This is a genomic window from Leeuwenhoekiella palythoae (assembly GCF_900130045.1).
GTDB lineage: Bacteria > Bacteroidota > Bacteroidia > Flavobacteriales > Flavobacteriaceae > Leeuwenhoekiella > Leeuwenhoekiella palythoae.
Genome location: NZ_FQXT01000007.1, coordinates 57,672 through 115,342 on the forward strand (window position 1 = coordinate 57,672; position 57,671 = coordinate 115,342).

Sequence of the window (57,671 nt, forward strand, 5' to 3'; positions counted from 1 at the left end):
TTTAGCTGAAAAACCGCTGCAATCCCTATGGAAGTTACTTCGGTACTATTTTGTGGTAATTGGTGTTTTTATACTCAGCTTCACACCCTTTTTTACTGAAGAATTAGTAGCTCATTTTTCACAAACCATCGGACTTTGGTTTCAAAAATTTGAGTTTAATGCCAGTGTGTATTATATCATACGATGGATTGGTTTTCAAGTGAAAGGATACAACATTATCGCTACAGCAGGAAAAATGTTACCAATTGTAGTTATCGCAGGATTAATGCTTCTTGCTCTAATCAGGAAAAGTGATCGCAAGCAACATTTAATGAACACCCTACTTTTAGGTACTTCGCTTTATTTTCTATGCGCCACAACGGTTCATCCTTGGTATATCGCAACCCCTTTATTGCTTTCAGTCTTTACAAGATTTCGCTTTGCGATTGTATGGAGTTTAGTCGTTTTCCTCAGCTATTCTGCATATAAAATAGATCGCGTAGAAGAAAACTTTTGGTTGGTCGCAGTAGAATATTTGGTAGTACTAGGATTTTTTATCTGGGAGTTCTATAAAAATAATCTGTTGGAGAAAACACGCTAAAACAAGCTTCAATTTTTCAAGAATAAGATAACTTTACTAGTTCTAGTGCCCTCTAAACCAATTAAATGAAAACTCTTTTTGTAGGTTGCTTATTTGCTTTGTGTTTCTTTTGTGCAAATTCTCAAACCACTACAATACCTGATGCTAATTTTGAACAATTTCTTGTTGATCAAGGTATTGATTCTAACGGACTTAATGGCAACATCCTTAATGCAGATGCTCAAGCGGTAACAGCCCTCAACATTTCAATAAACACCATCACAGATTTTACCGGCCTTGAAGCTTTTGTAAATCTAGTTACTCTAGACGCCGGGACTAATCAGTTTGCTACGTTACCATTAACAACGCTCTCTTTATTAGAGGAACTCGTATTTAACCAAAATATGGTGTTGGCTAGTTTAGATCTAAGCGGCAATCCCAATCTTAAACGATTTCAAGCGAGAGCAAATGGAGGATCAAATTCTGGGCCTATTACCGTTATAGACCTCAGCAATAACCTGCAACTCGAAGATATCAATATCTATAATTTTAGAAATCTTCAAAATGTGATTTTCCCAGACACCAATACTGTGATTTCTATTTACTTGTTGATGCACAATGATATTACGGTTGATTTTTCGGGTTATAGCAGTCTGGAGTCTTTGTCGCTAAGCACAAATTTCAATAATAATTATCCCATCACCGCCACGCTTCCAAGTGAGCAAAACACACTCAAAACAGTTGCTATTCAAGGTGGGAATATTATAGATGTTGATTTGTCAAATTTTTTGGCACTTGAAGCTATCTCACTTCAAAGCACAAATACCGAAACTATTGATATACCCCAAACGTCAACCTTGACCGCCATAAGTATTAGCGACCACAATATTGCTTCTGCTTCCTTTGCTGATGCAAGTATGCTGCAAAACTTAACTATTACCAGAAAACAAGAAAGTCCCGGCTTACAACTTGACATAACGCAAAATGAGGCATTAACAACCCTAAACGCTAGTCATAACTATATGGATGCCCTTGATCTAAGTCAAAATACAAACTTAAGCGACCTACGACTAGCTCATAACTCATTTGCAACCTTAGAAACAAGCCAGAACCTTAACTTGGTTTATCTGGATGCCTCTTATAATTTAATCTCGAGTCTTGACCTTTCTACAAACACGATTCTTGAAAGACTTATCTTAAATAACAATGAACTGCCTGGTATAGATCTTCAGGCCAATATTCTTCTCGAAAATTTGAATTTGGGAACTAACAAAATCCCCACATTAGATGTATCATCTAATAACGAGTTAAGAATGTTATACATAGATGACAATCTGTTTGCTAATACAGGACTTGATCTTACTCAAAATCCTGAACTACACTATCTCGATGCATCAAACAATCAAATTGAATCCTTAGACATTACTCAAAATGGTAAATTGGGTTCTTTAATCTTGCATCATAATCTATTTTCGGGTACAGATATTATAGATCAATATTATGATATATGGAACGCAAATGGTGCTTTGGGAGCTTCTGATGAACTTGATGTAAGCTATAATCTATTATCTGGTAGAATTCCAGATTTTACAAATCTTGCTGTAGATAGACGAACTAATTACTTTGAATTAAGGTTTAACGACAACTATTTTCATTTTGGCGATTTTGAAGCCGAGCACCTCAGCTATGTTGATCTCTTGAACACCTATTGGTCTTCATCCCCTTCACTTGTTTTGTTTAGAGCATACACTTATGCTCCTCAGGCAAAAGTGAATGAGGTTGAAACTATTGCGCCCAATGCAGGTGAAAACATCACGCTTACTACTACGGTACGCGGTAATCAAAATCATTACAAATGGTTTAAGGATGGGATAGAACTAGCCGATGCTCCAGATGCTCCAGAACTTATTCTAACCGATGTGAATGATTGCGATAGCGGTATTTATCATAGTGAAATCACTAGTGATTTGGTTCCGTTTGAAAATTCAAACGCTCCGGGATCGGGTGGGAAAAATCTATTACTCCAGCGTAATGACATTACAGTTAATGTTACCGTAAATAAAACTTGCGTCAGCTTAACAAACCCAGTAAACACAGCAACTGATGTTGCAATAAATACCGGGATTGCTTGGGAAAATACTAATGGTGCCTGCGGATATATTTTAAGTGTAGGCACTAGTTCAGGAGGAGTAGATCTAGTGAACAACTTAGATGTTGGTGATCTTGAGCTCTACAATTTTGAAAATGACCTACCTGCTAACCAAGATATATATGTTACTATAATCCCTTATTTTTCTGATGGTGAGATTTCGGGCTGTACAGAAGAAATGTTTACTACAAGTACTCTAGCGATTCCGCCAGATTGCACACAATTGGGCCGACCTTTATATGGTGCTCAAGAGGTAGCTTTAACTTCTGACCTGTATTGGGAACCGGCAAATGCTGCAGATAATTATATTGTACAGGTAGGCACTTCATCAGGAACTGACAATGTTTTAAATCAAACTGTTGCTTCAACATATTATGAAGTTCCTGAAGGCACCTTTGAAGCAGGAACTGAATATTTTGTAACTATAATACCTACTAATACGTTTGGAAACGCTACCGGCTGTACGGAAACATCCTTCACAACCGAAACACTCATCACCCCACCAGCTTGTACAACTTTGATGAGTCCGGCAGATGGTGCGACTGATGTAGCTCTTGATGTTGAACTAAGTTGGAATGCTTCCGCTGAGGCAACAGGATATTTACTAAACGTTGGCACTTCAAGTGGTGGCACTCAAATAATAGATAATCTAGATGTAGGCAATCAGACGGTTTACAACCTCACCGAAAATTTACCTGAAAACACAGAAATTTTCGTAAGCATCATCCCGTACAATTCCACAGGAAACGCTACCGGCTGCACCGAAGCATCCTTCACAACCGAAACACTCATCACACCACCAGCTTGTACCACTTTAACGAGTCCGGTGGATGGTGCGATTGATGTGGCTCTTGATGTTGAACTAAGTTGGAATGCTTCCGCAGAGGCAACAGGATATTTGCTAAACGTTGGCACTTCAAGTGGTGGCACTCAAATAATAGATAATCTAGATGTAGGAAATCAGACGGTGTATAACCTCACTGAAAATTTACCCGAAAACACTGAAATTTTCGTAAGCATCATCCCGTACAATTCCGCAGGAAACGCTTCCGGCTGCACCGAAGCATCCTTCACAACCGAAACACTCATCACCCCACCAGCTTGTACGACATTAACGAGTCCGGTGAATGGTGCGACTGATGTAGCTCTTGATGTTGAACTAAGCTGGAATCCTTCGGCAGAGGCAACAGGATATTTACTGAACGTTGGCACTTCAAGTGGTGGCACCCAAATAATAGACAATCTAGACGTAGGCAATCAGACGGTTTACAACCACACCGATGATTTACCCGAAAACACAGAAATTTTCGTAAGCATCATCCCGTACAATTCCGCAGGAAACGCTACCGGCTGTACGGAAGCATCCTTCACAACCGATACACTCATCACCGCACCAGCTTGTACCACTTTAACGAGTCCGGTGGATGGTGCGATTGATGTAGCCCTTGATGCAACTATTTCTTGGGCTCCTGCTGATAGTGCAGCAGGCTACATTATTAATGCTGGGACATCCTCAGGCTTAAGCAATATTGCCAATCAGGTAGATGTGGGTAACACTTTAACCTTTGATTATGCTCTAGAATTCTTTAATGATCAAACAATTTATGTAACGATTACACCGTATAATGAAGCTGGAGAAACTTTAGGCTGTAGCGAGGAATCTTTTAGTACAGTTTCAGCCATAGATCCTCCGCCCTGCACAACGTTGAGCAACCCTTCCCCTAATGCTAATGGAGCATTTATAAACACTTCCTTTAGCTGGTTACCTGTTTCAGAAGCAAGTGGCTATTACCTTTCTATAGGTACTAATCCTGATGCCACATCCTATATTGATGCTTTTGATGTGGGCAACTCAACCACTTATTATCTGCAGGATAACCTGCCCTACGATACTAGGATCTATGTGAAGATCACACCATATAATAATGGAGGTAAGGCAACTTCTTGCGAAATTTTTAGTTTTATCACTCAGGCAGAACCACTACCTCCGTTATGCACAGAACTGTTAAACCCAGTGCCAGAAAGTGCTGATAACCCTACAGACCTTCGGTTTAATTGGGCTTCCGTAGAAAATGTCACTGGTTATATTTTGAATATCGGTTCAAATCCAAACACTCAAGATATTGTAAGTAATCTTGATGTAGGGAATATCACCTCCTATACCTTAAATGATCTTTTACCAGAGGAAACAGTTTTATACATTTCTATTACACCATACAATACTAATGGCACAGCTTCAAACTGTGAACAGTTTTATTTTACTACTGCAACCGCAGAAGAAACTGCGATTTTTGATAAAAAATATGGCTTCTCACCAGACGGAGACGGCATTAATGAATCGTGGTTTATTCCTAATATCACTGATCATCCAGATAATTTGGTTCAGATTTTTAACCGTTGGGGAGATCTTGTTTTTGAAATGGAAAATTATGACAACGCAACACATTCCTTTACCGGAATTGCAAATCGTAAAGTAAATTTTGGTGCCGGAAAATTGCCAGAAGGCACCTATTTCTTCAGAATTATTTTAACTGGAACCAACAATCAACCTCCTGCTGAAGGCTTCTTAGTTCTCAAGCGTTAATCAGTAAGCAATGCTAAAATATCTTTTTACCGTTTTACTAACCGGAAGCTATCTTATCGGCTTTGCCCAGCAACAGCCAGCCTTTGCAGAGTACAACTACAATACGATTTTAATAAATCCCGCACACGCCGGGTACTATGAGAATTCTGAAGTAACGATAGCCAACCTATCTTCATTCTCAGGTATCGAAGGTGCACCATCAACCTTAAACGCAACCTTGAACCTAACGCTGAATAACGACAATGTAGGTTTAGGAGGTGGTATAATGCGTGACGAAATTGGCGTCACTTCTACTAATAGTGCATTTATCGCTTATGCGTATAAATTGCATTTTGGCGTTCAAGCGCGTGCTCCACGATTTCATAATTTTAATCCAAATGTGTTGTCATTTGGCATTCAAGCTGGAGTTTACAACTACACTGAAAATTTACGTGAACTCGGCATAACAGATGATCCTAATTTTCAAAACAACATACAAGGAACTGTACCTACACTAGGTTTAGGGGTAATGTATAATCGCAATCAACTCTATGCAGGGCTTTCAGTACCCAACGTTTTAGGTAACAGCCTTGCCACAGACAAGTCGATTAAAATTAATACAATCGGTTATGCATACGCCGGCTATCGTTTGTATGCCGGAGTTTTTGACGAATTTGAAATAAAACCAAATCTATTATTGCGCTATACCGAAGGCGCACCGTTAAACCTTGATTTGAACACTATTGTAAATTACAAGAATAAAATTGAAGGAGGTCTTGGTTACCGAACATCATCTGCTGTGAATATCTTCGCCGGATTTTATTTCTTTAAGAGCTTTAGGTTTATTTACAATTACTCTATGCCACTTCAAGAATCACCTTTACCTGCAACACATGGATTGATTTTAAGCTACCGTTTTGGCAAAGGCTATAATTATTGATCAATCTTTTTCACCAGATACAAACACCCTATTCTTCTGCTTTTATAATTACGGTCTGCTTTGGTCGTGATATTACCATCGTAGCAGTGCACACGCTGCAGCGCATAGTCTGCGAGTAGCTCTTCTACCTCTTGGGTACGCTCTTCTTCTACAATTAAATAGAATGAAGCCTGCTCAGGAAGTTGCAATCCATCACGTGTTTTTAAAACCGGAACTCGCTGCCCTAGATCCCAGATAAGTTCTGGGGAAGAATTTTCAAATAAATATAGAGGTTTTTCCTCGTGCAATAGGTCTGCTACTTTAGGAGCGATCTGCTCGTAATCTTCGTTAGTATAACTCAATTCTACTAGCGGAAAGGCAAAACTCACGATCGCACAAGCAAAAATGACTACCGCAAAAAATGCACGCTCTATTCTTTTTTGCTGAAGACTTTTAACTATAATTATTGCAATAAACAGACTGCTTATCTGAAGCGACGCATACCAGAACCACAAGCTTCCTTCTAACTGATCTGCAAACAGAAAAAGCGCAGCAGGCGCGGCTAACACCGCAGCAATAGTGATTATACTAAAATAAAAATATACAGGGATCGTCTCGCGCTTGTCACTCAAGGCTGGGAATCTCCTTACTAAATATTCAATATAAAAGCTGATATTCAAAGCCAACGGAATAAGCACCGGCAGCAGATATCTTGATTTTTTTTCAGGAATACAGGACAAAAGTACCACCGCAGCAAGCGTCCAGATCAGACTGAAGCGATAGGCTTTGAGATTAGCAACTCGAGTTTTTAAATACGGATACAGCAAGCTCACAAATGCCGGAATGGTCCAAATTCCGCTTTGTGTAAAAAAGCTCCAATAGTAATAAAAAGGCCTGGTATTTCTATTCGCCCAAGCCGTAGCCTCTTTATCTGCAATCGCTGTCGCCGTATCACTATCCCCAAAGTAAATCGCAAGCGCCCACCATGAACTCAAGCCTAAAGCAGTCAAGATCATAAGAGTAAATGGCGCTATTCGGGTTTTGTAGGAGTGTAATTTAAATACCCAGATATAGGCGATCAAAAATGGGAGTAAAAGCGCAAAGTGACTTACCGGACCTTTGCTCATAAAGGAAAGCCCTATAAACAATCCGGCTAATGCGGCGTTGCGATATTTTTGATCAGTACTGCTAAAGAACTGAAAGAGATAGTAAATCCCGCCAAGCATAAATGCGTGTGCAAAAATATCCCAGGTACCATTTCTTCCGGAAAAGAGGATATAAAATGATGTGGCAAGAATCAAACTTGCATACAGACTTTGCTTTGCACTCAGCTGTAAACGCTTCCGCGAAAACGAAAAACTAAAAAGTACTAGAACCGTACTGATTATCGCCGAAGGCAAACGCAAGGCCCACAGCTTAGTAATTCCAAATAATGCTGCAGAAAGCGCGGCGAGCCACGTAGGCAACGGTGGTTTTTCATAACGCGCTTCACCATTCATCGTGGTCAGCACCCAATTGTTATGCTCCAGCATTTCACGCGCGGTATTAAAATTGCGCGCTTCCATAATATTTGCATACAGCACATCTAGATGCGGAAAAAACAACAGCAAACAAGCTGCTACTAAAATATAGGGATAATGTTTTTCTGAAATTTTCATTCTTTGTCAATACCTATTGAAAGTCGCATATTTCTAAAATATATGAAAACTCCCATAAGATGTCCTACGAATAAAACGGGATCTTTTCTGAGTATTGCATAAGTAAGAATGAGTAAACCGCCTATTAAACTCAGTAACCAAAATCCTAAAGGTAAACTTGATTTTTTCTTTCGCTCAGAATAAATCCATTGATAGATAAAACGCAGTGTAAAAATCACTTGCGCGATACTACCTAAAATTAAAAGCCAAAGCGGAATATCCTCATTTTTAAAAAGTTTATCTACATCGTAATCCCCGTTATTATACCCGTAGATTACCAGTAAAACCGGAAAAATAAGCAAGAACCAACGTAGTATTTTTGGAGTTTTTACCCATTGCCCCTGTAATTGCAAATTGCGTATATACAAGAAATACGTGAGAGATTGCCCTAACATGATGGCAAAATCTTCTCTTAAATATCCATAAACAAAAAGTAAAAAAGATGCGCCTAAACTCAACCACCAGAAGGTTGAAGGCGTTAATACGCGTTTCTGCTTTTCACTTAAAAACCACTGGATAACCAAGCGACCAGAGAACATCAATTGGGCTAAAAATCCAACGCTATATATCCAAAACGGACTATCCATTAGATTTCTTTGCTACATCATAATTGATATATTTTTTCTTCATCCATAGGTAGGCAAAGCAATCCATTAACGGACCTAAAAGACGGTTCCAAAGACCGAATTTTGCCGTACCCGCGATACGAGGAAAATGACGTATAGGAACTTGAATAGTTTTACCGTTTTGCAACATGATCATCGCCGGCAAAAAGCGGTGCAACCCTCTAAACATAGGAATACGCTTCGCATAGTCGGTCTTGATAATTTTCAGCGGGCAACCCGTGTCATCCATTCCATCGTGCGTAAAAGCACGACGGATGTTGTTAGCAATAGCGCTCGACATATTCTTAACGAAAGAGTCTTTACGATCTGCACGATGACCGGTCACCAGATCATACTCGCCGATGTATTTTATCAAGATATTGAAATCTTCAGGAGTCGTTTGTAAATCACTATCAATATAGCCCACAAGCGGTGTGATTGTATAATCAAAGCCGGCTTTAATCGCAGCGCTCAACCCGCAATTTTGTGCAAAGGATATATACTGAAACCCTTCACTACGGGCACAGATCTCTTCAATGAGTTCTTGACTGCGGTCTTTAGAACCATCGTTTACAAACAGCACCTGAGTAGGTACGGCGGCAATTTCAAAATAATCTTGGAAAACTTTTTCGACGCGAAGCAAGTTATCTTGCTCATTGTAAACAGGAACGACTACTGTAAGACGGTATGACATACTAACAAATAAGGCTGCGAAAATAAGCATTTGTTCTAAAGGAAATTTGCAGAAGTCCCATTTTGTTGCTGCGAACTCCTGTTAATTGCGCTGAAATTGATTGAGATTAGTAATTAAATTCATTACAATACCTTAATTTGCATAGTGTAGCATTGATTGCTTTTTTGCATCAAACTACTCAACTAAAACCTTTTACCAACCAAACAATCTCTGTCGTTTTCAGAGTTCTATTTACCTAATTCTCATGCATAAAATATGCCCTTCCGTATTTGCGTTCAGTCTTATGCTTTTTGTGTTCTTTTCGTGTAAACCTGAAAAAGAGCCCCGCGTTTTAAACCTTCCAAAAACCGATTTATCTCAGGCGGATTTAATCCCTAAACCGGCTTTGCTTAATGCCAGTTATAGCGCGTTTCCGCTAGATCAATTTACTGCTATTCAGACAGCGCCAGACTCTTTGGGTTTTGAGGAAGTTGGGATTTTTCTTTCAGAAAAAATAAAAGATCGTACCCAATTGCAAATTTCAGTTAATACCGAATTTCCCGAGCAGGAAAGCGTGATCTACATTCAGCAATCAGACAGTTTATCAAAAATTAATAATGAGAGTTACGCGCTCAAGATCAACAAAGATTCTATTATTCTCAGTGCTGCGAGTGCTTCGGCTGCGTTTAGAGGAGTGCAAACCTTGAGACAGTTAATGCCTATGAAGGCCAGTGATTCTATCATTAATTATCCGGTGTGGCCCATCGCTTCCGGAACTATTAATGACACCCCGTTTTTTGAATATCGCGGTGCTATGCTTGACGTTGCCAGACACTTTTTTACAGTAGAAGATGTGAAAAAATACATCGACCTTCTCGCTTATTACAAATACAATGTGTTGCATTTGCATTTAACCGATGATCAAGGCTGGCGTATAGAAATTAAATCTTGGCCAAAACTTACAGAAATTGGCGGTGCAACCGAAGTTGGCACAGAACCCGGCGGATTTTACACCCAAGATGATTACAAAGCTATTGTGGCTTACGCTGCTAAAAATCATATGACCATCGTGCCTGAGGTAGATATGCCGGGCCATACCAACGCCGCTTCTGTAGCTTATCCTATTTTAAATGGAAATGGTAAAACCCCTGAAATCTACCGCGGAACTCACGTAGGTTTCAGCACCTTTGACACGCGAAAAGACACCGTTTATCAATTTATAGATGATGTTGTGCGAGAAATTTCAGCGATCACTCCCGGGCCTTATTTTCACATTGGTGGTGATGAAAGTCACGTGACTCAAAAGGATGATTACATCTATTTTGTAAATAAGGTGGAGCAAATCGTTCAGAAATATGATAAGAAAATGATTGGCTGGGACGAAGTTGCTACTGCTGATATTGATACTTCTTCTGTGGTGCAATTCTGGCAAAGCAAAGAAAACGCAGAACTGGCTGTCACCAAGAATTTAAAGGTGATTATGTCTCCTGCCAAAAAAGCCTATTTAGATATGAAATACGATTTAAAATCTGAATATGGACTGAATTGGGCCGGTTATGTTCCCGTAGATACGGCGTATGTATGGAAACCGGAAGCCTACGAAAATATTCCTCGAGAAAATATTTTAGGTATCGAAGCGCCGCTTTGGTCTGAAACCATAAGTACAATTAGCGAACTTGAATACCTAGCGTTCCCCAGAGCCATTGGCTATGCTGAATTAAATTGGTCACTACCCGAACAAAGGGATTGGGAAAACTACAAAGTGCGCTTAGGCAATCAGGCTCCATTTTTAGAGTCTATGGACGTCAATTACTACCCTTCTCCTTTAATAGATTGGAAAACGCAAAACAAAGCGATCAAAGAGTAAGACTTATAATAAAAAAGCCTCCTAAACTGAATTAGGAGGCTTTTTTATTTTAATTAAGTCTCAAAGATTACATATCCAATAGATAGGCAAAAACAAGCGGCGCAACAATGGTTGCATCACTCTCAATGATAAACTTAGGGGTATTGATATCCAGTTTACCCCAAGTAATTTTCTCGTTAGGTACCGCTCCTGAATACGAACCATAACTGGTTGTAGAATCAGAGATCTGGCAGAAATAGCTCCAGAATGGTGTGTCTTCACGTTCCATATCTTGGTAAAGCATCGGCACTACACAAATTGGGAAATCTCCTGCGATACCACCGCCGATCTGGAAGAACCCGATTCCGTTTTCAGAATTGTTAGTATACCAATCTGCAAGGAAGGTCATATATTCAATTCCAGACTTCATTGTAGAGGCTTTCAGTTCGCCTTTCAACACATAAGAAGCAAAGATGTTACCCATCGTACTGTCTTCCCATCCCGGGCAAATGATCGGTAAATTTTTCTCGGCTGCGGCGTACATCCAAGAGTCTTTTAAGTCGATCTCATAGTATTCTTCTAGAACACCGCTCAACAACATTTTATACATAAACTCGTGCGGAAGGTAACGCTCACCGGCGTCATCTGCTTCTTTCCAAATTTTATAAATGTGTTGTTGTAATCTACGGAACGCTTCCTCCTCAGGAATACACGTATCGGTCACACGGTTGAGACCGTTTTCAAGTAAATCCCACTCTTCTTGTGGTGTCAAGTCACGATAGTTAGGCACGCGCTTATAATGCGAGTGCGCTACCAAATTCATGATATCTTCTTCAAGGTTAGCTCCGGTACACGAAATGATCTGCACTTTATCTTGACGGATCATTTCTGCAAAGATCTTACCCAACTCTGCGGTACTCATTGCGCCTGCTAATGACACTAACATCTTAGCGCCATTGTTTAACTGCTCTTCGTATGCTTTTGCAGCATCAACTACAGAAGCAGCATTAAAGTGTAAATAGTATTTTTCTATAAATTGAGAGATTGCTCCCTTAGTCTTCATCGTCATTTAAATCAAATTTATTAACGCCTCCTTTTGCAGGATTTGCCACGTAAGTATTATCATAATTGTCTTCTACATCCTCACCTTCAAATTTGAAGCTAAGCATCTTGTAGTACAGTTTTGCCGCTAAAAAGTCTGAAGATTTATCGTGCTCGTTAGGGCAAAGTTCCATAAGGTCAAACCCTACCACATTTTTTTCAGCAAAAACACGTTTCAGGAAATCCATAGTCTCATACCAGAACAATCCGCCCGGCTCAGGAGTTCCTGTAGAAGGCATAATTGAAGGATCTAACCCATCAAGGTCAAAGGTGATAAATACATTATCTGTACAAAGATCGATCACGTTATCAACCCAATATTCATCCTGAACCATCTCGTGAGCGAAGAAGGTTTTATCTTCATCCATCACAGTTTTTTCAAGCGCATCCATACTACGGATTCCTACTTGAATAAGGTTTGTGGTTTGGCTGGCTTCGTACATCGCACACGCGTGGTTGCACTTGCTCCCCATATATTCTTGACGTAGATCAGCATGCGCATCAATTTGCAATACTGTTAAGTCATCAAACAACTCGTTAAACGCTCTAATCGCACCAATAGAAACCGAATGCTCACCACCAAAAAGCGTCACAAACTTGTTACGCTTGATAAAATCTTTGGTCGTTTTATGCACCTCGGCCACCACAGCTTCAGGCGAACTTGCTTCGGTTATTGCAGGAGCGAGATAGATCCCTTGTTGATACACTTCAGTATCAGTCTCTATATCATAAGTCTCCATATTCTCTGATGCGTCTAAAAACGCCTGCGGACCTTTATCAGCTCCTTTTCCCCAGGTACTTGTCCCATCATAGGGTACCGGGATTAGTACAATTTTTGAAGTTTCAAGTTTGGCAAACTCATCAGGAATGCCAGCATAATTTTTAGTTGTACTCATAACCTAAAATCTTAAGCAATTGTTCTGCTTTTTGTTGTTCATTAAATATACGGGTTGTTAAGTTACCATTTTCATCCCTATCTATAAGAATATGTTTAGGTTGTGGGATTAAACAGTGTTGAAGTCCGCCATAGCCTCCTATGGTTTCTTGATATGCACCGGTATTAAAAAAGCCGATGTATAAAGGTTTGTCTTTTTTATATCTGGGTAAATAAATCGCGTTGCTGTGCTGCTCGCTATTGTAATAATCATCACTATCGCAAGTAAGACCGCCTAATAGTACACGCTCATACTCTTCGTCCCAACGGTTCACCGGAAGCATAATAAAACGCTTGCTTATCGCCCAAGTATCTGGCAATGTGGTGATGAATGATGAGTTGATCATATTCCATTTTTCACGATCGTTTTGCTGCTTTTGGTACAACACTTCATAGATTGCGCCCCCGCTTTCGCCAACGGTAAAACTTCCAAATTCAGTAAAAATATTAGGAACAGGAACATCTGCCTCATCGCAGGTGATCTTGATCTGATTGATGATCTCGTCTACCATATAGGCATAATCATAATCAAAAGCCAACGAATTTTTAATAGGAAATCCTCCTCCAATATTTAAGCTATCAAGCGAAGGACATATTTTCTTTAAGCGAATATATACCTTAAGACACTTATTCAACTCGTTCCAGTAATACGCATTATCACGAATTCCGGTATTGATGAAGAAATGCAACATCTTAAGATCTACCTGATCATTATTCTTGATTTGCTCTTCGTAAAACGGAACAATATTTTTGTACCCAATTCCTAACCTAGAGGTATAAAACTCAAACTTAGGCTCTTCTTCCGAAGCAATACGGATTCCTATTTTGAAATCTCCTTTTATACCTTCGGTAAGCAGGTTGATCTCTTCGTAGTTATCAATAATAGGGATACAGTTTTTTTGACCACCATTGATCAAATCTGCAATATTGTTAATGTATTGATCGCGTTTAAAACCATTACAGATCACAAACGTATCTTCGGTAATTTTACCGTTCTCTTTCAGCTTATTTACAATATTGATATCAAAAGCTGATGAAGTCTCAATATGAATATCGTTTTTTAAAGCCTCGTCAAGCACGTGTTTAAAGTGCGAACTTTTTGTACAATAGCAGTAATTGTACGAGCCTTTATAATTGTGTTTTGCAATGGCGTCTGCAAACCAGCCTTTTGCTCTGTTTATGTTCTCAGAAATTTTTGGCAGATAACTGAATTTTAATGGAGCTCCGTATTCTTTTACAAGCGCCATTAAATCTATATCGTGAAATTCGAGCTGATTACCCTCAAGTTTGAATTCTTCTTGAGGAAAGTAGAAAGATTGATCTATAAGATCTATATACTTAGTATTCATCAAATAATTTAAAGCGTGAAATGTAAAAAAAGAAATTGAGATACGATACACTCATCTCTTAAGGTAATGTAAAAAATATCAAAAACACCACCTATTTCACTCTAAAAACCACTCAAACAAACACTTAAAGCATCATCAAGTTATGCACTTCTTGATCTTTTAAGTGACGATATTTACCGCGTGGCAAATCTTTTTTAGTCAACGTACCTAGAATTACACAATCTACGCGCACCACTTGATAGCCTAGATGCTCAAAAATAGAACGGATAATACTATTACCTACATTACGCATTTTTAGCCCAACCTCTTTTTTAGGCGCTCCGTCAACGTAACTCAGATCTTCAATCTCTAAACGCTTACCATCAACAGTAAGTCCTTTTTTAATCTTTTCAAGATCTTCGGCCTTTAGGTTTTTATCCAGCTCGATATGAAATAGTCTAGGAAGTCCGGTTTTAGAATTGGTAAGTTTTTTCATCACCTTATCATCATTGGTAAACAATAACAAACCGGTTGCATTGCGTCCCAAACGACCTACCGGCTGAATACGTGATTTTGTAGAACTTGCCACAAGATCCATTACAGTCATTCCTTTAGAATTACTAGTCGTAACCGAAAAACCTTTGGGTTTATTAAGCAGCACATACGCTTTAGCTTCTGGGTTTATGCGACGACCATCAAAACGCACATCGTCATCAATATTGACTTTATAGCCCATCTCATTAACGATCTCGCCGTTAACCGAAACCTGCCCGGTACTTATATAAAGGTCTGCTTCTCGACGCGAACAGATTCCGCTGTTTGCGATATATTTATTAAGACGTATACCGCCTTTTCCCGTACTTGCAGTCGCAGTTCGACTACTACCGGTTGTATTCTTTTTAATAGGTGCATTACCTCGTGCATGACTTTTAGCACGATTGTTATTTGCCCCACGACCAGACGCTTTCCCGCCCTTCTTACTCTCTTGATGTCTGCTCATAATTCTAAAATTTGGCGCAAAGATACATATTTAAAAATCGAAACAAATAAATTACTAATGCACGTGATTCTTAATGAACGGCTCCTATTTTAAATGTGCTTTTAGATCTAAATAATCAAAATAATTCTACCAGTATTCCTCCTAGAATTCAAGTTGGCGTAACCTTAAGTTCACAAATCTTGATTTCGAATTATTCAGCTGAATACGTAATCGTATGCATCGCTCAGAACTTTGTACCAAAACTTAGTTAAACAGCCTTAAACTCATAGAAAACTTCGGTTTTATTTGCATAAAATGGAAATGTTTAGAAATAGTTTCCTGTTTTGAATTTTACACAAAATGAAAGGTTTAGCCCTAGTTTGATAACACATCAAATGCTCTGCTACGCAATCTTAACTGCTACATTTGACACATCAATCAGTAAAAAAAAGAACAATGAAAAAATTACAAATTCTAGTCGTAGCCCTAGTATTATCTACATCAAGCTTATTCGCTAACACAGACCCAAAACCAGAAACCGCAAGTATGCAATTGCGTACACAAATCATCGAGCTTTTAGGAACTCCGGATCTTGAGTTGCAGCAAGATGTTTTAGAAAATGAAATTGAGTTTATGGTAACTGCACAAGGCAGCATCGTGGTTCTCAATGTAACCACCGAAAATCCTGCAATTGAGAATTACATCAAAAACAGACTCAATTATAAAGAAGCAAAAGTAGCTGTTGGTAAAAACAAGTTCTTCAACCTAAGCTATAAGATCGTTAAGGAAATTTAATCGGTCTCGTTTATTTTATTAGCCAGAAGGTCATCAATGCGATGACCTTTTTTTATACAATTCGATTAAGTACTATATCAGGATCAATAAGTAGAATGCTAAAAACTCCAAGTACTAAAATGAATTTTAAAATATTATGCAGCAATAGATAATGAAGCTTAGCATCTGACCACCACAGCAGGTATAAAAACACTATAAGCAGCAAGGTGCTGACATAAAAGTAGTAGCGCATTAACCCTATATCAAATTTATTAATCAATAAAAAAGCAGGAATCACAATCACTCCAATAAGTAAGGAGATCAATGCTTTTGTAGATTTTTCTCCATAGACCACAGGAAAAGTATGGTAATTAAGCGCAATGTCTCCTTTAATGTTTTCAAGGTCTTTTATGAGTTCGCGCATCAAAATGATGAGACCTAAAAAAACGGCGTGAACAAAAATCACTTTTTCAAAATTGCGATAGTAGATAAAGACTGCGAAAAAGGGCGTGAGTGCCAAAGAAGCCGAAACAAGGTTTCCTAAGAATAAAACTTTTTTGAGTTTATGAGAGTAGATCCAAATACCGAAGATATAGGCCGAAAAAAACAGCACAGCAAAAAACGAGACATAACTAGCGACGATGATCGCAATAAAATTGAGTACAAAATAAAGCGAGAGCATCTTTTTCTGACTCACCAGATGGTCTAGCTTGGTTTTATTAGGCCTATTGATCCAGTCTTTTTCACTGTCATAAAAGCTATTGATAATATAACCGCCGGCGATCACTACAGAAGTAGAAACCACAATAAGAAAGAGATTAACATCAAACAGTACTTCTCTAAGCGGTAAATCTGGCGAAAGAATATAGATCGAAGCCAGATATTGTGCTATAACTATAATGAGAATATTGTACCCGCGCACCACCGAAAACAAACTCAGAAATTTTAAAAGCAACAGTTTGTTTCTACGGCTTATGCGTGACATAAACAGATATTTAATACCAAGAAATTCTTAGAAATTATAAACCACCTCAACCTTATGGCCGGCGAGTGCTTTACGGGCTTTATCAATATCCTGCGTGAAGCCAAGAATATAACCGCCACCACCAGAACCGCAAAGTTTCAGGTAATAATCGTTAGTCTCGATACCTTGTTTCCAGAGATCGTGAAAACTTGCAGGAATCATAGGTTTAAAGTTGCGCAGTACAGTTTTAGACAATTGCTTTACATTCCCAAAAAGCGACTTGACATCCCCTTTTAAAAAGTCGTCAATACACGCATCAGTATGCTTTACAAATTGTGTCTTCAACATTTTACGGAAACCTTCTTTCTTCATGCTTTCCATAAAAATATTGATCATTGGGGCAGTTTCGCCAACAATCCCGCTGTCTAATAAAAACACAGCGCCCTTTCCATCAGGAGTTTGAGAAGGAATTCCGGCAGGCTCGATATCGTCTTTACTATTAATAAGAATAGGAAGGCTCAAGTAGCTGTTAAGCGGATCAAGACCTGAAGATTTTCCGTGGAAAAATGATTCCATTTGGCCAAAAATATGCTTCAGCTTCAACAGTTTTTCACGCGTTAAATTCTCGAGAATCGTGATTTTATCAAAAGCATATTTATCATAAATCGAAGCAACCAGCGCACCACTACTTCCTACACCATATCCTTGCGGAATTGTGCTGTCAAAGTACATTCCTTTGGAAACATCTTCTTGAAGCGCTTCAATATCAAACTGAACTAAATCAGGCTGATCTTCTTGCAATTCTTTTAAATAAACCGCAAATCTGCCTAAGCTTTCATTAGACTTAACCGCGACTTCATCAGGATGCTCATCAACCTTTAAAGCACCTTTATAAAAATTATAAGGTATTGATAAGCCTTTAGAATCTTTGATGATTCCGTACTCACCAAAAAGTAAAATTTTAGAATAAAATAAAGGTCCTTTCATAAAGCGTACAGGTTTTTAAACCGAAGCAAATTTACAATTTAATTGCTCCATTTCCCACATTGTCAAAAATATACCGATTATCTTGACAATATTTACTTAAATCATTCTTAATAAATTCTTGTACAGCTTCTTTATCTTTTTCTGGATATAAAACGTGCACATTGGCCCCGGCATCAAGCGTAAAACATACAGGCACACCGGTCTCTCGTCGGTATTCCCAGATTTTATCAATGATATGCAAGGTGTTAGGTTTCATCAGTATAAAATACGGATTACTGGTTAGCATCATTGCGTGTAGCGTAAGTGCTTCGCTCTCTACTAAAGTCACAAAACCATCTAAATCACCTTCCTGGAGAATAGGAATTATACGTGATAAATTTTCTACCGCCTGATCAAATCTGCTCGCGGCATAAGCGTGGTTATGCATTAAATTATGCCCCACGGTGCTGCTTACCGGTTTTTCGCCTTTATCTACTAAAAGAATCGTGTCTTGATAGTGATCAAAAACCGAATGGATCTGATAAGGATATTGCACACCATACACATCACTACTTCCATCTACATCTGCGTGCTCTCCCCAAACCATAATAGGCCCTTCTAATGACCGGCAACCGCTACCCGAACCTAAACGTGCGATAAAAGAAGCCTTTTGCTTAAAATGTTTAAGCGTCATATCTGGCTGCATCTCACGCTCCATCTCCATCAAACACAAGGCTAATGCGCTTAATCCACTTGCAGAAGACGCGATCCCCGAACTGTGCGGAAAACTATTAGAAGTCTCAATGGTAAAGGCATAGTCTTTTATAAAAGGTAGATATGCTTCAATGCGCCCAAAAAACTGATGGATTTTAGGCTCAAACCCCGGTTTATGCTTTCCGTCTAAAATCACTTTTAATTCATAAGCATCACCCGGCTCAGAGCGTTTCTCATAACTTAAAGTAGTTGTGGTCTTGCAATTATTTAAAGTAAAACTTATTGAAGGGTTCTTAGGAATTTGAATGCCGTGCTTTCCCCAGTATTTAATTAAGGCAATATTACTGGGAGATTCATAACTCACTGATTTTGTCGTCAATGCCTGAGTGTATGGTTCAGGATGAAATTTGGTAGTTGTCATACTGCAAATATAACCTCTCTAAAAAGTTTTGAAAGCCCGCTAGCTTTTTTTTGAGGTCTGAAACTCATAAAAATTTTCTAATTTAGACAGCAATGCCCTTAATATGAATACACAAAAAACCTTTCATATTCTGATCCCGATTACGGTATGCCTACTCGTAGGCTTCTTAAGTGCTATTGCCACGCAAAGCAGTGTGCTCACGTGGTATCCGCAATTAGCAAAACCTGCTTTTACAGCACCTAATTGGCTTTTCGCGCCTGTATGGACCGTACTTTATATTTTAATGGGAATCGCCGCAGGCCTGGTATGGAACAAAGGCTATTACCACAAATGGGTCAAAACAGCGCTCTATCATTTTGGATTTCAGCTTATTTTAAATGCAGCCTGGTCTATTGTATTCTTTGGAATGCATCTCGTTTTACCGGCTCTCCTTATCATCTTAAGCTTATTGATCCTGCTCCTTTTCACGTTTAAATGGTTTAAAGTAGTGAAACCCGAAGCAGCCTATCTCTTATTTCCTTATATAATTTGGGTAGCCTATGCTTCTGCACTCAATTTTGAGATCTGGCGTCTCAATTAAAGCTTTTGCGCTAGAGCTTGTGCGGCAATATATCCACCGGTCCAGGCATTTTGAAAGTTAAATCCGCCGGTTACTGCATCAATATCAAGAATTTCTCCAACCAGATAAAGTCCGTTTATTTTTTTGGCTTGATACGTTTTAAAATCAATTTCTTTCAGGTCAATTCCGCCTGCGGTTACAAATTCTTCTTTAAAGGTGCTTTTGCCACGAACTTCAAATTGGCCTTCGCGTAATTGAAGCTCCAGCTTTTGAAGCATTACTTTAGAAAGATCTGCCCATTTTAAGGCTTCAGAAATAGTTGAAGCTAGAACCAGTTGCTTCCATAGGCGTTTCGGTATATTAAAAGGACTACGTTTAAAGACTTGCTGTTTGGCCAGGTCAAATTTTAGAGATCTGAGATGCGCTCCAAAAGACGCTCGGTCGTACTCCGGAAGCCAATCTACTCTTATAGAAAATTGATAGTCACAAGCGTGCAATTCTCGCGCCGCCCAAGCCGAAAGTTTTAAGATCCCTGGTCCGCTCATACCCCAATGCGTTATCAGCACAGGGCCGTCAACACCTTCTTGATCTATCGCATATTGCCCTGTTAAAAGCGGTTGGTTATTTGTATCAAAAAGGCGCACATTTGCCGGGGTAGCTAAGCCTGCAAGGTCTGTAATACGCTCGTCATCTATATTAAAGGTAAACAGAGACGGAACCGCTGGAATTACCGCCAATCCATCACTCGCCAGTTGCCTAATCATTTTTGCGTTACTCCCAGTCGCAACCACCACAGAAGCACTGCTGAAGGTGTGCGTTTTAGTTTCAACTTGAAAGGTGTCATCTACTTTGTTAATAGCTGCTACCGGCATTTTAGTGCTCACCTCAACACCTAGTTTTTTAGCTTGATCAAGAAAACAATCTATAATGGTTTGCGAACTATCTGACTCCGGAAAAATTCTTCCATCTTCTTCTATTTTAAGCGCGACACCCAGCTCATCAAACCAAGCCATGGTATCCCCGCTCATAAAGCTGTGAAATGGGCCTAATAATTCTTTGATCCCCCTAGGATAATGCCCTGTCAGTGGTTTGGGTTCAAAAATAGCGTGCGTTACATTACAGCGACCACCTCCGGAAACACGCACCTTTTCTAACACTTGAGCCCCACGTTCTAAAATAAGAATATTGAGATCTTGCCGCTGGCGTGCCAGATTGATTGCAGTAAAAAAACCTGCTGCTCCACCACCTATAATAATACAGTCATATATCATAGAGCAAATATAGAGGGAATTCTAAAATTTGAGATTTGACATTAAAAATCAATTTCGCTACTTAATCGATTTAGATAAGGACATTAAACGTCAAATTAACCTTTAATTAACAAAATGCTTGAATTGACGTTTTGCCGAAAAAAGTAGGTGTTTTTTGCAGGTAAAAACGACGATTTTCACCCAATTTAGCCCTACTTTTTCAAAAAATATTCATCATTTAAACAAGCGTGTAATTGATGCACTCTTTCTTGCGTAATTTTATTAGCTATGAATATTTCACAATAAAAACAGTAATTCTTAGCAAATTATTAGTTATTTGATAAAATATTGCGAATAAGCGTACAAAATACAGTTTTCAAAACTATATCGATTTCGTTACTTAAACGTTGTAGTTGCCCTTGTTTATTCAATTATTTATATAAATTTGGATACCAAGAAACATTATTGGAAAACCAAATAATTCAATTAAAATTCAAAACTTATGAAGCAAGTAATACTTAGAAGTATGTTGTTTTTCGCTTCGCTTTTACTGGCAGGTATGGCGCAAGCACAAACAGTATCCGGAACAGTATCTGAACCTAATGGTCCGCTTCCGGGCGCAAACGTTCTCGTAAAAGGAACTACTAATGGTACAACTACTGATTTTGATGGAAATTACACCTTAAACGATGTAGCTACCGGAAGTGTCCTAGTTTTTAGCTACGTAGGCTTTGCTCCTCAAGAAGTTGCTGTAAACGGTAGATCTACTGTTAACGTGACACTTCAAGAGGATGCTGCAGCTTTAGATGAAGTAGTTCTTATTGGTTATGGGTCAACTACAGTTAAAGATGCAACGGGAACCGTTGCTTCGGTAACTTCAGAAGATTTCAACCAAGGGGTAATTGCTTCCCCAGAACAATTAATTCAAGGTAAAACTGCCGGGGTACAAATATCACAGTCTTCTGGTGAGCCGGGAGCAGGTATCAATGTGCGTATTAGGGGTTCAAACTCTATTCGTTCTGGGAACAACCCCCTTATCGTTGTTGATGGTGTGCCATTAACAACCTCAGGAGCTCCTGCTGCAGGTGACTTAGGTGTAGGTGGTGGTTCTTCAAGAAACCCATTAAGTTTCTTAAACCCAACCGATATAGAAAGTATCTCTATTCTTAAAGATGCATCAGCAACTGCGATCTACGGTTCTCGTGGTGCTAATGGTGTAATCATCGTACAAACCAAGAGTGGCCGTGGTAGCTCTGGAGGTGTTTGGGAAGTAAGCAGTAACGTAAGCTTCTCTTCTCCGGCAAGAGAATATGATCTACTAACAGCAGATCAATACCTTAATGCTTTACCAGATTATGGAGGAGACCCTTCATTATTAGACTTTGGTTTCGCTTCTGACTTTCAAGATTTTTATACCAGAAATGCGATCTCTACTCAAAATAACTTGAGCTATGCACACAGCTATACTTCTGGTAACGTGCGTGCGTCATTTGGTTATTCAGACCAGCAGGGTGTTATCAGAAACACAGGTCAAGAAAGAATTACTGGTCGTTTAAATGCTACGCAGCGTTTGTTTGATGATAAACTTACCTTAAGCTTACAGACCACTTTATCTCGTGTAAATGATCAAAACGCTCCTATTAGTGGTCAGGCTGGTTCAACAGGTGACTTAATTGGTTCATCAATTACAGCAAACCCTACTTGGCCAGTTGATGCTGACTTTTCTCCGGGAAGTAACTTATTAAACCCGGTTAACTTATTACGTTATTATCAAAGTGAGTCTAATACCAATCGTTTTTTAGCAAACCTTTCTGCGGAGTATAAAATTACAGATGCAATTAGCGCTAAAGTAACCGGAGGTTATGACAAAAGTGATGCAAAAACTATCGCGCTTTTCTCCCCTGAAGTAGCTGGTATCAACCGTGTGTCTGGTAACGGTCAAGGAACCTACGGAACTTTTGATCAGACTAACAAGCTTTTTGAAGCTACTTTAAGCTACAACAAGCAGTTTGAAAACTCAAAAATTGACGTAGTTGCCGGTTATTCTTATCAAGAATTTGCTCGTGAAGGAATAAACGCTGGTGGTATTGGCTTTGGTCCAGATATGGGCTTAGCTGCTAGCCAACTTGAAGATCAGTATGATTTGATCGCCAATACGATCTCTGGTTCGTTTCAAAACTTTGCTTACGACCAAGACAGAGATTATGTAAACCGAATTGATTTTGGAGCACCATTTGACTCTGCATTCGTTTCTGAACCCATCGGTACAAGTTACTCTCAGCTTTTTACTGCGTATTTCGCAAATACCTTTGATAACACAGATGAATTACAATCGTATTTCGCTCGTGTAAACTATACGCTTGCTGATAAATACTTATTTACAGGAACATTCAGAGCTGACGGTTCTTCAACTTTCGGACCTGAAAATCAATATGGTTATTTCCCTTCTGGTGCTTTTGCTTGGCAAATTCACGAAGAAGACTTTATTGGAGACAATGTATCTACCCTTAAGTTAAGATTAGGTGCAGGGGTTGTTGGTAACCAAGAAGGTTTAGGATACGCTAATTTCATCAGAAGAACACGTTTCTCTGATATCGGAATTACCGATAACTTGACGGTAACTAACTCAGGAACTCAGTTTGTAGGTAACAATAACGAAGCGCTTCAATGGGAGTCTACTTTGGACGTAAACATTGGTGTTGACTTTGGTTTCAACAACGATCGCTTTAATGGGTCTTTCAACCTGTACCGTAAAGAAACTACAGACTTACTATTATTAAGTACGCTTGCAGCTCCACAGGTTCCGGGTATCGAAACTATTTTCCAAAACTTGACTGATGGTAAAGTAGTGAACCAAGGGGTTGAACTTGCGCTTAATTACGACTTTGTACAAACAGAAGATTTTACTTTCTCTTCTTCTTTCAACATTGCTTATAACCATAATGAGGTGTTAGATACTGATCGTATCATTGATACAGGACCAATTAATGGTAATGGTTTAACTGGTGCTTTTGCGCAACGCTTACAAGCAGGGTATCCTTTATTCTCTTTCTATATGGCTGAATTCACAGGTTTTGATGAAAACGGAAATCCAACATATGTAGATGTCGATGGTAATGGTGAAGGAGATCCAGATGCAGATAAGAAATTTGTAGGCGAAGATGCTCAGCCAGATTGGACTGCCGGACTTTCTTTAAACGCAACATATAAGAACTTTGATTTTGCTGCATATTTTAATGGGCAGTTTGGATTCTCAGTTTATAACGCAACAGACAATGCATTCTTTAATGCAGGTGGTATCACAATCGCTAAAAACGTAACCACTGATGTATTAACTAGTGGTGAAGCTCCAGGTTCTTCAGTAGCAGTTTCTACACGTTTCTTAGAGAAAGGAGATTTTGTACGCTTACAAACTTTAAGCGTAGGATATAATGTACCTATGAGCGGTGAAGGATTATTTGACTCACTTCGTTTTTCAGTAACAGGTCAAAACGTATTCTTAATCACTGGTTACTCTGGGCTTGATCCTGAAGTTTCTACAAACACAGGTAGTCTTAATGCTTCTAACATTCCTACCGCAGGTATTGAATACGCAGCATTCCCAAGACCTCGTACATTCTCATTTGGTGTTAACGCAAGATTTTAAAAAAAATAACTATGAAATATTTAAAACAACATTTTAAAACTTCTAGGTTTTTAGTAGGAGTCCTATCCTTAGGATTGGCTATCTCTTGTACAGACCTAGAGATTGAAGAAACAGATTCAAGACAGTCACCAGACTTTCAAGGGGTAGGTGATGTAGATTTATTTATTGATGGTATCTACAACAGTTTAAACGGAATCATTGGTAACCAGGCAGATTTCTTTGCGCTTAGTGAAGTGACTACAGATGCTGCACTGGTTCCTACCAGAGGTTCTGACTGGGGTGATAACGGGATCTGGAGACAGTTGCACCAGCACGATTGGAGAACTGATCACCAGTATATCACAAACACATTCAACCAGTGGAACCAAACGCAGTTTGCTGCGTCTCAAGCTTTGTCTGACCTATCAAGCCCTAATGAAGAGCAACGCGCTCAAGCCTCTTTCTTAAGAGCATTAGGTGTATTCTTTGTTCTTGATAACTTTGGTCAAGTGCCTATTCGTGATCCTGAAGCGTCTTTATTAGACAATCCTGAAGTGATCACCGGGCAAGAAGCTGTTGATTATATCATTTCAGACTTGAATACCGCAATCGCCGGTTTACCTACTTTAGGACCTGGTTCTGGCGTGGGAACTGCAACCTCTGATCACGCTAGAGCTTCCAAAGCTGCCGCACGTTATTTATTAGCAAAAGTGCTTCTTAACAAGCATATTTATGTAGGTGGCGAGCCTGCTACTGCAGATATGCAACAAGTTATTGAGCTGGTAGACGCTATTGATGCTGATGGCTATGGAATTGAAGATGATTACTTTGATATCTTTAGAAATGAATTAGATGATGAAACGATCTGGTTTATCCCTACTTCTGTAGGTAACCGAATCTGGAATGGTCTGCACTACAACAGTGCTCCTGAAATTGCAGGTGGTGGTTGGAATGGTTTTGCTACGCTAGCAGAATACTACGATATGTTTGAGGGAGATCCTAATGTAAATACACCAGGATCTGGTCAAGAAGAACGTCGTGGTTTTGTTCCTACCGAAGGTCTTGCTGCAGGTTCGTTTGAAGGTTCATCAGATTCTAATGATGATGGTTTTGCAGATGGATCAAACATTGGTTTTGGTTTCTTAGTAGGTCAGCAATACGATTATGATGGCACTCCATTAAATGATCGTGGTGGTAACCCACTTACTTTTAAGAGACAATTTACGGACGGTAATGGTAATGTTAGCCTTATCAATAACAGCGAAACGACTGGTATTCGTGTACAAAAGTACAACGCCCGTTACGGCGGATTTGTGGAGCACGAAATTTTCTTCCGCTATTCTGATGCGTATTTGATGAAAGCTGAAGCAATGTTTAGAGCTGGTCAAGACCCAACTGCAATGATGAATGTGCTACGTGGTCTTCGTGAGGCTACTCCGTTTACTTCGGTTACTGAGCAAGACATTCTAGATGAAAGAGGTCGCGAACTTTATGCTGAGTTCTGGAGACGTAATGATATGATTCGTTTTGGTCAATATACCAGAGGATGGGAATTAAAAGCAGATTCTCAAATAGGAAATGAAAACAGAAACTTGTTCCCAATTCCTGCCAGTCAGATAATTCTTAACCCTAATTTGACTCAAAATCCAGGATACTAATTAGAAAACTTTAGTACTAGATTTATAAAAAGGAGGGTCAGCATTGGCCCTCCTTTTAAATTGAAAGATTTCTCAAACTTTACCTTCTAAATTGTTTCAACTTTAGAAAAAGACTCCTAGTTTTAAACACAAGCTACTTTTCCCTAAACTGTAAAAAAATCAATGACAAGATTATACCCTTTCTTTTTGAGCGTATTACTTGCTATGAGTTTTTCTTGCAGTAAAGAGACCACAGAATCTAAATTCATTGAGGCTCAAAATACAGGCATTACCTTCAGCAACGACTTAACAAATACACCCCAACTCAACATTCTTAACTACTTGTACTTTTATAATGGTGCAGGTACAGCCGTTGCCGATTTTAATAATGATGGCCTGCTGGATATTTATTTCACCGGAAATCAAGTCGCAGATCAATTATACCTGAATCAAGGAGATTTAAAATTTATTGATATTACTGACAAAGCTGCCATATACACCGCTGCAGATTCTTGGAATACCGGCGTTACCACTGTAGACATTAATGCAGACGGACTCCTCGATATCTATGTATGTACGGTAAGTGGTCATCTTGATCAAACCGGAAGTAACAAACTTTATATCAATCAGGGAGTGCACGGCACGGTGCCCATGTTTATTGAGTCTGCTGCTGCTTACGGCTTAGATTATTCCGGACTCTCTACACAGGCTAGTTTTTTTGATTATGATAAAGATGGAGATCTAGATATGTATCTCCTCAATCACTCAGTGCATCCTAATGCCAGCTACGGCAGAGCAGCCATCCGCAAGATCCCTGATCCGCGAGGCGGTGACAAACTCTATCGCAATGATGGTAATAAGTTCACCGACGTAACCGAGCAAGCCGGGATCTTTAGTAGTAAAATAGGTTATGGGCTAGGTGTTTCCATATCAGATTTAAATAACGATGGCTACCCAGATATTTATATTGCTAACGATTTTTTTGAGAATGACTACGTTTACATCAATAATCAGGACGGCACATTTTCTGAAGTAAATACTACGCAAAACCTACTGGGGCACACCTCGCATTTTTCGATGGGAAGCGATATTGCTGACCTCAACAATGATGGCAATACAGACATTTTAAGCTTAGATATGTTGCCTGAAAACCTTGAAGTTTTAAAAGCTTCGGGAAATGAATACGCCTACCCTATTTATCAAAACCAACTCAGAAACGGCTATGATTATCAGTTTATGCAAAACACCTTACAACTTAATCTAGGTAATGGCAGATTTGCAGAAACTGCGTTTCAAAGTGGTGTCGCCGCAACTGAATGGTCCTGGAGCCCTTTAATGGCTGATTTGGACAACGATGGTCATAAAGACATTTATATCGCTAACGGAATTCTGGGCGCTACTAATGATATGGATTTTGTGAATTTCATCTCCAACGAGAGTATTCAAAAGCGTTTAGGCAAAAATATGTCCGAAACTGAAATGGAATTCATCAACAAACTTCCGGAAATCAAGGCGACCAATTATGCCTATAAAAATTTGGGTAACGGCACTTTTGACGATGTTACCGCACAATGGACTTCTAATCAAAAAACCTTTAGCAATGGTGCTACTTATGGAGATCTGGACAATGATGGCGATCTTGATCTGGTGGTAAATAACGTCAACCAGCCAGCATCTATTTTAAAAAACACCACCATTGAAACCTCACAACGTTCAAATGGAATTTCAGTTCATCTTATAGGCACTAAGCCCAATACTTTTGGGATTGGCGCCAAAATCACAGCGTATACACCAAACCATACTCAGGTTTTTGAAAACTATAGCACACGTGGCTTTATGTCAGCAGTTGCTCCCTCCATTTTTATAGGATTGGGCAACGCCACACAATTAGACTCGTTAAAAGTACTCTGGCCTTCCGGAAAATCTCAAGTGATCGCAAATGTTAAAACCGAGCTGTTTTTGGATGAAAAAGACGCCTCGCAAACCGCTTTTAAAACTCAAGCTCCATCAGATCTTGTTTGGGTTCAAGACAGTACGGCAATAAATTTTCAGCACAAAGACGGGAATTCTATTGAATTTAGTCGGGATCCTTTAGTTCCCTACGCAAACACTAACACCGGTCCGGCAATTGAAACCGGAGATTTGAATAATGACGGTCTTGATGATATTTTAATTCTAGGTGCCAAAGCGCAAAAAACGAGCATTTTCTTTCAGCAGGAGAATGGGAACTTTACTGAAGATTTTCTCCCTGAAAGTGAAGAAGACGCGATCAACGAAGATACCGCTGCGACACTTATTGATGTCAATAATGACGGTTTGCTCGATATTGTCATCGCCAGCGGCGGGAATGAATTCACCTCCGGAAGACAACTAACACCTCGCCTTTACCTAAATTCGGAGGAAGGTTTTATTAAAATGAATAAAGCTTTTGAAGGCGTGACGCTTAATGCTTCGGCGATCACTGCTATAGATTTTGATAATGACGACCATATTGATCTCGCTATAACCAGTGATCTGGTTCCTCAACAATTTGGCGCTACTCCGCAGCAATTCCTTCTAAAAAATGATGGCAAAGGAAATTTCGCTGATGTTACCCAAAAATATGCTCCCGACTTTTCTTCCGCAGGAAATGTAAAGGATCTTATCTGGGTTGACCTTGACATCAACGGTTTTAAAGATGCGATTGTCTGCGGTCACTGGATGCCTGTCAAGATCTTTATGAATTCGGGCGAAAAGCTAAAGCTTCTAAATTCGGATGACCTGAAAAACACAAACGGACTCTGGAATAGCATTCGTGCTGAAGATTTTGACGGCGATGGCGATATGGATTTGATTGCCGGCAATTGGGGCTTGAACACCCGCCTGACCGCTTCGGTTGAAAAACCCTTGAATCTGTATCGTTTTGACTTTGATAATAACGGAAAGATTGACCCGATCACGACCTATTTCTACAAGGGAACCGAAACCGTTTTGGCGACCAAAGATGAGTTGGTTAAGCAACTTCCGTTCTTGAATAAAAAATTCTTGAGTTATCACGATTTTGCAAAAGCCGGCATCACCGATTTACTTTCTGAAGAAAAACTTGAAAAAGCCGAAAAAAAGCAAGTATTTACGCTTGAGACCACGTATTTTGAAAACCAAGGAAATTTAGCGTTTAAAGCAACTGCGTTACCGCAAATGGCACAGATTTCGAGTGTAAAATCAATCATAACCGAAGATTTCAATTCCGACGGTTTACTAGATATCTTGCTTTTAGGAAACGATAGCGAGATCAGCACCCAGTTGGGCCGCCTTGATGCTTCGCACGGTGTGTTTTTATTAAATACAGGATCGGGTTTCAACTATACCGGCAACCACACTATTGATATTAGAGGCGCTGTACGCAGCAACTCAAAGTTGAAAATTAAAGACGACCTTTTTTACATCATAGGTCGTAATAATGATAAACCGCTTTTTATTAGAAAAGAGACTGCACATGATTAGTTTTAAGAAAATATACTTTATCGGTATTTGTTTAGCTTTCGCTGCTTGTGATCAGGATAAGCAAGAAAATGATGCTGCAATAGATCAAGAGCCTACTTTGTTTACCACAATGTCTCCCGATGAAACGGGCATCGACTTTGTGAACGCCATTAAAAATCAGAGCGACTTCAACATTTTTAAATACCGAAATTTCTATAACGGTGGTGGTGTTGCGATTGGCGACATCAACAATGACGGTCTAGCAGACATTTACCTAACCGCCAATATGGAGCAAAACAAACTGTACCTCAACAAAGGAAATTTTCAGTTTGAAGACATTACCGAAAAAGCCGGTGTGGGCGGAAACAAACCTTGGTCTACCGGTGTGGTGATGGCAGATGTAAACGCTGATGGTTTACTGGATATTTATGTGAGCAATGCCGGAAATATGAAAGGTAACAACCACGATAATGACCTGTACATTAACAATGGCGACCTTACTTTTACCGAAAAAGCACAGGAATACAATCTGGCAAAATCAGGATTTTCTACGCAAGCGAGTTTCTTTGATTATGATAAAGATGGTGACCTTGATGTGTATATTTTAAATAACAGCAACGTTCCTGTAAGCGGCTTGGGATATGCTGAGCAACGCGATACGCGGGCAGAAAACTGGGAGAATGTTCCTGATGTTTTTAAGGGTGTGGGTGATCTCCTTATGCGTAACGACGGTGGAACTTTTACAGACGTTAGTGAAGAAGCAGGAATTTACGGTAGTTTAATTGGTTTTGGCCTTGGCGTGATGATCACAGACATCAATAATGATCTGTATCCGGATATCTATATTTCCAATGATTTCTACGAACGCGATTACCTCTACATCAATCAAAAAGATGGCACTTTTAAAGAAGAAATAAAAGAATGGACTTCCCACCTATCACTTTCTGCGATGGGTGTTGACATGGCAGATATCAATAACGATGGACTGCAAGATATTTTTATTACCGATATGCTTCCCGAGCCGGAAGAGCGTGTAAAATCGGTAATGGAGTTTGACAATTATAATGTGTACAAACTCAAGCAGAGTAAAGATTTTTATCAGCAGTTTATTCAGAATACACTTCAAGTAAATAATGGCAACGGTACTTTTTCTGAAACCGCCTATTACAGTGGCGTAGATGCAACCGATTGGAGTTGGGCCGGACTTCTTGTCGACCTTGATAATGATGGATATCGTGATATTTATGTCACCAACGGAATCAATCACGATTTAACTGATCTTGACTTTGTTGACTTTTTTGCGAACGAGATCATTCAAAATATGGCGATGACCGGTAAGCGTCAAGCGATAGATTCGATCATTGATAAAATGCCTAAAAAGCCACTACCTAATGCGGTGTATCGCAATAAAAAAGATTTGACTTTTGAAGATGCCGGTAAAAAATGGGGACTTGATATGCCGAGTATGTCTAACGGTTCAGCCTACGGAGATTTAGATAATGATGGTGATCTGGATCTGGTCGTGAACAACGTAAATATGCAAACCTTCATTTATCGCAATGAAGCTGCGCAACAAACGCAAAACCATTATTTAAGCCTAACCTTTAAAGGTGGCGAGCAAAACCCGTTTGCTGTGGGTGCTTCGGTGCGTTTGTATTTTGATGATCAGGAGATTTTTCAGGAATTGTATCCGGTGCGAGGGTTTCAATCTTCTGTAGATTATAAAATGACTATTGGTTTAGGCGCTACGCAAACTATTGATTCGCTTCGCGTTTTATGGCCTAATGATAAAACACAGCTTTTAACCCAAGTTGCCACCAATCAAACCTTAGCTTTAGCTCAAGCTGATGCTACAGAAACCTATATTCCAAGAAAGCGACAGCCACAAGCTCAATTGCTAACCGAACTAAGCAACGAGAAGCTCAAAGCAAATACCGAAAACAATTATAACGACTTTGATTATGAAGGTTTGATCGCTAAAAAACTTTCGCAGGAAGGTCCGGCGCTGGCTACAGGGGATGTTGATGGTGATGGCAACGAAGATGTTTATGTAGGAGCACCTAGCGGAAGCGCAGGAACGCTGTATTTACATCAAGGCAAAGGCAAACTGAATATCAAAAACCAGTCGGCTTTTACCGAAGATGCTTTTTATGAAGATACCGCTGCAGCCCTTTTTGATGCCGACGGTGATGGCGATCTGGATTTAATGGTTGCTTCCGGAGGAAATGAAGTAGGTAAAAAAGAACAGTTAAAACCTAGATTGTATTTAAACGACGGCAAAGGAAACTTTAGCAAAGCTCCCGAAGAACTTCCTTCAGCATTTCAAAATATGAGTGTCGTTGCGCCTTACGATTTTGATAGCGACGGCGATATGGATGTATTTATAGGTTCGCGCAGTGTGGTTGGCGTTTATGGTATAGACCCTAAACAACTTTTCTTGGAAAATACCGGCAATGGTTTTTTTGTAAACGCAACAGAGCGTTTGGCTTACGACACCAAAGATGCAGGAATGGTAACTGACGCGCTTTGGCTGGATATTGACGAAGACGGTAAAGCCGATTTGATAACGGTTTCAGAATGGGGAGCGCCGCTTGTGTATAAAAACTCGGGAAGACGATTATCCCTAAAAGAAACAAGTTTAAGCGATAAAACCGGCTGGTGGAACACCATCGCAGCGGTTGACATCGACAATGACGGTGATATGGATTTAGTATTGGGCAATGAAGGAGAAAATCTACATTATCTACCTTCGGAGCAACGCCCGATGTCTATGTACATCAACGATTTTGACAACAACGGAACAATTGAACAAATCACTACGATGCACAAAAATGGGAAGGATTACCCATTGCATCAAAAGAAAGAGATCACCGCGCAAATGAGTTCGCTTAAAAAGCAAAACCTCAAAGCTTCAGATTATGCAAACCGCTATATCGACGAGATTTTCACTGAAGAAAGTCTCCGAAATGCGATTAAAAAATCGGTAAAATATGCGCAATCTATGATCGCAGTAAATGATGGCAAGGGTAATTTCAGTTTAAAGCCCCTTCCCTATCAAACGCAATTATCGTGCGTTTGCGATATTGTCGCGACAGATATTAATAAAGATGGTTTAGCCGATTTGATTATGGCAGGGAATAACTTTGAGTTCAAACCGCAATATTCTCAGCTAGATGCCAGCTTTGGTAACGTATTACTCAATGAAGGTGATGCGTCGTATGCTTGGCAGAATTATGACAAGAGCGGCTTTTTCGTAAAAGGGGAAGTGAAGCATCTTGCGACCTTCAAAGATAAAAATGGAATTACCTATTTAATCGCTTCGGTTAATGATGAAAAACCAAAAACCTTTGTGCTTAATGAATAAGTTTTTCTCACTGCTCATTTTAGGTTTATCGATCGTTTCTTGTAAAGACGAGCCGGAATTATTTTTAAATCCAAGCCCTGAAAAAACTGGAGTGACCTTTAAAAATACGCTCGAGGCTACAGACGATATGAATATTTTGGACTACCTCTATTTTTATAATGGCGGTGGACTCGCAATTGGTGATATCAATAACGACGGCTTACCTGATATTTACTTTTCAGGAAATCAGGTTAAAAATCAGTTGTACCTCAATAAGGGAAATCTAAAATTTGAAGATATCACTGAAAAAGCCGGAGTTGCAGGAAACAGCGATTGGAAAACCGGTGCGGTTATGGGTGATGTAAACGGTGACGGCTTTCTAGATATTTATGTATGTGCGGTGGTTGGCCTCAATGGTTTAGACGGCTACAACGAACTTTTTATCAATAACGGCGATGGGACTTTTACCGAACGCGCTGCAGCATATGGCCTTGATCTGGACACCTATTCTTCTTCTGCGGCATTTTTAGATTATGACCTGGATGGCGATCTAGACATCTACATTCTCAATCACGCGGTGCATACGCAGAGTTCGTTTGGAAAGGCAGATTTACGCTACGAACGCAATCAACAAACTGGAGATCGCTTGATGCGGAACGACGGCGGAACTTTTACCGATGTTAGTGAAGAAGCAGGGATTTATGGTGGAATTAACGGCTACGGATTAGGAATTGCGGTAGCAGATTTTAACCTTGATGGATATCCTGATCTGTATATTGGCAATGATTTCCACGAAGATGATTACTACTACATCAATAACGGTGATGGCACTTTTACCGAAGATTTAAAAAATCATTTTGGCCACACCAGCCGTTTTTCAATGGGAAGCGACGTGGCCGATCTCAATCACGACGGCTGGCCCGATCTGATTTCGCTAGATATGCTCCCACAGGATGAAAAGGTTTTGAAAGCTTCTGAAGGTGATGATAATATTCAGACACAGCGTTTGCGTACAGATCGATATGGCTACCACTATCAGTTTACGAGAAATATGTTGTTCATTAATCGTGACGGAAAGGATTACCAAGAAACTGCGTTATTGAGTGGAGTTGCCGCTACAGACTGGAGTTGGAGTGCTTTGTTTGCTGATTTCAACCAAGATATGCAGCAGGATCTTTTTATCTCTAACGGAATTCCAAAACGTCCAAACGACCTTGATTACATCAAGTTTGTATCCAACGAGCAGATTCAAAGTAAGATCAATAACACCGGCTTAATCGATACTAAAGCGCTCGATCTGATGCCTTCTGGAGTAACACATAATTATGTGTATGAAGGAAGCGCCGATTTACAGTTCAAAGATCAGTCCGGCAAATGGATTGCGAACGACACCATTGTTTCCGGAGCGACGGCCTATGCCGATCTTGATAATGACGGCGACCTGGATTTGGTCACTAACAACATCAATGCTTCACCTACCTTTTACATCAATAAAACTGATGAGAAAGCCAATTATCTTAAGCTAAAACTGAAAACGCAAAGCTCAAACACCTATGCTATTGGCGCTAAAGTGTATGCGTATGCCAACGGCATTAAGCAGTTTAAAGAGTTGTATACCGTGCGTGGTTTTCAAGCTTCTTCAGAACCTTTGATCCATTTTGGATTGGGCGATGCCAAAGTCGTTGACTCTGTGCGAATCATTTGGCCCGACAAGACAAGCCAAGTTCTTAAAGACATTAGCGCAAATCAAAGTCTTGTAGTGAATCAAGAAAACACCCAGGCTTTTGATTACAACAGTTTAAAACCTAAACAACAAAAGCTTTTCTCAAAAGTCACCAATTCTTTAGGGCTAGATTTTACACACATTGAAGATGCCTATTCTGACTTTGATCGTGAGAAATTAATCCCTTATCAAATAGGTGATCGCGGGCCGGCGGTGGCAGTTGGCGATCTTGATGGGGACGGTAACGATGATGTGCTTTTTGGTGGATCGAAATACATTCCTTCTCAGGTGTTTATTCAGCAGGATTCAGCTTTTGCAAAAACAGAATTTCCTGCCATTAAAAAGGATTCGATCAATGAAGAAGTTACCGCCATTATCGCTGATTTTAACCAAGACAGAAAAAACGATTTGATGACCGGTACTGCAGGTGGTGACTTTTTCAACAGAGCAAAACCCTTGATAGACGGACTTTATCTAAACGACGGCGCAGCTTTTTCTTCAGCCGCAATGCCTGAGCTTTTTGATAATACTTCGGTGCTTGCAACTTATGATTATGACGGCGATGGTGATCTTGATGTTTTTGCCGGAACCCAAGCCATAACAGGAAGTTTTGGTAAAACACCGGTTTCGTATCTTTTAGAAAATGAGATTGGAAGTTTCCGCGTAGCGCAAGAATTTAAAGATCTCGGAATGGTTACCGCTGCTGTTTGGAGCGATTTTAACAGGGACGGAAAGTTAGACCTTGTGATCGTTGGCGAATGGATGGCTCCTACTTTTTTAGAAAACAAAAATGGTAGATTAACTAAAGTCGATTTAGGAACCGAAAATCTTAACGGACTATGGCAAAGCGTGATTCCGTTTGATATTGACGGCGATGGTGATGAAGATTATTTAGTTGGAAACTGGGGCGAGAACAGCAAATTTAAAGCTTCGGCCGATGCTCCAATGGTGATGTTTTACAATGATTTTGACAATAATGGTCAAACGGAAACTATTATCACTACAGCCAAAGAAGGCAAGTATTATCCCTTAATGGGACTTGATGCGCTGGCTTCTCAAGTAGTTTCTTTCAGAAAAAAGTATCAGAATTACAGAGATTTTGCCGGTCAAACCATCGAGCAAATTCTTAGTAAAGAACAGTTAGAAACAAGTACAAAACTAGAAGTACAAACCTTAGAAACCGGTTATCTGCGCAATGACGGCGGCAAATTTGAATTTGTAGCTTTAGGTCGTGATTTTCAGGTTGCACCCGTGTTAAGTTTTTGTAAATTTGATTTCGATAATGATGGTAAAGAAGAAGTTCTTGCTGCCGGAAATTACTTTGGCGTACAGCCGTTTCACGGAAGATTAGACAGCTTTAACGGCGCCTTGATCAAAGATGAAAACACGGTGATTCCGGGAGATCAGATAGGTCTCGATTTTGCACGAAAATCTATACGAGATCTTTCTATACTTTCATTAAATGGTCAAAAGTATTTGCTTGCGACTCCCAACAACGCTACCAGCCAGCTATACAAACTAGATTAATCGGAAGATACAACACCTTAAAACAATTTAAAGTAGAAATCCTTTTCATCAAGGTTTCCCTAAAATAATTTGAAGATTATGCTTAAAAAACTGAGCCTACTGGTTCTTTCTGCAGTTATGATTACTTCTTGCTCCAAAGAAGAAAAACCACTTGTAGTTACACCAGACGATTATAACAATGCGGTAGATAAAGTTACCGAGGTGATCATTCATGATATTTTTTCGCCACCAGTGGCTAGCCGAATTTACGCCTACTCCAATATGGCGGCATACGAAGTTTTGGTGCAAAATAATCCTGATTATAAAAGTCTAGCCGGTCAAATTAATGAGTTGGGAGAAACGCCAAAACCTGATGCTGACGCCGCTGTAAATTATGATGTAGCTGCGCTTGTTGCTCAGATGGAAATGGCAAAAAGTCTAATCTTCTCTGAAGATCGTATTACCGAAATGCGCGACAGTTTGTATATGCAATGGAAAGAGCAAAACCCAACCGAGTTGGAAGCTTCAAAAGCTTATGGACTTAAAGTTGCAGATCACATCAAAGCTTGGATGGATGGGGATATGTATAAGCAAACGCGCACCATGCCAAAGTTCTCGGTAAATCCTGACAATCCTTCTCGCTGGCAACCTACGCCTCCTGCATATATGGACGGTATTGAGCCACACTGGATGAAAATTAGAACGCTGGTAATCGATTCTGCAGATCAATTTAAACCAATTCCTCCACCGGCTTTCTCTTTGGAAGAAGGATCTGAATTTCACAAACAGTTGATGGAAGTTTATGACGTGCGTAACGCTATGACCGAAGAAGGTGATGAATCTGAAAAAATGGAAATTGCCAAATTTTGGGACTGTAATCCTTATGTATCTACGCACAAAGGACACTTGATGTTTGCTACCAAAAAGATCACGCCCGGTGGCCACTGGATCGGGATTGTAAAAATCGCAACCAAAAAAGCCAATGCCGACTTGATGGAAACGGTTTATGTGTACACCAAGACTTCTGTTGCGCTTTTTGACGGCTTTATCAGCTGTTGGGATGAGAAATACCGCAGTAACCTCATCCGTCCTGAGACACTCATCAATCAATACATTGACGATGCTTGGGCACCTGTTTTACAAACTCCGCCATTTCCGGAATACAGCAGCGGTCACTCTGTAGTTTCGGGAGCAGCAGCAGAAGTGCTTACCCAAATTTATGGAGATAATTTTCAGTTTGACGATGATACAGAAACCGCTTATGGTTTGCCGGTACGCAGTTTTGATTCGTTTAGAAATGCATCATCAGAGGCTGCTTTAAGTCGCCTTTATGGGGGAATTCACTATCGTGCCGCAATTGAGGAAGGACTTAAACAAGGGCGTCAATTGGGTCAATTTGTTTCGCAAAATTTACAAATGAAAACAAATACTGCTCAAGCTTCTAACTAAAAATTATGCTTAAAAAAATCGGAGTTGGCTTCTTAATCCTAGTTGCCGTAGCCTTGATCTGGTATCTTTTTATAAAACCCAGCGATTACATCATCAATTTTAAAGTCGTGACCACACCGGGTACCGTCACACAATCAGTAAAAAGCTGGAATTATGATGTGCCCGACAGCGAGATCATAGCGCAAGACGGACTACATAAAGTGGTGCAACAGCGTCATTTTGGCGATTCGGTGGTGAATTATACGTATGAGGCTAAAATGATCAACGACTCGGTAACGCAAGTTAGCGTTGGAGTAAAAGATCTTGATCATAGTGTGGTCAACAGGCTTACCGCACCGTTTAAAAACACCCTTTTTAGAAAACGTAGTACCGAAAATGTCGAAACTTTTTTTGAGATTCTTCGGGAGCATTTAGATCAGATCAAAATCGAAGTTACCGGCTTAGATCAAACCCGATCAACATATGTAGCTTATGTTCCGCTGAAAGGATTACAGGTGGAAAAAGCACGCGGTATGATGCAGTATTACGGCTATATAGGCGATGTATTACTAAAAAACAATGTAGAGCTTAATGGCCCGCCGATCATTGAAGTTACAGATTGGGATACTGAAACCGATAGTATTGCCTATAACTTTTGCTTTCCTATCATCAGGTCTGAAAACTTACCCATTTCAAAAGACATCAAGTACAAGCGCCTTTTTCAGAAAGAAGCTGTGCACGCGGTTTACAATGGAAACTACATAACTTCAGATCGTGCGTGGTATGCCCTGCTTGAATATGCTGAGAGAAACAATCTGAAGGTTGAACATAAACCGGTTGAAATTTTCTACAACAACCCCAATATGGGTGGAAACGAGCTCGACTGGAAAGCTGACATCTACTTACCGATCAAACAAGAATCTCCGCTGGAATAAGATTAAGCTAGAAAATCAAAAGATAGCTTTAACCCTTGAATCACCATTGTAGTACCTATAATGGCGATGATCAATCCCATAATTTTACCAATTACAGAGATTACGTTATTCCCCAATTTTCGGGCGATAAAGTCGCTTAAACTGAAAGCCAAATAGGTTAGCGCGCACATTAAACCGAAAATTAAAATCACCAAACCTATATTTACATAAGTAGCGTTGGACACAAAGTTCATCGCGGTAACTATTGTTCCTGGCCCGGCAAGAATAGGAATCGCGAGAGGCGAAACCGCAATATTCTCATCAAAATTAGGTTCCTTTAAATGCTTTACATTTGACTTTTTAGACTGAAGCATTTCAAAACCTACAAAGAAAATTAAGATCCCTCCGGTGATTTTAAACGCAGGAATTGTGATCCCAAAAAGCTCGAATATAAATTTACCCAGCACTACAAAAATGGCGATAATGATAAACGCTACCATCACAGCCTTTTTATTTACCGTTTGCTTTTCAGTTTTACTGGCACCTTCGGTTAAGGATAAAAAAATAGGAATATTAGAAACCGGGTTCATAATGGCAAAAAAGCCTGTAAACACCGAAATTGAGTAGGTTAAAATTTCATCCATACAGTGTAGGTTAGATTTAAGGATGCAGCGAAATTACAACTAAATCTCAACATCAAGCACTTTACCTTCTGCAGCCGCCGCTTTATCTTTTTTGGCCCCTACAGCAGCACCTATTACTAATCCAATAGGTAATCCTACGCCTAAGAATGCCATATTACCGAATGCTGAGCTAAAGGCTATACCTAATGGGATACCAAAAACACTCATTCCTAAAGCCGTCCACATATGTTTATAATGACCCTTTTTAACAATGCCTGTTTCCTCCTTGATCAATCGTAAAATGCTATGTTGAAATTTTATATACGCTTTATACAATTCCTTTTCTGACCCCTTTAGATCATTGAGTTTTTCGACCTTTTTATTTATAGTATTGCTTAAAGATTCAGGTAAGTTGCGTGTTTCCAATTCGGCTAAAAGCATATTGAGTTTTTCTTGCTTTTTAAATGCTTTACCTTCTTGTTGAAGTGCGGGTCTATATTTAAGTTGGTATAAGTTCATATCGATGTATAAAACAAAAGCCTTTGTTCTTTAAAGAACAAAGGCTTTGATTAAAACTATAGTATAGTATTAAACTTCGGTAGGCTCATCTGCAGAAATGCTAATCTCTTTTCCGTCTACCAAAATATCAAGATCATCTCCACCATCTAGGCTGAAGGTATATTTATCCTTAGCTACCGCTACTTTTACGATCTGATTTCTAAAATTCAGTTTGAAAGAAAAACCATCCCAGGCTTTTGGCATTTTTGGCGCAAAAGAAAGCTTGTCATCTTTGATACGCATTCCGCCGAAACCGGCAACAATACTCAACCAAGTCCCGGCCATACTAGTAATGTGCAGTCCTTCGTGCACTTCTTTATTATAATCGTCAAGGTCTAAACGTGCCGTACGCAAATAAAACGCATACGCTTGATCCATCTGATCTAATTTTGCCGCCTGAATCGAATGCACACAAGGACTTAACGAAGATTCATGAACCGTGAACGGCTCATAAAAATCAAAATGCTTTTTGAGTTCGTCTTGTGAAAAATCATCTTCAAAAACATAAAAACCTTGTAATGTATCGGCTTGTTTTATGTAAGGTGAACGCAAGATGCGGTCCCAGCTCCATTTCTGATTGATGGGGCGCTCTGCTTTATCCAAATCCGCTACCGTAACTAATTCTTTATCTAAGAAGCCGTCTTGTTGTAAATACACGCCGTTTTCTTCAGAAAAAGGCAAGTACATTTTTTCTGCAACTTCGGTCCACGAATTCAATTCTTCATTAGAAATACCCGTAGCTTCAGCAATTCGCTTATAATCTGATGCGAATACCTTGCTTACTTTCTTAGCATTTTCAACCGCATAATTCAAACACCATTTTGCAAGATAATTGGTGTAAAAATTATTATTTATGTTATTCTCGTATTCGTTAGGTCCCGTAACACCAAGAATAACAAACTGCTCTTTTTTGCTCGACCAGGTTGCTCGTTGTTTCCAGAAACGTGCTACCCCGATCATTACTTCCAATCCCTTTTCCGGAACATAGCTAAAGTCACCAGTGTAATTCACATAATCTCTGATCGCGAAGATCATCGCGCCGTTACGGTGTATTTCTTCAAAAGTGATTTCCCACTCGTTGTGGCACTCTTCCCCATTCATTGTAACCATTGGGTACAACGCCGCGCCATTTTTAAAACCGAGTTTTTCGGCATTTTCTATAGCTTTCTCGAGATGGGTGTATCTATAGGTTAGCAAATTACGCGCTACTTGCTGATCCTTGGTTGCCATGTAAAAAGGCAAGCAATAAGCTTCGGTATCCCAATAGGTAGAACCGCCATATTTCTCTCCGGTAAATCCTTTCGGCCCAATATTCAAACGAGCATCTTTACCCAAGTAGGTCTGATTCAGCTGAAAAATATTGAAACGAATACCTTGCTGTGCTTTGACATCTCCGTCGATGACGATGTCTGCCATTGCCCAGATTGCTGCCCAGTCTTCCTTTTGCTTAGCTAACAATCGGGTGAATCCTTCTTCAAGAGCAGTGTCTAAAACAGCTTCAGCAGCTTGCTTTAATTCGTCTTTATCGTGATTGAAAGAGGTGATATATCCTGCATATTTCTGAATAGCAAAAGTCTCGCCTTCTCTGATATCAGTCTCATAAACGTGCCCGATGTAGGTCTCTGCTTTATTGGTTTTGAGGGTTAAAGAAATCTCTTTCCCATCAACGGTAAAGGTGTTTGACATCGCCGTACACACGTAAAACATCGTTTTCATCGTGTGCGCTGTGATATAGGCCTTATTGCCGTCTTCTTCTACCTCAAGCGTATTCCAGAACTTATCATCCCAGTTGGTATCCTCATTGGTAATCCCACTGTCTAAATACGGCTCATAACTTATACTCACATCTTTATTTAGCGGAGTCACCTCATAATTGATCGCGCCCAGCTCATCGTGTTCTAAACTCAAAAAGCGTTTAGCTTTCACTTTAAGTTGCGTTCCGTTTTGTAATTCGGCTTCAAAACTGCGACCTAACCAACCTTCTTTCATGTTGAGTTCGCGACGAAATTTTGACACCGATTTTACGGTATTCAAATCAAGCGCTTCCCCGTCTACGGTCACTTTGATCCCGATCCAGCTTGGAGCATTAAGCACCTTTGCAAAATATTCAGGATAGCCATTTTTCCACCAGCCTACTCGGGTTTTATCAGGATAATAAACACCTCCTATATAACTTCCCTGAAACGTTTTTCCGCTATAGGCTTCTTCAAAGTTGGCTCGTTGCCCCATAGCACCGTTCCCAATGCTAAAAAGACTTTCTGAAGACTTTACGCGATCCTTTTCAAATCCTTCTTCTATTACTGCCCAGGGAGCAGGAATGATATAATCTTGATTCATAGTTTATGCGTTGATTAGTTGGTCTAAAAATGCGGTATCGATTTCGGTAAAATCCTTAAAATTATGATCGGCTTCGTGCAAGACCTGTGCATCGCCAATACCAATGCTTACCATATCGACCCGGTTTGCTGCCTGAATACCTGCAATTGAATCTTCAAAAACGACCGCATCAGTATAGGCAACACCTAAAGCGTCTGCACCTATGGTAAAAACTTCGGGATCTGGCTTAGCTTTGGTTACGTGATTGCCATCTACAATACTGTCAAAACGATCAAAAAGCCCAACACGTTTTAAGATGGGTTGCGCGTTTTTACTGGCAGAACCAAGAGCCATAGGTATTTGCTTTTCTTGCAAATAATCAAGCACTTTTAGTACGCCCGGCAGAATATCATCTGAAGTCATTTTGGAAATATAACTCAGATATTCCTCATTTTTAGAAACGAGCCAGCCCTCTTTTTGTTCTTGAGTGGCTTTTACATCTCCTATTTCAAGTAAGATTTCCAGAGACCGTACGCGACTCACGCCTTTAAAACGCTCGTTTTGCTTTTCGGTAAATTCAAAACCCAATTCATGAGCCAGATTTCGCCACGCTAAGTAGTGAAATCCGGCCGTATCCACAATTACTCCGTCTAAGTCAAAAATAAAACCCTTTTTACCCATCCTTATCTGCGCGTTACTTCTTTAGTAGATTCACGCTCTACAAGACTGGTATCAATATAGGTTGTGCTATATTCTTCTTCCTCGTCTTCAGGGCTTTCTAATTTATTGATAAGAATAGAAGCTGCTTTGCGCCCCATTTCTTCCCCGTGCTGACTCACCGCCGTTAAACTAGGCACTGCATGCTCAGACAATTGACCATCAGTAAAACAAACCAGCGAAATATCATCAGGAATCTTTTTACCCAAAGCGTTGATCACACGAGATGCATGAACAGCAAAGAGTTCATTTACGGTAAACACACCATCAAGGTCGTTATTAGTGATAAAATCTTCGATACGCTTTTTAGATTTATCAGAAAGATCATCAATATTATCCAACTTCAAAATAAGCTTATCATCAGCTTTGATTCCAAAATCATCCAGAGCATCAAGATAACCTTCGGTACGCAGGCGTCCTACACTCACGTAATCTTCGCTGGTAATAATACCTATTTTACGACACCCGGAGCGAATCATATGCGTCACCCCTTTTTTTGCGCCGGCTTTATCATCGATCAATACTCGATCACACTGAATCCCTTCAACCACACGGTCAAACATCACCACAGGCATTCCTTGATCGATCACTTCATTTAAGTGGTGATAATCTTCTTTCATCATCGTTTCTTTAGAAACCGAAAGAATAAATCCGTCTGTACTTCCATTAGCTAAAAGCTCCATATTGAGAACTTCTTTATCAAAAGCATTGTTTGAAAGACAAATGATCACGTTGTAATTATTCTCACGCGCCTCCTGCTCAATACCATAGATTACTGTAGTGAAAAAGTGGTGTACAATCTGAGGAATGATCACCCCGATCGTATTGGTTTTACGATTTTTTAAACTCAGAGCTATATTGTTAGGCTTGTAGTTATAGAGCTTCGCAAAAGCTTTGATCTTCTCACGGGTTTCTTCACTGATTTCCGGGCTGTCTCTAAGCGCTTTTGAAACGGTAGAGATCGAAACACCCAGCTCTTTTGCTATTGATTTTAGGGTTAACTTTCTTTTCATAATTTGAAAAATCGGTTTAATTCTTTTTGTCTATCTTGAAAGACTATTGATAATTATTACTTGTGGCAAATTTAAGCGACTAAATCGATTAAGTTCTCTTAATTTGTTTTAAATTTCGACTCTTGTTGACCGAAAGGTTTAATTAATGTAGTCTATCATGAAATATGTACATTCCATTCTGTTAATCACACTAATTATGAGTTCTTGTAAAAAAGAAAACACCGCAAATGATACCCCTAAAGATACGGCAGTTAAATCATATCACGAAAATTTTCGCCCACAATATCATTTTTCGCCCGAAGCACACTGGATGAACGACCCTAACGGTCTGGTTTACAACGACGGAACCTATCATCTTTTCTATCAATTTTACCCAGATTCTACCGTTTGGGGACCTATGCATTGGGGGCACGCGACCAGTGAGGACTTAAAAAATTGGAAAAACGAGCCAATTGCACTTGAGCCGGATGAATTAGGCTACATTTTTTCAGGAAGTGCCGTGGTTGACCACAACAATTCTTCTGGCTTAGGCACTGCCGAAAACCCGCCACTGATCGCCATGTTCACCTATCACGAACCCAAAGGTGCTGAGGCAAAAACTTTAGATTATCAATATCAGGGAATTGCTTACAGTCTTGATAACGGAAAGTCGTTTACAAAGTATACCGGCAATCCCGTTGTGCCGAATAACGAAAACCTTATAGATTTTAGAGACCCGAAGGTTTTCTGGCACGAAGACTCTAATAAATGGATTCTAGTGCTGGTTGCCGGCGATCGCGCGATGATTTACAATTCTGATAATTTAATTGACTGGACCTACCTCAGCGAGTTTGGTAAGGATATCGGGGCTCACGGTGGCGTTTGGGAATGCCCTGATCTCTTTCCGTTAACGGTCGAGGAAACCGGAGAGACCAAATGGGTGTTGTTTATCAGCATCAATCCGGGCGCTCCTAACGGTGGCTCCGGAACGCAATATTTTATTGGTGATTTTGACGGAAAACAATTTACTACAAGCCAAACAGACGAAAAATGGATTGACCTTGGGCGTGATAATTATGCCGGGATCACCTACAACAACCTACCTGATGAAGAACGCACGTTTATCGCTTGGATGAGCAATTGGGAGTACGGCCAGGAAACACCTACCGAAAAGTGGCGTAGCGCAATGACGCTTCCGCAAAAAGTGAGTCTGCATAAAAACAAGGATTATTTTTTAGCCAATACTCCGGTAGCCTCAATTACTGAAGGTTTAAGCGATGTTTCTATAGATATTTCAAGGGAGCAGAACACCTCATCATTTTCTTATAAAAACCTCAACCAAGCGGTAATTACCTTTAAATTACCTAAACCGCTTAAGGATTTTAAGATTAATGTCGGAAATGCAGATGGCGAAGAGCTCACGATTTCATTTGACGCCCAAGCCGCTAAATACAGTTTGGACCGAAGCAAAAGTGGTTTGACCGACTTTTCAGATAAATTCGCACTCCCAATAATGGAAGCTCCTGCTGACTTCATCGACAGCGATTCAGCGGAATTTCAAATTTTCTTAGATGCTTCTTCGATAGAATTTTTTGCTGATAACGGCGCTAATGCCATCACCGCACAGTTTTTCCCAGAAAAGCCATACACCCAGTTCAGCATCACTACCGAAGATGAAGTGAAAAATTTAAAAATCACCCCAATTCCTTCAATCTGGAAGAACAATAACTAATACTAGAATTTGAATATATGAAAGCAGTACAAAAATGGTCTGTAACCGTCGCACTTGCCGGTTTTCTTTTTGGTTTTGACACCGTAGTAATTTCAGGTGCCAACTTACCGGTTAAAGAATTATGGAATCTCTCACCTTGGTTTCACGGACTGTTCATCATGTCAATGGCCCTGTGGGGAACCGTTTTGGGTTCTCTAACCGGCGGTATTCCTTGTGATAAATTTGGGCGCAAAAAAACCTTGTTCTGGATCGGGATTCTCTATTTTGCTTCGGCTTTAGGTTCTGCCTTATCTCCAGATCCGTATTTATTTTCCTTTTTTCGCTTCATTGGCGGTGTAGGTGTTGGTGCTTCTTCCGTAGCTGCGCCTACCTATATTTCAGAAATTACCACTGCTTCTAACCGCGGTAAATTGGTCGCACTGTATCAGTTTAATCTGGTTCTAGGTATCCTTATCGCATTCTTTTCAAATTACCTTTTAGAAGGTTTTCAAGGTGAAAATGACTGGCGCTGGATGATGGGTGTCGAAGCGATTCCTGCGTTTTTATATACGGTTCTGGTAATGACCGTTCCTGAAAGTCCGCGCTGGCTGCTTCATAAGAAAAAGGATGAACAAGGTGCTTTTGCGGTACTCAATCAAGTTTATGGCAAACAGGAAACACAGCGTAAAATTGACAGCATTAAAACCGAATTAGCAAAAACGACTGATGACGTAAAACTCTTTACGGCACGATTTAAAAAACCCTTGATCCTAGCTTTTTTAATCGCCTTTTTTAATCAGGTATCCGGGATCAATTTCATTCTGTACTATGCCCCTGAAATTTTAGTAAAAGCCGGTTTAGCCACCGAAGATTCCTTGTTAAATTCAATTTCAATCGGCGTGGTGAACCTCATCTTTACTTTTGTTGGTGTTGGCTTGATCGACCGTCTGGGCCGTCGCACGCTAATGTTTATCGGCTCGTTTGGTTACATCATCAGCCTTGTTACAGTAGCTTGGTGTTTTTACAGCGGCGCGAGTCCGGCGTTGTTACTTACCTTCATTCTGATCTTTATCGCATCACACGCTGTTGGACAAGGGGCTGTGATCTGGGTATTTATTTCTGAAGTTTTCCCAAATAAAGTACGTGCTTACGGGCAATCTTGGGGAACAGGAACGCATTGGGTTTTTGCTGCGTTGATCACACTTTTGACTCCGGTTTTCTTAGATGGAGAAGACGGAATTTTTAAGGACAATCCGTGGCCTATTTTTGCATTTTTTGCGTTTATGATGTTTTTACAATTACTGTTCACCAAATTTATGATGCCCGAAACTAAAGGGATTTCGCTTGAAGAACTAGAAGAAAAAATATTGGGATAATGAAAGAGTCTTTAAACGCTATTTGCTTCGGGGAGATTTTATGGGATGTTTTTCCTGACGGAAAAGCTTTAGGCGGCGCTCCGCTAAATCTATGCTTACGTATGAAAAGTCTGGGCGTCACGATGCAAATGATCAGCAGATTGGGCCAAGATGCTTTAGCCGAAGAAACCCGTGAAGCCATTCAAAAATTCCGTCTTGATCAAAGTCTGATTCAAGAAGATCCTGCTCTAGAAACCGGAAAAGTAGAAGTCACGCTTGATGCTTCGGGCAGTGCCTCGTACAACATCAAGAAACCGGTCGCGTGGGATGCTATAGCATTGACTGATAAAAACAAAAATGCTGTGCAGCAAGCCGATCTATTCATTTTTGGCTCCTTAGCAGCACGCAGCAACGAGTCGAGCAAAACGCTTAACAGCCTGCTTCAGCTTGCTGATTATGCCATTTTTGATGTGAATTTACGCGCACCGCATTACGAAATGGAAACGCTTATTGAGTTTATGAAGCAAGCGCAAATGATCAAAATGAATGATGAAGAACTTGAAGAAGTGGTTGCGCATCTAAATATTACTGGTGAAACCATTCACGAGCAACTCGCTGAAATAAGCAAGCACACGGCTACTGAAATAATTTGCGTCACCTTGGGTGCCAAAGGCGCTGTTCTTTATCAAAATGGTACTTTGGTTAGCAATTCGGGTTACAGTACAAAAGTGATAGACACTGTGGGTGCCGGGGATTCTTTTTTAGCCGGACTGATCTACCAACTTTTTAAAGTTGAAAACACACCGGAAAAAGCCTTGGCCTTTGCTTGTGCGTTGGGTGCTTTAGTAGCCGGAACCAAAGGCGCTAACGCCCCAATTACTTCAGAACAAATAGAAGCAAAAATGAGAGAATAGTAACCTTGGGGTAAACCCAAGGTTTTTGAATCTCAATTATCGCGTAATTATTCGGCCATTTTCTCGCATAGCGCGATTGTTTCTTCTACATCGGCCAAGGTCGTACGTGGATTGATCAAACACATACGCAATACAGTTTGCCCATTAAGAATGGTCGTCACTAGCATCGCCTCGCGAGAATCTACCACACCTTCTGAGATCTTTGAGTTGAGTGCATCAAGTTCTTGCTCAGACAGGTTTTGATCGATAGGGTTGTATCTAAAATTGATCACGGCTAGTGTAGCCGGAGAAACCACTTCCCACTTTTTACTTTTCCGAAGAATGCTTTCTACTTTTTCACACAGATCAAAATTGTATTGCACCGCTTCTCTAAAAGCTTTCAACCCAAAAGTTTTTATGCTCATATAGAATTTAAGCGCTCTAAAACGTCGGGTTAATTGGATTCCGTGGTCGTAAAAATTGATCTCAGAACTGTTCCCTTCAACATCTTTAAGATACTCAGGAACTTCGGTAAATGTTCCGCTTAACCATTTGTGATTTCGCACGAGCAAGCACCCCATTTCATAAGGCTGATAGAACCATTTGTGCGGATCTACCGTTAGCGAGTCGGCTTTTTCAACTCCTTTTAAAAGTTGTTTTCCATTCTTTGCCAGAATGGCTGCGCCACCATAGGCCCCATCAATATGAAACCATAAATCTTCGGCCTTGGCAATAGCAGCCAATTCGGTCAATTGATCTACAGTTCCGGTATTCGTTGTTCCGGCTGAAGCCAGTAAGCAAAAAGGTTTCCACCCGGCAAGACGATCTTTGTTGATCGCATTTTTCAGCTTATTGATTGCGAATTTAAATTCAAGATCGGTTGGGATCAAACGTATCTGTTCCTTTCTAAAGCCCATCACACGAATCGCCTTGATATTTGAAGAATGCGCCTGATCAGACAGGTATATCACCGCTTTAGAAAAATCGTCGCCACATTTGATATTACGCGCAGTGATCAAAGCCGTAAGATTTGCCATCGAGCCACCGCTGGTGAAAATTCCGCCGCCGCGTTTTTTAGGAAATCCATATAAACTCAATAACCAGTTTATGGTCACGATCTCTAATTCTGCAGCTGCCGGCGAAGCTGCCCAGCCTCCTGAAAACACATTAAACCCTGTTGCTAAAGCGTCTGCCATCGCACTCACGTAATTGCTGGGCCCGGGCACAAACGAATAAAACTTAGGGTGACTCATAATGTTTGTGAAAGGCATCACCTTTTCCATTACAGTATTAAAAACCTCGTTAGCGGCTGTAGGCGCCTCTGGAGCGTGCTCGCGTAACAAAGAATCCATTTCTTCACGGCTTGCTTGCGCTACCGGTTTCTTTTTATGTTGGTTGAGGTGATGCTCAACTATAGCATCAACCACTTTATACCCATAATCACGCATTTCTTGTTCAGACAATTCTAAACGCGCTATATCCTTTGCTTCCATCAATATTCAATTTTCTGCAAAACTACGGCTTTAAATTCAGCTAAAACCCTTTGCCCCGTCATCCTTTCGTTGGAAGTACATCGCTCGAACTTTGTAAATATTTTAAGACTTAAAAAAAAGCCAACACCAGGAATACGCTACCTTTGCACAGCAATTTTAAATCTTAAAAGTTTGAAAGAAACATTAGCAAATGTATTTACGCTAAAGACGTTGTTTCGCACCGCTTTCATTCTTAGTTTGCTTGGAGTTTTTGCTTTTATCCTTGATTTTGGTTACGAGCAATCTTCAAAATTGCAAACCTTTCTCAACGCCTATTACCTGTTTATTCTTTTTGTGGGAATCGCCGTTACCCTAGTACGCTATTTTACCCAATCAAAAAAACTAAGCACACAGGTCATTCTTTTTGACGCGGCCAGTATTCTGGTCATTTTATATATCATAGGCATTCATTTTTTTGGTGCTGAAGCGCATAAGCATTTAAATTTTCTCTATAGTGACAGTTGGGTAAGGGCAGCGATCTTACTCACATTTATTAGAGAATTTGCAGAGCAGCGCGTGAATTACAAAAAGAGCCACCTCAACCCGGCGCAACTCTTTATTGCCAGTTTTGTTGGGATCGTTTTATTAGGCACTTTTTTACTGATGCTTCCCAAAGCTACTTATGACGGGATTTCATTTTTAGATGCCCTGTTTACTTCTACAAGTGCGGTTTGTGTAACCGGTCTGATCGTAGTAGATACGGGAACTTTTTTTACACCTCTTGGCCAAAACATCATCGTTTTTCTCATTCAATTGGGAGGTCTGGGTATTCTAACTTTTGCCAGTTATTTCAGTTATTTTTTTAAGGGAATGTCCACCTTTGAAAATCAGGTGGTGTTGAGTGATATGAATAATTCGCAAAAGATCAGTGAAGTCTTTTCTACGCTAAAACGTATTCTAATCATTACCTTTTCGATCGAAGCTGTTGGCGGAATTCTAATTTTTCTAAGCCTTAAGGCCGAAAACTTTCAAGACTTTACAGATCGGTTCTTTTTCTCGGTTTTCCACTCTATTTCGGCTTTTTGTAATGCCGGTTTTTCAACCCTATCTAATGGTATTTATGATATCAATTTTAGATACAACTATTTTTTACAGCTCACCCTAATCGGACTTTTTGTTTTTGGCGGATTGGGTTTTCCTATTGTCATCAATATTCTGAAATATTTAAAGTACAAGATCGTGAACCCCATTAAATATTGGGATCGCGGAACTTTAAGCAAACCTTGGGTGTTAAGTCTTAGCAGCCGTATTACGCTAATTACCACTACCGCATTATCGCTTTTAGGCACCGCTGTTTTTTATGCTAATGAGTACCACAATACGCTGGCTGAACATAATGGTTTTGGCAAATTTGTAACCGCACTTTTTGGAGCCACTACGCCCAGAACAGCCGGTTTTAATACGCTAGATATGAATCAGCTGCATTTTTCTACACTGATGATGATCTTCTTATTGATGTGGGTTGGCGCCTCGCCCGCTTCAACAGGAGGTGGTATCAAGACCAGCACCTTTGCGATTGCTACGTTAAACTTTTTGAGCCTCGCTAAAGGTAAAGAACGCATAGAAGTGTATCGCAGAGAGATCGCCGATATTTCGGTGAGAAGGGCTTTTGCTATCATCTCGTTATCGCTGGTGGTTATTGGTTTTGCGGTGATCGCTATCGCAGCTTTTGATCCTGATAAAACCTTGCTCAGTATTGCTTTTGAATGCTTTTCTGCATATAGTACCGTAGGCCTCAGTTTAGGCATCACTTCAAGTCTTTCAGCAGGTAGTAAAGGGGTATTGATCATCCTGATGTTTATTGGGCGCGTGAGTATGCTTACCATACTAATTGCGATCTTCAGAAAGATGAAATACAAAGCCTACCGCTACCCTAGCGAAGAAATTTTGATCAATTAAAACGTTTAGATTATGAAATATATCATTGTGGGATTAGGAAGCTTTGGCGCTTCTTTAGCCGAAAAACTTACCGCTCAAGGCAACGAAGTTATTGGCATTGATATTAAAATGAACCGTGTAGATGCTTTAAAAGAAAAAATCACGCACACCATTTGTCTAGATGCGACTGATGAATCTACCGTAACCGGTTTACCCCTTAAGGATACTGACATTGTTGTTGTCGCTATTGGTGAAAATCAAGGTACCAATGTGATGGTTACGGCACTGCTCAAAAATCTAAAAGTAAAGAAACTCATCAGTAGAGCGGTAAATCCTTTGCACGAGAATGTATTGAGCGCCATTGGTGTTGACGAGATCGTACACCCGGAACAAGAAAGCGCAGAACGCCTGGCAAAAAAGCTGTGTATGCGTGGCGTTGTAGATTCCTTTGAGCTGAACGAGTATTTCAGTATTGTAGAGGTGAAATTACCTAAGCAATATGAAAATAAAACGGTGGAAGAAGTTCAGTTTAGAGAACGCTATAATCTTCTTGTTTTAACCACGCTGAAGAATGCATATGTAGATACCGAAATTGGTAAAACCAAAACCATTATCGATGTTCAAAGTGTCGCCACACCCCATTTGCTATTAGAGCGTGGAGACATTTTAGTTCTTTACGGCGCCAACAAAGACATCCGAAAATTTATCAATTCTTAGAATAAGGTTATTGCGACTTCGATCGCTCCATACTCTTGCTCAGGATTCCACATTGCGGTTGCTGCCATTGGGATCGTGAACTTTTTAAGCACAGGAACTTCTCTCGCATAAATTAAACCTACATTGGTTAGATTAGGCTTATCGCCGTAAAAATGAGCCTCATTTTCAAAAGAGAACGCTCCGCCCACAAAGGCGCTGATCGACCAATCTTTCTTCTGAATCAAACCGTAACTAACCTCCACATAATTAGAAAACGCATTTTTCAGTTCGCCATCATTAGCAACATAAGTATCACGCCCTTGCACGATAGTGCTCCAAGAAAGCTTCAACGGGATAGGCTTAAATTCATATCCTAAAGTCACGTCGATAAAATGAGAAGTGGTGCTTCGGTCGTAGTCAAAAATACCGGCATCCGGAAAATCACTATAGTTGTTAATATCCCATACACTTAACGAAAAACCGTTTGTACTGTACGAAACGTAATAATCAAATTCAGTATAATAACCTGTTACTCCAGCGCCTCCCCAAAGTCCGGCTTTGAATTTTCCATCACGTGAGGTATAATTAAGATCTACATCCAGAACCGGAGCATCGGTCACGCGTAAACCCTTCCAGAGGTGCATATTTTTAGCCTTCAGATTAAATGCGAAAGGCTTGTATTTTGTTGCTGTAGAATCTTCAATTTGCAGATCTGAAGAGCGTAAGTCTTCCTGTGCCTGTAGCTGCTGAAGTGCGAGAATGCACCACAGCGCTAAGGCCGTTTTCAAAAATTTCATAAAATGATTTAGATATAAATTAGTTTAAGGCTAAAAAGAGAAAGGCTGCTAAAACGGCGCCAATGATGGGACCTAAAACAGGAATCCAGGCGTAACTCCATCCACTATCGGTTTTGCCTTTTATGGGTAGTAGTGCGTGAACAATACGCGGACCTAAATCACGCGCCGGGTTGATCGCATAGCCGGTTGTTCCTCCTAAAGAAAGACCTACTCCCCACACAACAAATGCCACTGGAATCGCGCCAATAGAACCCAGACCCACTTTAGTTCCTGTACCGTCAGCAATTTCTGCATCAGAAAAATAGAATACACAAATAAGCAACACGAAAGTCCCTAAAATCTCACTTACAATATTTCTAAAATTATTTGGGATCGCCGGATCTGTACAAAACACCGCACGTTTGAGTCCGCCGTCTTCGGTGGCATCAAAATGGTCTTTATACATCACATACACCAAGGAAGAACCTATCATCGCCCCAATAAATTCTGCTGCGAGATACGTAGGTACATCTGCCCACGGAAACAATCCACCGGCTGCGAGACCTATGGTCACCGCCGGGTTTAAATGCGCCCCACTATACGGGCCGGCAACAACGACACCTACAAATACTGCAAGTCCCCAAGCGGTGGTAATGGTCATCCAACCACCACCATTTCCCTTGGTTTTGTTTAAAATATCATTAGCTACAATCCCTCCTCCTAAAAGGATCAATAAAGCCGTTCCTAAAACTTCTGCTATAAATGGTGTCATAATTCTTATAATTTAGTCCAGTGTTCTAGTGCTTTAACTGCACGGTACCAACCTTTGATTCCGGCTTCTACATCCTCCTTAGGTTTAACGGGCTCAAAGCGTTTATCTTCTTGCCACATCTCTTGAATCTCTTCTTTACTTTCCCAGAAGCCTACGGCAAGACCTGCAAGATATGCAGCTCCCAAAGCAGTAGTTTCGGTGATTTTAGGACGCACTGTTACTGAATCTAACACGTCTGCCTGAAATTGCATCAAGGTTTCATTTACTGAAGCGCCACCGTCAACACGCAATTCTTTAATATCAATTCCTGAATCGGCTTCCATAGATTTTAGAATATCCATCGTTTGATAAGCGATCGCTTCGATCGAAGCACGTGCGATATGCGCATCAGTGGTTCCACGGGTTACGCCAAAAATAGTTCCCTTAGCTTTTTGATTCCAATACGGTGCACCAAGACCGGCAAATGCTGGAATAAAATATACGCCATCTGTAGATTCAACAGACTCTGCCAATGGCTCCACATCTTCAGATTTATTGATAATTCCTAAACCGTCTCGTAACCATTGTACTACGGCACCACCAATAAAAATGCTTCCTTCAAGCGCATATTCGGTTTTACCGTTAATTCTCCAGGCAACCGTGGTCAATAAATTATTTTTAGAGAGAATAGGTTTATCTCCAATGTTCATCAACATAAAACATCCCGTTCCGTAGGTATTTTTAACCATTCCTTTTTTGGTACACATCTGCCCAAACAATGCTGCCATCTGATCTCCTGCGATTCCGGCAATAGGAATTTTAGATGCAAAAATGGTGGTTTTGGTATGCCCATATACTTCACTAGAATCTTTAACTTCCGGAAGCATACTTTTTGGAACATCAAAAAGCTCAAGAAGTTCCTCGTCCCATTCCATCGTATTGATGTTAAAAAGCAAGGTTCTACACGCATTAGTAACATCGGTCACGTGCAATTCACCTTTAGTGAATTTCCAGATCAACCACGTATCTATGGTTCCTAAGATCAAATCCCCGGCTTCGGCTTTTTCGCGTGCACCTTCTACATTATCGAGTATCCATTTTACTTTGGTTCCGGCGAAGTACGAGTCGATCACCAATCCGGTTTTCTCCTGAATCATTTCAGCCTTGCCATTTTCTTTCAGCTCTTCGCAATAATCTGCTGTACGCTTGTCTTGCCAAACGATCGCGTTATATACCGGTTCGCCGGTGTTTTTATCCCAAACAACCACTGTTTCCCGCTGATTGGTAATCCCGATCCCTGCTATATTTTTTCCGTTTAAACCTTTAGAAACGGTGGCCTCGGCAGCAACACCCGCTTGTGTGGACCATATCTCCTGAGGATCGTGCTCTACCCAACCCGGTTTTGGGAAGTATTGTTTAAATTCTTTCTGAGCTATCGACACAATTCCACCTTTCTTGTCGAAAACGATTGCGCGCGAACTTGTTGTTCCCTGATCCAGGGATAATATAAACTGGTCCATGTTGTATAATATAGGTTTAAAGATTAAGGCACTGCGACGTTAAAGCCGTAGTGCCCGATTTTATTTATGCGGTAACCGTATTGCCTTCAATGCAATAGTGGTTAGCCAATTTTGTAAATTCTTCTATCTGATTAAGTTTCCAGGCTTCATCACGATTCAGCTCAGCTGCGATCAATCGCGCTACCTCAGCAGTCATTTCACGAGCAGCAGCCGCATCTAGAAACAAAGCTCTCACGCGTCTAGCCAACACATCTTCAACTGTGCGCGCCATTTCATAACGCACGGCCCAGATCACTTCCGCTTTCAAAAACGGAAGACGCTCGTGTAATTTCTCACCTAATTCCGGTTGTTCTTTTATAAGGCTCGCAATCCCCTTTTGATCACTTCCGTAGATGTATAAGTGATTGGTACGATCTTCTGTAGGCGTTGCTCCGTGAATTGCCAAATGCGCTGTTTCACAGGCTTTCTTCGGAAGTTTTTTAAGCGAAATCGCTTTATTTATCGTGTCTTGCGCCATTCTACGGTAGGTGGTCCACTTTCCGCCGGTAATGGTGATCAAACCGGTTTCTGAAACGATCACTTTATGGCTACGCGAAATTTCTTTCGTTTTTTCTGAATCGTCTTTAGGCGCAGCAAGCGGACGCAAACCGGCAAAAATGCTTCGCACATCAGCGCGCGTCACTTTTTTATTCAAATAATTATTGAAGGTTTGCAGGATAAATTCAATTTCTTGCTCCTGAGCCTGAGGTTCCAAACTATGATCATCCAGATTGGTATCTGTAGTACCCACCAACACTTTATCATGCCAAGGCACTGCAAACAACACGCGACCGTCACTGGTTTTAGGGATCATAATCGCATCGTCTCCAGGCAAAAATGATTTATCAAAAACCAAATGCACCCCCTGACTTGGCACTACCGATTTTTTAGCTTCGGCGTTTTCCATACGCAGAATCTCATCTGTAAATACTCCGGTTGCATTGATCACAACATCACTTGAAAACGTATAATGGGCATCGGTTTCGGTATCTTTCGCTTCGACACCTATAATTTTGCCGGTATCGTTTTGCAAAAGATCAGTGACTTTAAAATGGTTAAGTAAAGTAGCTCCGTTTTCAATTGCGGTTTGTGCAATATTCGTTGCCAAACGCGAATCATCAAACTGGCCATCTTTATATACGACTCCACCATAAAGTCCTTTTTGTCTTAGGGTTGAAAGACGCTCTGTAGTCTTGGTTTTGTTGATATGCTTCGATTTTCCTAAACTCAATTTTCCGGCTAGAAAATCATAAGCTTTTAACCCGATGGTATAATAAATTCCTTCCCACCATCTGTAGTTTGGAATAATGAAGTTTTGGTTCTTCACCAGATGCGGTGCATTTTGCGCCAATAACCCGCGCTCGTACAAGGCTTCTTTAACCAGATCAATATCTCCTTGTGCGAGATAGCGCACGCCACCGTGTACTAATTTGGTACTTCGGCTAGAAGTTCCCTTTGCATAATCTACCTGCTCTAGCAACAAGGTTTTATAACCTCGAGTAGCACTATCTAAAGCTACTCCAAGTCCTGTTGCTCCTCCTCCAATCACAATCACGTCCCATTTTTTGGTTTGTGAAAGTTGTCCTGTCAAATGCTCACGCGCAAATATATTCGCCATCGTTTGGTTTCTTAATTTTTCTTTATGCTGCCAAATATATATAAAATGATACTAAAACGATTTCATTTGAAAGTTAAAGTTTCGTTTAAATTGTTAAAAAACACAATATCGATTAAAAACGAAACAAAAAGAAAGCGTTTTTAAAAACGCTTTAAGACCTTATATTTGTAGTGCTTTTATGCGCTCAAACCTTATAGTAATGGAACGTCATCAGGAAATTTTAGATCTTTTAAAAAAAGAGAAACATGTTAAAGTTGCGACCCTTTGTGAGCGACTCGATGTCTCAGCCGTAACCATAAGAAAAGATTTGAAACTTCTGGAAGATAAAGGCTTGCTCTTTAGAACACACGGTGGTGCCTCTTTAGAAAATCCTTATATGAACGAGCGCGACGTAAGCGAAAAAGCTTCAATATCTGCCGAAGAAAAATCGCTCATAGCAGAAGCGGCTGCTCAACGCATTCAGGAAAACGATTCTATTATTATCGCAAGCGGAACCACCGTACAACAGCTGGCGAAAGCGATTAAACCCATTGGTAAACTCAACGTGATTACCTCCTCGCTTCTCGTTGCGATTGAGTTGATGAAACATCGCGATATAGATATTATTCAATTGGGCGGAAACATTCGCCATCGCTCCGGTTCGGTTACAGGGCATTATGCAGAGCATATTTTGCAACACATTTCTTCTCATCAATTTTTTATGGGAGTTGATGGGATTGATCTCGATTTTGGCTGTACTACCACTAATATTGAAGAGGCGATCTTGAATAAAAAAATGATGGAAGCCGCGCAGAAAACGATCATTCTAGCAGATTCTTCAAAATTTGGAAAACGCAGTTTAGCTAAGATCTGCGAACTTGATGAGATTAGCGAGATCATTACAGACAAGGATCTATCTGCCGCAGATGCAGAGCGCATTCGCGAGATGGGAATAAAATTAACCTTGGTCTAGATTACTCCAGCTTAAGTTGCAGGTATTTTATTTTTGACCGGTTATGCGTGTATGTTATATGCACCAAACCTTCTGAATCTTGAATGATCGCAGGATAGCTGAATT

General features: G+C 40.2%; 41 protein-coding genes (2 of these 41 cut by a window edge). 19 read left to right on the forward strand and 22 right to left on the reverse strand.

Features of this window, described 5'->3' with window-relative positions; genetic code table 11:
• From BUA96_RS16405 to BUA96_RS16415, 3 genes are all read left to right on the forward strand, one after another.
• Positions 1–580: the end of an MptA/MptB family glycosyltransferase gene (locus BUA96_RS16405; protein WP_072985005.1), read on the forward strand. It extends 824 nt beyond the left edge of the window; only the last 580 of its 1,404 coding nucleotides appear in the window; the start codon falls outside the window, past its left edge; its stop codon occupies positions 578–580.
• 65 nt (positions 581–645) lie between these two features.
• A complete protein-coding gene (locus BUA96_RS16410; RefSeq protein ID WP_072985007.1) occupies positions 646–5,292 on the forward strand; it encodes a T9SS type B sorting domain-containing protein in 4,647 nt (1,548 codons plus the stop codon).
• A 10-nt stretch (positions 5,293–5,302) separates the two neighbouring features.
• The gene (locus BUA96_RS16415) at positions 5,303–6,211 is read left to right on the forward strand and encodes a PorP/SprF family type IX secretion system membrane protein (protein ID WP_072985009.1); all 909 of its coding nucleotides are present in this window, start codon (positions 5,303–5,305) and stop codon (positions 6,209–6,211) included.
• Here BUA96_RS16415 and BUA96_RS16420 read toward each other — a convergent pair.
• Genes BUA96_RS16420 through BUA96_RS16430 form a run of 3 tightly spaced genes read right to left on the reverse strand, consistent with a single transcriptional unit; the run spans position 6,205 to position 9,186 of the window.
• On the reverse strand, positions 6,205–7,848 hold the full coding sequence (locus BUA96_RS16420; protein WP_072985011.1) for an ArnT family glycosyltransferase: 1,644 nt from the start codon (positions 7,846–7,848) through the stop codon (positions 6,205–6,207). The genes BUA96_RS16415 and BUA96_RS16420 overlap by 7 nt on opposite strands.
• Entirely contained in the window at positions 7,845–8,474 is a 630-nt protein-coding gene (locus tag BUA96_RS16425) for a lipid-A-disaccharide synthase N-terminal domain-containing protein (RefSeq protein WP_072985013.1), read from the reverse strand. The genes BUA96_RS16420 and BUA96_RS16425 overlap by 4 nt, the downstream gene beginning before the upstream one ends.
• Positions 8,467–9,186 carry a glycosyltransferase gene (locus tag BUA96_RS16430; protein WP_072985088.1) on the reverse strand — a complete coding sequence of 240 codons (720 nt, stop codon included), beginning with the start codon at positions 9,184–9,186 and terminating at the stop codon, positions 8,467–8,469. The genes BUA96_RS16425 and BUA96_RS16430 overlap by 8 nt, the downstream gene beginning before the upstream one ends.
• 244 nt (positions 9,187–9,430) lie before the next feature.
• Here BUA96_RS16430 and BUA96_RS16435 point away from each other — a divergent pair, with 244 nt between their 5' ends.
• Positions 9,431–11,032, forward strand: coding sequence for a family 20 glycosylhydrolase (locus BUA96_RS16435; protein WP_233430665.1), 1,602 nt, complete (start codon positions 9,431–9,433; stop codon positions 11,030–11,032).
• A gap of 67 nt (positions 11,033–11,099) precedes the next feature.
• On the opposite strand, the gene BUA96_RS16440 is transcribed toward BUA96_RS16435, so the two are convergent.
• From BUA96_RS16440 to BUA96_RS16455, 4 genes are all read right to left on the reverse strand, one after another.
• A complete protein-coding gene (locus BUA96_RS16440) occupies positions 11,100–12,074 on the reverse strand; it encodes a deoxyhypusine synthase family protein (protein WP_009778996.1) in 975 nt (324 codons plus the stop codon).
• Entirely contained in the window at positions 12,064–13,008 is a 945-nt protein-coding gene (gene speB / locus BUA96_RS16445) for an agmatinase (protein WP_072985017.1), read from the reverse strand. Before speB ends, BUA96_RS16440 begins: the two co-directional genes overlap by 11 nt.
• Positions 12,995–14,395, reverse strand: a complete 1,401-nt coding sequence (locus BUA96_RS16450) for an arginine decarboxylase (protein ID WP_072985019.1) — start codon at positions 14,393–14,395, stop codon at positions 12,995–12,997. The genes speB and BUA96_RS16450 overlap by 14 nt, the downstream gene beginning before the upstream one ends.
• A 124-nt stretch (positions 14,396–14,519) precedes the next feature.
• Positions 14,520–15,374, reverse strand: a complete 855-nt coding sequence (locus tag BUA96_RS16455) for a pseudouridine synthase (protein ID WP_072985022.1) — start codon at positions 15,372–15,374, stop codon at positions 14,520–14,522.
• 435 nt (positions 15,375–15,809) lie between these two features.
• Here BUA96_RS16455 and BUA96_RS16460 point away from each other — a divergent pair, with 435 nt between their 5' ends.
• Positions 15,810–16,148: a hypothetical protein gene (locus BUA96_RS16460; RefSeq protein WP_072985024.1), complete on the forward strand. Its 339-nt coding sequence runs from the start codon at positions 15,810–15,812 to the stop codon at positions 16,146–16,148.
• A gap of 52 nt (positions 16,149–16,200) precedes the next feature.
• On the opposite strand, the gene BUA96_RS16465 is transcribed toward BUA96_RS16460, so the two are convergent.
• The 3 genes from BUA96_RS16465 to BUA96_RS16475 are packed head-to-tail and all read right to left on the reverse strand — an operon-like array spanning position 16,201 to position 19,192.
• Entirely contained in the window at positions 16,201–17,112 is a 912-nt protein-coding gene (locus BUA96_RS16465) for a geranylgeranylglycerol-phosphate geranylgeranyltransferase (protein WP_072985026.1), read from the reverse strand.
• A gap of 27 nt (positions 17,113–17,139) precedes the next feature.
• Positions 17,140–18,078: a mevalonate kinase family protein gene (locus BUA96_RS16470; protein ID WP_072985028.1), complete on the reverse strand. Its 939-nt coding sequence runs from the start codon at positions 18,076–18,078 to the stop codon at positions 17,140–17,142.
• Between the two features lie 31 nt (positions 18,079–18,109).
• Complete coding sequence (locus BUA96_RS16475) at positions 18,110–19,192, reverse strand: diphosphomevalonate decarboxylase (RefSeq protein WP_072985030.1); 1,083 nt, start codon at positions 19,190–19,192, stop codon at positions 18,110–18,112.
• Positions 19,193–19,295: 103 nt separating this feature from the next.
• Here BUA96_RS16475 and BUA96_RS16480 point away from each other — a divergent pair, with 103 nt between their 5' ends.
• Positions 19,296–19,772: a TspO/MBR family protein gene (locus BUA96_RS16480; RefSeq protein WP_072985032.1), complete on the forward strand. Its 477-nt coding sequence runs from the start codon at positions 19,296–19,298 to the stop codon at positions 19,770–19,772.
• On the opposite strand, the gene BUA96_RS16485 is transcribed toward BUA96_RS16480, so the two are convergent.
• Positions 19,769–21,022, reverse strand: coding sequence for a BaiN/RdsA family NAD(P)/FAD-dependent oxidoreductase (locus BUA96_RS16485; protein ID WP_072985034.1), 1,254 nt, complete (start codon positions 21,020–21,022; stop codon positions 19,769–19,771). The genes BUA96_RS16480 and BUA96_RS16485 overlap by 4 nt on opposite strands.
• A gap of 481 nt (positions 21,023–21,503) precedes the next feature.
• On the opposite strand from BUA96_RS16485, the gene BUA96_RS16490 reads away from it, so the two are divergent.
• From BUA96_RS16490 to BUA96_RS16520, 7 genes are all read left to right on the forward strand, one after another.
• A complete protein-coding gene (locus BUA96_RS16490; protein ID WP_072985036.1) occupies positions 21,504–24,647 on the forward strand; it encodes a SusC/RagA family TonB-linked outer membrane protein in 3,144 nt (1,047 codons plus the stop codon).
• An 11-nt stretch (positions 24,648–24,658) separates the two neighbouring features.
• Complete coding sequence (locus BUA96_RS16495; protein WP_072985038.1) at positions 24,659–26,284, forward strand: RagB/SusD family nutrient uptake outer membrane protein; 1,626 nt, start codon at positions 24,659–24,661, stop codon at positions 26,282–26,284.
• Between the two features lie 162 nt (positions 26,285–26,446).
• Positions 26,447–29,746, forward strand: a complete 3,300-nt coding sequence (locus BUA96_RS16500; RefSeq protein WP_072985040.1) for a VCBS repeat-containing protein — start codon at positions 26,447–26,449, stop codon at positions 29,744–29,746.
• Entirely contained in the window at positions 29,739–33,089 is a 3,351-nt protein-coding gene (locus BUA96_RS16505; protein ID WP_072985089.1) for a CRTAC1 family protein, read from the forward strand. Before BUA96_RS16500 ends, BUA96_RS16505 begins: the two co-directional genes overlap by 8 nt.
• Positions 33,082–36,318 (forward strand): VCBS repeat-containing protein, encoded by a 3,237-nt coding sequence (locus BUA96_RS16510; RefSeq protein WP_072985041.1) that lies wholly within the window; start codon positions 33,082–33,084, stop codon positions 36,316–36,318. The genes BUA96_RS16505 and BUA96_RS16510 overlap by 8 nt, the downstream gene beginning before the upstream one ends.
• 78 nt (positions 36,319–36,396) lie before the next feature.
• Positions 36,397–37,746: a vanadium-dependent haloperoxidase gene (locus tag BUA96_RS16515; protein WP_072985042.1), complete on the forward strand. Its 1,350-nt coding sequence runs from the start codon at positions 36,397–36,399 to the stop codon at positions 37,744–37,746.
• Between the two features lie 5 nt (positions 37,747–37,751).
• Positions 37,752–38,660: a GyrI-like domain-containing protein gene (locus tag BUA96_RS16520; protein ID WP_072985043.1), complete on the forward strand. Its 909-nt coding sequence runs from the start codon at positions 37,752–37,754 to the stop codon at positions 38,658–38,660.
• Between the two features lie 2 nt (positions 38,661–38,662).
• Here the strand turns inward: BUA96_RS16520 and BUA96_RS16525 are convergent, their stop codons facing one another.
• From BUA96_RS16525 to BUA96_RS16545, 5 genes are all read right to left on the reverse strand, one after another.
• Positions 38,663–39,283 (reverse strand): MarC family protein, encoded by a 621-nt coding sequence (locus tag BUA96_RS16525; protein ID WP_072985044.1) that lies wholly within the window; start codon positions 39,281–39,283, stop codon positions 38,663–38,665.
• A gap of 39 nt (positions 39,284–39,322) precedes the next feature.
• Positions 39,323–39,781: a hypothetical protein gene (locus BUA96_RS16530; RefSeq protein ID WP_072985045.1), complete on the reverse strand. Its 459-nt coding sequence runs from the start codon at positions 39,779–39,781 to the stop codon at positions 39,323–39,325.
• Between the two features lie 69 nt (positions 39,782–39,850).
• Entirely contained in the window at positions 39,851–42,157 is a 2,307-nt protein-coding gene (locus tag BUA96_RS16535; RefSeq protein ID WP_072985047.1) for a glycoside hydrolase family 65 protein, read from the reverse strand.
• 3 nt (positions 42,158–42,160) lie between these two features.
• Entirely contained in the window at positions 42,161–42,817 is a 657-nt protein-coding gene (gene pgmB, locus BUA96_RS16540; RefSeq protein WP_072985049.1) for a beta-phosphoglucomutase, read from the reverse strand.
• Between the two features lie 2 nt (positions 42,818–42,819).
• A complete protein-coding gene (locus tag BUA96_RS16545) occupies positions 42,820–43,866 on the reverse strand; it encodes a LacI family DNA-binding transcriptional regulator (RefSeq protein ID WP_072985051.1) in 1,047 nt (348 codons plus the stop codon).
• A 196-nt stretch (positions 43,867–44,062) separates the two neighbouring features.
• Between BUA96_RS16545 and BUA96_RS16550 the strand changes: the two genes are divergently transcribed.
• From BUA96_RS16550 to BUA96_RS16560, 3 genes are read left to right on the forward strand one after another with little or no spacing between them, the layout of a single operon-like run.
• On the forward strand, positions 44,063–45,577 hold the full coding sequence (locus BUA96_RS16550) for a glycoside hydrolase family 32 protein (protein ID WP_084673200.1): 1,515 nt from the start codon (positions 44,063–44,065) through the stop codon (positions 45,575–45,577).
• A gap of 17 nt (positions 45,578–45,594) precedes the next feature.
• On the forward strand, positions 45,595–46,932 hold the full coding sequence (locus BUA96_RS16555) for a sugar porter family MFS transporter (RefSeq protein WP_072985054.1): 1,338 nt from the start codon (positions 45,595–45,597) through the stop codon (positions 46,930–46,932).
• The gene (locus BUA96_RS16560; RefSeq protein ID WP_072985056.1) at positions 46,932–47,825 is read left to right on the forward strand and encodes a carbohydrate kinase family protein; all 894 of its coding nucleotides are present in this window, start codon (positions 46,932–46,934) and stop codon (positions 47,823–47,825) included. Before BUA96_RS16555 ends, BUA96_RS16560 begins: the two co-directional genes overlap by 1 nt.
• A 47-nt stretch (positions 47,826–47,872) precedes the next feature.
• Here the strand turns inward: BUA96_RS16560 and BUA96_RS16565 are convergent, their stop codons facing one another.
• Complete coding sequence (locus BUA96_RS16565) at positions 47,873–49,297, reverse strand: pyridoxal phosphate-dependent decarboxylase family protein (protein ID WP_072985058.1); 1,425 nt, start codon at positions 49,295–49,297, stop codon at positions 47,873–47,875.
• 171 nt (positions 49,298–49,468) lie between these two features.
• Between BUA96_RS16565 and BUA96_RS16570 the strand changes: the two genes are divergently transcribed.
• Both BUA96_RS16570 and BUA96_RS16575 read left to right on the forward strand, forming a co-directional pair.
• On the forward strand, positions 49,469–51,235 hold the full coding sequence (locus BUA96_RS16570; RefSeq protein WP_072985091.1) for a TrkH family potassium uptake protein: 1,767 nt from the start codon (positions 49,469–49,471) through the stop codon (positions 51,233–51,235).
• 12 nt (positions 51,236–51,247) lie between these two features.
• Positions 51,248–51,931: a potassium channel family protein gene (locus BUA96_RS16575; protein WP_072985060.1), complete on the forward strand. Its 684-nt coding sequence runs from the start codon at positions 51,248–51,250 to the stop codon at positions 51,929–51,931.
• On the opposite strand, the gene BUA96_RS16580 is transcribed toward BUA96_RS16575, so the two are convergent.
• The 4 genes from BUA96_RS16580 to BUA96_RS16595 form a co-directional block, all read right to left on the reverse strand.
• Complete coding sequence (locus BUA96_RS16580) at positions 51,928–52,707, reverse strand: hypothetical protein (RefSeq protein WP_072985062.1); 780 nt, start codon at positions 52,705–52,707, stop codon at positions 51,928–51,930. The genes BUA96_RS16575 and BUA96_RS16580 overlap by 4 nt on opposite strands.
• A gap of 19 nt (positions 52,708–52,726) precedes the next feature.
• Positions 52,727–53,458, reverse strand: a complete 732-nt coding sequence (locus tag BUA96_RS16585; RefSeq protein WP_072985064.1) for an MIP/aquaporin family protein — start codon at positions 53,456–53,458, stop codon at positions 52,727–52,729.
• A gap of 5 nt (positions 53,459–53,463) precedes the next feature.
• Positions 53,464–54,957: a glycerol kinase GlpK gene (gene glpK / locus BUA96_RS16590; RefSeq protein ID WP_072985066.1), complete on the reverse strand. Its 1,494-nt coding sequence runs from the start codon at positions 54,955–54,957 to the stop codon at positions 53,464–53,466.
• A gap of 64 nt (positions 54,958–55,021) precedes the next feature.
• Positions 55,022–56,614, reverse strand: coding sequence for a glycerol-3-phosphate dehydrogenase/oxidase (locus tag BUA96_RS16595; protein WP_072985068.1), 1,593 nt, complete (start codon positions 56,612–56,614; stop codon positions 55,022–55,024).
• Positions 56,615–56,813: 199 nt separating this feature from the next.
• On the opposite strand from BUA96_RS16595, the gene BUA96_RS16600 reads away from it, so the two are divergent.
• Positions 56,814–57,566 carry a DeoR/GlpR family DNA-binding transcription regulator gene (locus BUA96_RS16600; protein ID WP_072985093.1) on the forward strand — a complete coding sequence of 251 codons (753 nt, stop codon included), beginning with the start codon at positions 56,814–56,816 and terminating at the stop codon, positions 57,564–57,566.
• Position 57,567: 1 nt separating this feature from the next.
• Here the strand turns inward: BUA96_RS16600 and BUA96_RS16605 are convergent, their stop codons facing one another.
• Positions 57,568–57,671, reverse strand: partial view of a sialidase family protein gene (locus tag BUA96_RS16605; protein ID WP_072985069.1) — the final stretch only. 952 nt of this gene lie beyond the right edge of the window; only the last 104 of its 1,056 coding nucleotides appear in the window; its start codon lies beyond the right edge, outside the window — the gene reads right to left on this strand; it ends in the stop codon at positions 57,568–57,570.

Excerpts from the sequence above, each read along its gene's own strand:
- pgmB (WP_072985049.1), bottom strand. The coding sequence starts at position 42,817 with ATGGGTAAAAAGGGTTTTATTTTTGACTTAGACGGAGTAATTGTGGAT.
- BUA96_RS16410 (WP_072985007.1), top strand. The coding sequence starts at position 646 with ATGAAAACTCTTTTTGTAGGTTGCTTATTTGCTTTGTGTTTCTTTTGT.
- BUA96_RS16500 (WP_072985040.1), top strand. The coding sequence starts at position 26,447 with ATGACAAGATTATACCCTTTCTTTTTGAGCGTATTACTTGCTATGAGT.
- BUA96_RS16465 (WP_072985026.1), bottom strand. The coding sequence starts at position 17,112 with ATGTCACGCATAAGCCGTAGAAACAAACTGTTGCTTTTAAAATTTCTG.
- BUA96_RS16520 (WP_072985043.1), top strand. The coding sequence starts at position 37,752 with ATGCTTAAAAAAATCGGAGTTGGCTTCTTAATCCTAGTTGCCGTAGCC.
- BUA96_RS16505 (WP_072985089.1), top strand. The coding sequence starts at position 29,739 with ATGATTAGTTTTAAGAAAATATACTTTATCGGTATTTGTTTAGCTTTC.
- BUA96_RS16600 (WP_072985093.1), top strand. The coding sequence starts at position 56,814 with ATGGAACGTCATCAGGAAATTTTAGATCTTTTAAAAAAAGAGAAACAT.
- BUA96_RS16475 (WP_072985030.1), bottom strand. The coding sequence starts at position 19,192 with ATGACAACTACCAAATTTCATCCTGAACCATACACTCAGGCATTGACG.
- BUA96_RS16515 (WP_072985042.1), top strand. The coding sequence starts at position 36,397 with ATGCTTAAAAAACTGAGCCTACTGGTTCTTTCTGCAGTTATGATTACT.
- BUA96_RS16585 (WP_072985064.1), bottom strand. The coding sequence starts at position 53,458 with ATGACACCATTTATAGCAGAAGTTTTAGGAACGGCTTTATTGATCCTT.
- BUA96_RS16575 (WP_072985060.1), top strand. The coding sequence starts at position 51,248 with ATGAAATATATCATTGTGGGATTAGGAAGCTTTGGCGCTTCTTTAGCC.
- BUA96_RS16580 (WP_072985062.1), bottom strand. The coding sequence starts at position 52,707 with ATGAAATTTTTGAAAACGGCCTTAGCGCTGTGGTGCATTCTCGCACTT.
- BUA96_RS16560 (WP_072985056.1), top strand. The coding sequence starts at position 46,932 with ATGAAAGAGTCTTTAAACGCTATTTGCTTCGGGGAGATTTTATGGGAT.
- BUA96_RS16530 (WP_072985045.1), bottom strand. The coding sequence starts at position 39,781 with ATGAACTTATACCAACTTAAATATAGACCCGCACTTCAACAAGAAGGT.
- BUA96_RS16525 (WP_072985044.1), bottom strand. The coding sequence starts at position 39,283 with ATGGATGAAATTTTAACCTACTCAATTTCGGTGTTTACAGGCTTTTTT.
- BUA96_RS16430 (WP_072985088.1), bottom strand. The coding sequence starts at position 9,186 with ATGTCATACCGTCTTACAGTAGTCGTTCCTGTTTACAATGAGCAAGAT.
- BUA96_RS16470 (WP_072985028.1), bottom strand. The coding sequence starts at position 18,078 with ATGAAAGGACCTTTATTTTATTCTAAAATTTTACTTTTTGGTGAGTAC.
- BUA96_RS16435 (WP_233430665.1), top strand. The coding sequence starts at position 9,431 with ATGCATAAAATATGCCCTTCCGTATTTGCGTTCAGTCTTATGCTTTTT.
- BUA96_RS16425 (WP_072985013.1), bottom strand. The coding sequence starts at position 8,474 with ATGGATAGTCCGTTTTGGATATATAGCGTTGGATTTTTAGCCCAATTG.
- BUA96_RS16455 (WP_072985022.1), bottom strand. The coding sequence starts at position 15,374 with ATGAGCAGACATCAAGAGAGTAAGAAGGGCGGGAAAGCGTCTGGTCGT.
- BUA96_RS16420 (WP_072985011.1), bottom strand. The coding sequence starts at position 7,848 with ATGAAAATTTCAGAAAAACATTATCCCTATATTTTAGTAGCAGCTTGT.
- BUA96_RS16535 (WP_072985047.1), bottom strand. The coding sequence starts at position 42,157 with ATGAATCAAGATTATATCATTCCTGCTCCCTGGGCAGTAATAGAAGAA.
- glpK (WP_072985066.1), bottom strand. The coding sequence starts at position 54,957 with ATGGACCAGTTTATATTATCCCTGGATCAGGGAACAACAAGTTCGCGC.
- BUA96_RS16490 (WP_072985036.1), top strand. The coding sequence starts at position 21,504 with ATGAAGCAAGTAATACTTAGAAGTATGTTGTTTTTCGCTTCGCTTTTA.
- speB (WP_072985017.1), bottom strand. The coding sequence starts at position 13,008 with ATGAGTACAACTAAAAATTATGCTGGCATTCCTGATGAGTTTGCCAAA.
- BUA96_RS16565 (WP_072985058.1), bottom strand. The coding sequence starts at position 49,297 with ATGGAAGCAAAGGATATAGCGCGTTTAGAATTGTCTGAACAAGAAATG.
- BUA96_RS16460 (WP_072985024.1), top strand. The coding sequence starts at position 15,810 with ATGAAAAAATTACAAATTCTAGTCGTAGCCCTAGTATTATCTACATCA.
- BUA96_RS16545 (WP_072985051.1), bottom strand. The coding sequence starts at position 43,866 with ATGAAAAGAAAGTTAACCCTAAAATCAATAGCAAAAGAGCTGGGTGTT.
- BUA96_RS16450 (WP_072985019.1), bottom strand. The coding sequence starts at position 14,395 with ATGAATACTAAGTATATAGATCTTATAGATCAATCTTTCTACTTTCCT.
- BUA96_RS16510 (WP_072985041.1), top strand. The coding sequence starts at position 33,082 with ATGAATAAGTTTTTCTCACTGCTCATTTTAGGTTTATCGATCGTTTCT.
- BUA96_RS16485 (WP_072985034.1), bottom strand. The coding sequence starts at position 21,022 with ATGATATATGACTGTATTATTATAGGTGGTGGAGCAGCAGGTTTTTTT.
- BUA96_RS16480 (WP_072985032.1), top strand. The coding sequence starts at position 19,296 with ATGAATACACAAAAAACCTTTCATATTCTGATCCCGATTACGGTATGC.
- BUA96_RS16440 (WP_009778996.1), bottom strand. The coding sequence starts at position 12,074 with ATGAAGACTAAGGGAGCAATCTCTCAATTTATAGAAAAATACTATTTA.
- BUA96_RS16415 (WP_072985009.1), top strand. The coding sequence starts at position 5,303 with ATGCTAAAATATCTTTTTACCGTTTTACTAACCGGAAGCTATCTTATC.
- BUA96_RS16555 (WP_072985054.1), top strand. The coding sequence starts at position 45,595 with ATGAAAGCAGTACAAAAATGGTCTGTAACCGTCGCACTTGCCGGTTTT.
- BUA96_RS16550 (WP_084673200.1), top strand. The coding sequence starts at position 44,063 with ATGAGTTCTTGTAAAAAAGAAAACACCGCAAATGATACCCCTAAAGAT.
- BUA96_RS16495 (WP_072985038.1), top strand. The coding sequence starts at position 24,659 with ATGAAATATTTAAAACAACATTTTAAAACTTCTAGGTTTTTAGTAGGA.
- BUA96_RS16595 (WP_072985068.1), bottom strand. The coding sequence starts at position 56,614 with ATGGCGAATATATTTGCGCGTGAGCATTTGACAGGACAACTTTCACAA.